This is a genomic window from Streptomyces sp. NPDC086787 (assembly GCF_044745865.1).
Classification (GTDB): Bacteria; Actinomycetota; Actinomycetes; order Streptomycetales; family Streptomycetaceae; genus Streptomyces.
In genome coordinates this window covers 393,249-449,515 of record NZ_JBIVBC010000005.1, presented here as the reverse complement: position 1 = coordinate 449,515, position 56,267 = coordinate 393,249, and the positions used below count along the sequence as shown (strand labels likewise).

Below are 56,267 nucleotides of genomic sequence, written 5' to 3'. Positions count from 1 at the left end.
CGCCTCCGAGCGCGTCGACAGCGACCTCACCTTCCAGGGCGCGGCCGCCAAGTGCTTCGCCTCGGACGTCGCCATGGAGGTCACCACGGACGCGGTCCAGCTCCTCGGCGGCTACGGCTACACGCGGGACTACCCGGTGGAGCGGATGATGCGCGACGCGAAGATCACGCAGATCTACGAGGGCACGAACCAGGTTCAGCGGATCGTGATGGCCCGCAACCTTCCCTGACAGGTGAACCAGCACGGCCCCCGGCGTCGCGCCGGGGGCCGTTGGTGCTGTTGCGGGGTCGGCCTAGGAGGGGCCGTCGAGCTGCTCGATCGTCGCGTTCGACGGGGCTCGCGTCGCCCGGAGGTCGCGGGCGACGTCCTCCGCCGCGCCCAGCACCCGCACCGCGTTCTGCCAGGTCAGCTTGGCCAGGTCGGAGGTGGACCAGCCGCGGTCGAGGAGTTCGGCGAGAAGGTTGGGGTAGCCGGAGACGTCGGCGAGGCCGTCCGGGGTGAAGGCGGTGCCGTCGTAGTCGCCGCCGATGCCGAGGTGGTCGATGCCGGCGACCTCGCGCATGTGGTCCAGGTGGTCCGCGACCGTGGCGACCGTGGCGAGCGGGCGGGGGTTCAGCTCCTCGAAGGCGCGGTGCACCTTCATGGCCTCGGCGGTGGTGGCGAGGTGGTGGAAGCCGTGGGCCCGCATGTTCTCGTCCGCGGCGGCCGTCCAGTCGACCGCCGCCTGGAGCACGAACTTCGGTACGAACGTCACCATCGCCATGCCGCCGTTGGCGGGCAGCCGCTCCAGCACGTCGTCCGGGATGTTGCGCGGGTGGTCGCACACGGCACGCGACGAGGAGTGGGAGAAGATCACCGGCGCGGACGTGGTGTCCAGCGCGTCCCGCATGGTCGTCGCCGCCACGTGGGAGAGGTCGACGAGCATGCCGAGGCGGTTCATCTCCCGTACGACCTCGCGGCCGAAGGCCGACAGACCGCCCGCGTTCGGCTCGTCCGTCGCCGAGTCGGCCCACGGGACGTTGTCGTTGTGGGTGAGCGTCATGTAGCGCACGCCGAGGCCGTACAGACCGCGCAGGGTGCCGAGCGAGCAGGCGATCGAGTGGCCGCCCTCCGCGCCCATCAGGGAGGCGATACGCCCCTCACGGCGCGCGGTCTCCATGTCGGCGGCGGTCAGCGCGGGCGCCAGGTCCTTCGGGTGACGGGCGAGCAGCTGCCGTACGCAGTCGATCTGCTCCAGGGTGGCCGGGACCGGGTCGGGCAGGTCCGAGCGCACGTACACCGACCAGTACTGCGCTCCGACGCCGCCCTCGCGCAGTCTGGGGATGTCGGTGTGCAGATGGGCGCTCTGGCTCACGGCGATGTCGCGCGCGCCGAGGTCGTAGCGGACCTGTTCGCGCAGCGCCCACGGGAGGTCGTTGTGGCCGTCGACCACGGGGAACTCGCGCAGCAGGGAACGTGCTTCGTCGAGTGAGGTCATGACGGAGGTCATACCCCTCACTTCCCGAAGCCGAAGCCGCTCGATCCCTCGACCTTGGCGCGCAGCCGTTTGCCCTTCTCGGTGGCCTGGTCGTTCAGCTCCTGCTGGAACTCGCGCATACGGGTGAGCAGTTCCTCGTCGTGCGCGGCGAGGATGCGGGCGGCGAGGAGACCGGCGTTGCGGGCGCCGCCGACGGAGACCGTGGCGACGGGGACGCCGGCCGGCATCTGCACGATCGACAGCAGGGAGTCCATGCCGTCGAGGTACTTCAGCGGCACCGGGACGCCGATGACCGGCAGCGGGGTGACCGAGGCGAGCATGCCGGGCAGATGGGCGGCGCCACCGGCGCCCGCGATGATCGCCTTCAGGCCCCGGTCGGCCGCGTGCTCGCCGTACGCGATCATCTCGCGCGGCATGCGGTGCGCGGAGACCACGTCGACCTCGTACGCGATCTCGAACTCGTCGAGGGCCTGGGCCGCGGCCTCCATGACGGGCCAGTCGGAGTCAGAACCCATGACGATGCCAACAACGGGGCTCATTCGGTGATCGTGCCTCTCAGGTATCCGGCAGCGTGACTGGCGCGCTCCAGCACGTCGTCCAGGTCGTCGCCGTAGGTGTTCACGTGACCGACCTTGCGGCCGGGCTTCACGTCCTTGCCGTACATGTGGATCTTGAGCTGGGGGTCGCGGGCCATGCAGTGCAGATACGCCGAGTACATGTCCGGGTAGTCGCCGCCGAGGACGTTGGCCATGACGGTCCACCTGGCGCGCGGGCGCGGGTCGCCGAGGGGGAGGTCGAGCACGGCCCGTACGTGGTTGGCGAACTGGCTGGTTACCGCACCGTCCTGGGTCCAGTGGCCGGAGTTGTGCGGGCGCATCGCCAGCTCGTTGACGAGGACGCGGCCGTCGCGGGTCTCGAACAGCTCGACGGCGAGGTGGCCGATCACGCCCAGCTCCTTGGCGATGCTCAGCGCCATCTCCCCGGCCTTCAGGGCCAGGGCCTCGTCCAGGTCGGGGGCGGGGGCGATCACCGTGTCGCAGACGCCGCCGACCTGCCGGGACTCGACCACCGGGTAGGCGACGGCCTGGCCGTGCGGGGAGCGTACGACATTGGCGGCGAGCTCGCGGACGTAGTCGACCTTCTCCTCGGCGAGGACCGGGACGCCCGCGCGGAACGGGTCGGCGGCCTCCTCCGCGGACTCGACCACCCAGACGCCCTTGCCGTCGTAGCCGCCGCGGACGGTCTTGAGGACGACCGGGAAGCCGTCGCCCTCCGCGGCGAAGGCGACCACGTCCGTCGGGTCGGTCACGATCCGGTGCCGTGGGCAGGGCACACCGATCTCGCTGAGTTTCGCGCGCATCACCCCCTTGTCCTGGGCGTGCACGAGCGCGTCAGGGCCTGGGCGCACGGGGATGCCGTCCGCTTCCAGGGCGCGCAGATGCTCGGTGGGTACGTGTTCGTGATCGAAGGTGATCACATCGCAGCCCCGTGCGAACGCGCGCAGCGTCTCCAGGTCGCGGTAGTCGCCGATGACGACATCGCTCACCACCTGGGCCGCGGAGTCCTGAGGGGTGTCACTGAGAAGTTTGAACTTGATGCCCAGCGGGATGCCTGCCTCGTGCGTCATACGAGCGAGCTGGCCACCGCCGACCATGCCGACTACCGGGAATGTCACACCCCCAGGGTATCGGCCCGCTCCCCCGGGCTCGGCTGTCCCGATTTTCCCCGGTCTTGCCCTTCTCTTTCCGACCTGTGGGCCGGTGCACAGGAAAGTCGAAGGGGCCGTGGTTAGCATGGCTGGGTTGACCTAACCCTACCGACGGGATCCCGCACCACCATGGATCATGCTTCCTCGGCATCCTCGGGACTGCGACGGCTCGTCCGCGAGCTCGCGAAGTTCGGCGCCGTCGGCGGTGCCGGTCTGCTCGTCAACCTCGGGGTTTTCAACCTGGTCCGGCACGTCACCGACCTTCAGGTTGTCCGGGCGAGCGTGATCGCGACCGTGGTCGCCATCGTCTTCAACTACATCGGCTTCCGTTACTGGACGTACCGCGACCGTGACAAGAGCGGCCGAACCAAGGAACTGACCCTGTTCCTGCTGTTCAGCGTGGTCGGGCTGGTGATCGAGAACGGCGTTCTGTACGCGGCGACGTACGGCTTCGGCTGGGACAGCCAGCTCCAGAGCAACGTGTTCAAGTTCGTCGGCATCGGCATCGCGACCCTGTTCCGCTTCTGGTCCTACCGAAGCTGGGTCTTCCGCGCCCTACCGGCCCGCGAGACCGTCGCCAGCGCTGAGGCGTTCCTCGCCGAGGGCGACCCGACGACGGAGCGGCCCGCACAGCGGGTGCTCTGAGCGGCGCTCGCCGGGGGGCCTAGCGGACCGTCGGTTCTTCCTCGTCCAGGCGTCTGTGCGGCGGGGTGCGGGACAGGAACAGGCCGAAGACCGGGGGCTGGGCCTGGAGCAGTTCGAGGCGGCCGCCGTCGGCCTCCGCGAGGTCGCGGGCCACGGCCAGGCCGATGCCGGTGGAGTTCCGTCCGCTGATCGTCCGCTCGAAGATGCGGGCACCCAGGTCGGCCGGGACCCCGGGACCCTCGTCGGTGACCTCGATCACGGCCTGGTTGCCGGTGACCCGGGTGCGCAGGGCGACCGTGCCGCCGCCGTGCATGAGGGAGTTCTCGATCAGCGCGGCCAGCACCTGGGCCACCGCGCCCGGGGTGCCGACGGCCCGCAGGTGCCGCTTCCCGGAGCTGACGATCGCGCGGCCCACGCCACGGTAGGCGGGGCGCCACTCGGCGAGCTGCTGCTGGATGACCTCGTCCAGGTCGAAGGAGACGGCGGAGCCGGTGCGCGGGTCGCGGGAGTTCGTCAGCAGCCGTTCCACCACGTCCGTCAGGCGCTCCACCTGGGTCAGCGCGACGTTCGCCTCCTCCTTCACCGTGTCCGGGTCGTCCGTGAGGGTGATCTCCTCCAGCCGCATGGACAGCGCCGTCAGCGGCGTACGTAGCTGGTGGGAGGCGTCGGCCGCGAGGCGCCGCTCGGCCGTCAGCATGCGGCCGATGCGCTCGGCCGAGGAGTCCAGGACATCGGCGACCCGGTCCAGCTCGGGCACGCCGTACCGCTTGTGCCGGGGGCGCGGATCACCGGAGCCGAGGCGCTCGGCGGTCTCGGCGAGGTCGGTCAGCGGGGAGGCGAGCCGGTTGGCCTGCCGTACCGCCAGCAGCACGGCCGCGACCACGGCGAGCAGCGCCACCAGTCCGATGATCAGCAGGGTCCGGCCGACCTCCCGGGTCACCGCGGAGCGGGGCTCCTGCACCAGGACGGTCTCGCCCTCCTCGCCGTGCTGCGTGGAGTGGATGACGTCGCCCTCGGGCTTGGTGCCGATCTCGATCGACGGCCTGCCGGGCATACGGATCAGGACGTACTGGTCCTCGCCGACCGGGTTGCGCAGCGCCTCCGCGTTGACGTTCTCCGAGGCGAGGATCCGGCTGTCGACGATGCTGGCCAGCCGCACCGCCTCGGACTCCACGCGCTCCTGGGCGCTGTTGCTGATCGTCCGCGTCTCGACGATGACGAGTGACACACCGAAAACGGCGATCACCACGAGCACCACGGCGAGCGTGGACTGGATGAGTCGACGGCGCATGTTCCCGTACCCGAACTACCTGAACCGGATTACCCGAACCACCCCGACTAGCTCTTCTCGAAGCGGAAGCCCACGCCCCGCACGGTCGCGATGTACCGCGGGTTCGCCGCGTCGTCGCCGAGCTTCTTGCGCAGCCAGGAGATGTGCATGTCGAGCGTCTTGGTGGACGACCACCAGGTGGTGTCCCAGACCTCGCGCATCAGCTGGTCCCGCGTCACGACCCGGCCCGCGTCCCGCACGAGCACCCGCAGCAGGTCGAACTCCTTCGCGGTGAGCTGGAGTTCCTCGTCGCCCATCCACGCGCGGTGCGACTCCACGTCGATGCGCACGCCGTGCGTCGCGGGCGGCTGCTGCGGCTCGGCGGCGCCACGCCGCAGCAGGGCCCGGACACGCGCGAGCAGTTCGGCGAGCCGAAAGGGCTTGGTGACGTAGTCGTCGGCGCCCGCGTCGAGGCCGACGACGGTGTCCACCTCGTCGGCTCGCGCGGTCAGGATGAGGATGGGCACGGTGTGGCCCTCGGCACGCAGCCGGCGGGCGACCTCCAGGCCGTCCATGCCGGGCAGGCCCAGGTCCAGCACGACCAGGTCGACGCCGCCCTGCATTCCGGCGTCGAGCGCGGTGGGTCCGTCCTCGCGCACCTCGACCTCGTAACCTTCCCGGCGCAGGGCGCGGGCCAGCGGTTCCGAGATGGACGCGTCGTCCTCGGCGAGCAGTACACGGGTCATGAGGTGATGGTAGTCCGCCGACGCGCTGAGCTGGGGTGTGATCGCCTGGCCGGATTCTTACCTTGGGGCACATTGGCACGAACCTGTGGCCGAGAGGTGCGATGGTAGGAGACACCTTCGAATACGGGTGTGAGGTTGCAGCGACACCTGTGATCCGTGTCTCAAGTCCTTCCATATCAGGCGGTGTCCTGACGTAAAGTGAATGTGAACGCCTGTAGTACACGGGGACCTTTGGCGAGCAAATGACGCTGAAGGTCTCTTTTGTGTACGGGCCGGCCCCCAACCGGCCTTGAAAGGAATGACCTCTGGCCGGGCTCCGGACGCCTCTCGCGTCACGGGGCGTGGATCCCGGTGGCCGCCGTCCTCCGCCCCGCGATCCGGGGCGGACTCCCCCCGGGCGTGGGGTGGACGGTCCGACCCGCCGGTGCCGGCCGACCCCCACCGGGCGCGACGCTCCAGCGAGCGCGTCCCGACCAGCAAGGAACGACCCATGGCGTCCAGCCTGACGAAGGACTCGGTCCGACCGGGCACCCCCGGCCCCGAGAAGACCTTCTTCGGCCACCCCCGCGGCCTGGCCACCCTCTTCATGACCGAGATGTGGGAGCGGTTCTCCTTCTACGGCATGAAGGCTCTCCTCGCCGTCTATCTGCTGTCCGGCGGTCCCGACGCCGGCAAGGGCAGCATGGGCGGCGGCCTGGCGATGGACGCGGCCGCCATGACGGTGATCGTCTCCATCTACTCCGCCATGGTCTATCTGCTCGCCATGCCCGGCGGTTGGCTCGGCGACCGTGTCTGGGGCCCGCGCAAGACGGTGACCGTCGCCGCCGTGACGATCATGGCCGGCCATGTCGCGCTTGCCCTGCCCGGCGGACAGGCCCCCTTCTTCGCGGGTCTCGCGCTGGTCGCGGCCGGTTCGGGTCTGCTGAAGGCCAACATCTCCACGATGGTGGGCCACCTGTACGACGGGCCGGACGACCCGCGCCGCGACGGTGGCTTCACGATCTTCTACATGGGCATCAACGCGGGCGCCTTCTTCGCTCCGCTGGCCATCGGCACGGTCGGCCAGAAGGTCAACTGGCACCTCGGCTTCGGCATGGCCGCGGTCGGCATGGCGATCGGTCTCGCCGCGTTCCTGCTCGGCACGCGCCACCTCAACCCCAAGAGCGAGATCGTCCCCAAGCCGCTGAGCGCCGAGGAGCGGAGCTCCTGGCTGCGCAAGGGCCTGACCTGGCTGATGATCGCGGCCGTCTTCTACGGCGTCGTCGGCTTCACCGGCCACTTCACCCTGAACTGGGCGGTGATCCCGCTGGCCGTGATCGGCGTGATCGTTCCGGCGGGAGTGCTGCTGCGTATCAAGCGGGACAAGGACCTCTCGGCTCCCGAGCAGTCCAGGATGTCGGCGTACGTCTGGTTCTTCGTCGCCGCCACCGCCTTCTGGATGATCTACGACCAGGGCGCGTCCACGGTCCAGGCGTTCGGCGAGGGCAAGGCATCCCACCAGATGCTGGGCTTCGACTTCCCGACCTCCTGGTACCAGTCGCTGAACCCGCTGTTCATCATGGCGCTGGCCCCGGTCTTCGCCTGGATCTGGCTGTGGCTGAACCGCAAGGGCAAGGAGCCCAGCACCGTCGTGAAGTTCGCGATGGGACTGGTCCTGGTAGGCGTGTCGTTCTTCTTCTTCCTGATCCCGCTGGCCATGGCGGCGAACGGCACCGCGGTGAGCCCGATGTGGCTGGTCGGCATCTACTTCATCCAGACCGTCGGCGAGCTGTGCCTGTCGCCGGTCGGCCTTTCGGTGACGACGAAGATGGCTCCGGTCAAGTACGCCAGCCAGATGATGGGCATATGGTTCCTCGCGTCGACCGCGGGCGACTCCATCACCACCCTGCTGGCCAACCCGGCCGTAGCGGGGATGAATCTGGGCGGCAGGGGCGCGGTCTTCGGCGAGGCGGTCCTCGCGGTGCTCGCCGGCTTCGCGGTGTTGATGTACCGCAAGAAGGTCAAGGCGCAGATGGTCGACGTGCGCTGACGCACGGTCCGGCACACACAGCGAAGGGCTGCCGCACCCGAGGTGCGGCGGCCCTTCGCCGTTTCGTCATGGACTTCCGCCCGGGCTTCGGGGTCAGCGCGGGTTCCGCCGGGGCAGGAGGGTGAACACCGCTCCGCCCAGCAGGATCGCCGTGCCCGCCACCAGGCCGAGGGCCTTGAGGGCGCCGTGTTCGCTCGAACCGGTCTCGGCCAGGCCGCCGCTGCCACCGGTCGCCGCGGCACCGCCCGAGGTGGACCCGCCGCCGGAGGCGCCGTTCGCCTGCTGCGCGGTGTCCAGGGTGAGGGAGACCTCCGACTTCGTCGGCGTGCAGGTCGTCGTCGTGCCCAGGGCCTTGATGGTCAGCACCCCCGGCGACAGGCTCGAGGAGCCACTCGCACCGGGCTTGTAGGTGCCGGTCAGGTCGGGGATCGCTATGGGTTCGCCGGACTTGATGGGCGAGGAGTTCGCCGGGCCCTCCACATGCACCGTGCCCTTGTCGGCGCCGCCGAGGGCCACCTCCATCGACGGTTTCACGGAGTTCGCGGGGATGTCGGCCGGGCTGTCCATCACCGACTTCTTGAACAGCACGGTGAGACCGAAGCTCCCGCCGCTCTTCCTGGCGTTGATCTGCACCGCGGAGGTCGCGTTCTTGTCGCCGATGGGCGTCTTGCAGGCGTAGGGGACCTGGACCTCCTTGCCCGTGAAGTCGGTCTGCCCGGTCCCGTCACCCGGGGAGGACGAGGCCGACGCCGACGCCGACTGCGAGGGCGTACCGCTCGGCGGCGCCGACGCGCTCGACGATCCCCCGCCGCCCGCCGACACCACGATGGTCGCCGCCTTCTGCACCGTCTCCTTGGGCGCGCACTTGGTGTCCGTCGACATGGCGTTGACCGTGTAGGCGTCGGGCGTCAGGGTCACCTCGCCGGGTGCGGTCAGCTTCAGGGTGCCCTTCATGTCGGACAGCACCATGGCGCCGCCCTTGGGGATCGCCGGGTTCTCCCGGGGCCCCCGCATCGCGATGTCGGCGCTCTGCGCGCCGGCCGCCTTCAGGGTGCCGGACGGCTGGACCGAGTTCGCGGGCAGGTCGATGATGTTCGGGTTCTTCGACGCGGCCTGTACGAACTTCCACACCACGTCGACCGTGTCGCCCACCTTCGCGGTGGCCGGCGCGGTGATCTGGACCTTGGTGGTGCCGTCGACGGGATCGATGCCCGCGGGCGGCACGCAGTGCGTCGCGAACGACACCTCGGCGGCCTGGGCCGGTGCCGTGGCCAGGCCCAGCAGGAGTCCCGCCCCGCCGAGCGCGAGTGCGGCCCCCACCGCGCCCGCCCGCCGTACGCCGCCGTGCCGGGTGGTGGCCGGTGTGGCTCTCCTTCGCATGCTCACGTGGGTCCCTTCGTGGTGGGAGTCGCAGGACTCGTCGGGCTGTCGTCGTGCGGTGCGGAGAGCCGGCCGGCCGCGCTGTCCGGAACGGAGTCCGGGGTGAACCACGGCAGGGTCGGAGTCGTGACGGGCGCGTCGTCGGGTGCGGCGCCGGATCGGGGCAGCCGTGACAGCAGCCGGGGGCGGCGCGGCCCGCGACCATGGGCTCCGCCGCCGGCTCCGCGCGGCCGCGGCCGTACGCGGTCCACCACCGCCATGCCGATACGGAACACGGCGGCCGGTACGACCAGGCAGAGCAGGAGCCAGAAGAGGGTCACGCCCCAGGGCCGGCCCACGCCCCAGGGCTGTTCGGCGACGACCCGGCCGGCGTACCGGACGGACACGGTGTAGTCGCCGTGTGCCCCGGCCGCCAGCTCGACGGGCAGCCTGACCTCGGCCTTGCCGCCGGGTCCGAGGGTGCCCCGCCACTCGTGGTCGTCCCACTGCGGTGCGAAGACACCGTGCGCGGTGCCGACCTGGAAGACGGGGTCGCGGACGGCGGAGGAGCCGGCGTTGCCGACGGTGAAGACCAGCGTGCGCGACGGGGGCGCCCCGAACCACGTCAGAAGGCCGCCGGAACCGTCGAGCCGGGTGTCGGTGAGGACGGACAGGCGTCCGCCGGTGGTCTCGGCGGGCAGTGCCGCGACGGCGTGTCCGGCCACCTGGAAGGCCGCGTCCGCGTCGGCCTTCGCCCCGGTCACGGTGGCCACGTGCACCACGCAGGGGCACGGCACGGGCGGTTCGGCGACCGGAACACTCCTGCCGAAGGTGCCCCGGGCGTCGGTGGTGACGGCCCTGCCGTCGCCGTTGGCGCAGGAGTTGGTGCCGCCGATCACGCCCCGGGACGGGGTGGCCTGCCCGCAGACCAGGATCATCAGCAGGGTGCGCGGCCGCCAGCCGGTACCGCTGACGGTGACCGAGCCCCCGGTCCCCGCCTGGGAGTCCGAGAGCCGCACGGCCGGTCCGTCGGCCGCCGCGGCCGTACCCGCGAGCGGTGACCCCGCCAGCGGCGAAAGAACCAGCACCAGCACGATCGCCAGCGCCCGCAGCCGCCCGCTCATACCGCCGCTCCCGTCAGCACGTCCCCGGCACCAGCGGTACGACGTCTGCGCCGCCGTACGACGACCACCGCGCCCGCTCCGCCCAGCGGCACCGCCACCGCCCCCACCGCACCCCACGGCACGAACCGCGCCGACACGGCCGCCGAGTCCGCCGCCCCGCCCGGCGCCGTGACCGTCAGCCGTATGTCGACCGCGTCCAGCTTCGGCCGGTCGGGCCAGGGTTCGGCGAGTCTCAGGCGGCGGCCCGGGGGCAGCCGGACGGGCAGGGTGCGCGCCGGGCGGTCCAGGACCCGCCCGAAGACACCTTCGGCCCGCACCGCGAGCTTCGGTACGAGGACCGTCGTACCCCGGTTGACCAGCTCGTACGTGATGCGGTCGGGGCGCACGGCCAGATGCTCCACGGTCAGCGCGGACAGCGCGGGGCCGTCGACCCGCAGGTGCACCGGGACCGTCGCGGCGAGGCCCTCGCCGTCCCGTGCGGTGAGGGTCCCGGACCGGTCACCGGGCGCGGCTCCCGCCGGGACGGCCACCGTGAAGGGGACCTCGGCCCGGGTGCGGGCGGGGACGCGCAGGCGCGGCGCGGCGAAGGTGACGCGGACTCCGGTGCCGCCCAGCCGCAGTGTGACGGGCCCGGTGCCGCGGTTGGTCACGGTCAGCGTGTCCTGCTGGACCGTCCCGGGCGCGCCCTCGGCGTAGAAGGACGGTCGTCCGCCGCCCGCGGGCGCCATGGACCAGCCCCCCGGGTTCCCGCGCGGCGGCAGCAGGGCCAGCGTGGGCAGGAGGGACGCGCTCAGAAGGCGGGCGGCGTACGGCATCGGCGGCTCCAGCGGTCAGACCCGGGACATCGGCGGTTCAGCGGCGTACGGCCGGATTCCGCCGCGACAGCCACAACGCACCCGCGGCGCCCGCGAGGAGGACCGTGCCGCCGAGTGTGCCGAGGGCGACGAACGAGTCCTCGGGGCCGGTCTGGGGGAGGGCGGCGCCGGAGCCGGTGCCGCCGGACGAAGACCCCGACGACCCCGAGGAACCTGAAGAGCCGGAAGAGCCCGAGGCGCCGCTGGAGCCGCCGGCCGCCGTCACGTCCAGGGTCAGGGACGGCCCGGGACTGTTGGCCGGGGTGCAGGTCGTCGTCGTACCGAGCGCCTTGATGGTGAGCACACCGGCCGTGAAGGTGACCTTGCCGGTCTTCGCCGGTGTGTAGGTGCCGCTCAGGTCATTGATCTTGATGGGGGTGTTGGCCGGGATCGCTCCCTGGTTGGCCGGGCCCGACACGGCCAGCGTGCCGCTGCCGACGCCGCCCAGCCTGATGGTGGCGCTCGGGTTCATGGCGCCCTTGCCCAGCTCGACCGGACTGGAGGACACACCCTTCTGCCAGGACATGGTGATGCGGTAGCCGCTGCCGCTCCTGACACCCTTGATGTCGATGGGCGAGACGGCGCTCTTGTCACCGATGGGCGTCTTGCACTGGTAGTTGACGTCGACGACGTCGGCGTGAGCCGTCGGCGCGGTCAGCAGGACCACGGACCCGGCCAGCGCGGCGGCGGACGCGAGCGCGGCGGTTCTCTTCGGGTACGGCACGGGCCCACCCCATTTCCTGACGGTATATCAGATTGGCCGTCAAGGTACGCCGGGGGCCGTGCGGAGGGAAGACAAAGCGCACGCCGGAGTTGTGTCGATCCGGCGTGCGCGGGAAGGGGGTCGGGTGGAGAGGGCGCTGTCGCGTGTGGCGGGTGAGGCAGGTGCGGGCCCTAGGCCGGGGCACCCAGCTCGGCCCACACCGTCTTGCCGGGGACGCCCGGGGACCGTACGACTCCCCAGTCCAGGCACAGCCGCTGCACGATGAACATCCCGTGACCGCCGGGGCGCCCGGCGCGGTGCGGGGTGCGCGGGGCAGGCTGGCCGGTGCCGCGGTCGGCGACCTCCAGGCGGATCACCTTCCGGTCGCAGGAGAGCACCAGTTCGTCCGGGCCCTCGGCGTGCAGACAGGCATTGGTGACCAGCTCGGAGACGACCAGCAGTACGTCCTCGGCCGCGGCCCGCCGTTCGGCACCGGCCGCCGGGAGCCAGCCCCACGCGTACAACGCCTGGCGGGTGAAGTCACGGGCGAGCGGGACGACCCCGCTCTCGCCTGCCAGGCGCAGTCTGCGGACCTGACGGCCTTCCGGCGGTACGGGCGGAGCGGCCGCGTCCCGCAAGGGCGCACCGGCGGCCGGCACAGCCCCCTCGGACACACCGGGAACGCCCCCGGGCTCCGAGCCGCGGTCGCCCGGCGGGTAGGGCCGGGTGGTGCTCATCAGCGCTTCACCTCACCGATTCGCCTGTTCACGATTCACCATCTTCGACCGACGCCGATCGACTGGTCGTACTTTTCGCACTCGCTTTTCGCACTTGTTTCGCACTTGATACGCGGGACGTCGTTGTTCACTCGCCTCCTGCGGTACCGCCAGTCACCGACGGGCTCAGGATCTCTCCTGCCCTGCGGATCCGGCGGAACACCCCCCTTTGCGACGCGACCGGCGCAACGCTCGCCGCACGCGCCCCGGCGGGCTGCCACGGCGCGGCTCAGCCGGTCTCGTCGGCCAGCGCCGCCGCGACGGAGTCGTGCACGGTGAAGACCGCGTCCGCCCCGGTGATCTCGAACACACGGGCCACCACCGGCAGCATCCCCGCCAGGTGCACCCCGCCACCCGCGGACTCCGCCTTCAGGCGGGCGCCGAGCAGTACGTTCAGGCCCGTGGAATCGCAGAACTCAAGCCGTGAACAGTCCACGACAAGCCGCGAGTGGCCTTTGACGAGAAGGTCGTCGAGCGGCTCGCGCAGTAGATCGGCGGTGTGGTGATCGAGCTCACCTGCCGGTGTCACTACGGCGCTGGAGCCTTCTTCCCGCACCTCCACCAGAAGCCGGCCCGACTGTGCGCTGCCGACCGTCCCGTGGTCCATTGCCGTCTCTCTCCCGAGGTCGTGGCTGCTGACTGACTGCCCTGCCGGTTTCGGCCGGTGCCCTCGAACACTACGCCTTCCCTTCACACTCCGACACCCGAACAACCTCTCATCATCTGACATACCGTGTCGCAACGCACTTGCGATGAGCTGCATGAACCGGGTAGGGCTAGTAGAGACACGTAAACCGACACGGCCGGCTTTGGAGGCGCCGCACACCGCAGTGCACGTACGGCTTCGGCAGCCATACGCCGAGAACGATGGAGGACCCCCATGTCACCCCGGCTCGACGCATCGCATACCCCGACGGCGACGTCGACACCCCCACCGGTACAACTGGATCCCATCGACGGGCTCCCCGAGATCCCGCCGTTCGACGAGGTCGGTGCGGTGGATGCGCGGGCTCTGTCCAAGACCCTCTTCGAGCGGCTCGAAGCGCTGGAGGAAGGCACGCACGAGTACGCGTACGTACGCAACACGCTCGTCGAGCTCAACCTCGCGCTGGTCAAGTTCGCCGCCTCCCGGTTCCGCTCCCGCAGCGAGCCGATGGAGGACATCATCCAGGTCGGCACCATCGGCCTGATCAAGGCGATCGACCGCTTCCAGCTCTCGCGCGGTGTCGAGTTCCCGACCTTCGCGATGCCAACCATCATCGGCGAGATCAAGCGGTTCTTCCGCGACACCTCGTGGTCCGTGCGCGTCCCGCGCCGGCTCCAGGAGCTGCGGATCGACCTGGCCAAGGCCGGTGACGAGCTGTCGCAGCGGCTGGACCGCGCGCCGACGGTGGCTGAACTGGCCGAGCGGCTGGGCCTGTCGAACGAAGAGGTGGTCGAGGGCATGGCGGCGTCCAACGCCTACACCGCCTCCTCCCTGGACGCCCAGCCCGACGAGGAAGACTCCGAGGGCGCGCTCTCGCACCGCATCGGCTACGAGGACCACGGACTCGAAGGCATCGAGTACGTCGAGTCCCTGAAGCCGCTGATCGCCGAACTCCCGCCCCGGGACCGGAAGATCCTCTCGCTCCGCTTCGTCGCCGGGCTGACCCAGTCGGAGATCGGCGAAGAACTCGGCATCTCGCAGATGCACGTGTCGCGGCTGCTGACGCGGACGCTCGTACGACTGCGCAAGGGGCTCACTCTGGAGGAGTGAGTCCACCGGAGTGAGCCCACAAGGGTGAATCTCCCCGAGGCGGTTCGGCCGGAAACGGCCGGACCGCCTCGCTTTTGTCTGCCCGTCGCCCCGGTTACGGGTTGCCTGGGTTACCGGCAGAAACCCTTTCCCCGGCAGCCCTCCTCCACCACTATGGGCACGCCAAACCGGCCGGTACGTCAGGTACCCGGGTGCGAGGGGAGACGCGGCGATGAGCGCGGGCGAGGAGCACGCGGGGGCACCGGACGCGCGGCTGACCGAACTGCTGCGGGCCGCGACCGCGGCCGCGTACCCGGCGCTCCAGGAACTCCGCGCGCGACACCACCCCTCGGTCCTCGCGTACGCCCGCCTGTGCACGACGAGCGAGTCGTCCGCACGAAGGCTGGCCGCGCAGACCTTCACGACGGCCGCCCGGGACACCGCGCGCGGGATGGAGCCGCCGGTGCCCTGGCGTCATCAGCTCCTGCTGCTCGCGGCGGTCACGGCCGCGGACTGGGCCGGTGACGAACGCTCGGCGGGCGTGGATCCCGGCCTCCTGCTGATCCTGAACACGACGGGCGCTCCCGGCGGCCCGACCCCACCCCTGCTGGCGGCGTTCCGAACGCTGCCCTCCCGGACGCAGGGCCTGATCTGGTACGGCGTCCTGGAGCGGGAGGACGAGGGCACGACGGCCGCCTTCCTGGGCCTGACCGGACAGGACGTGCGACATGGCACCCCGCAGGCACTCCAGGCCATGGCCAAGGCCTGTCTGCGGTCCCGTCTGGCCGCCTCGGACGACCCGCGCTGCGGGGACTTCCGCCGTCTGATCGAGGAGTCGGTACGGCCGGACAACCCCCGCCGGAGCGGCGATCTGTACGCCCATATGGCCCACTGCCCGCACTGCGCCGGCGCCCATGAGGACCTCGTCGCCCTGCGTGACACCCCGCGTTCCGCGCTGGCGGACGGGCTGCTGCCCTGGGCGGGCGGGGCGTACGCCGGGCGGGACGCACCGCCCGCCGGGGCGGCCGACCTCCCGGCGTCCCCCGACCGGCGATCGCCCCGGCGCCTGCTGCTCCCCGCGGCCGCTCTGGGGGTCGCGCTCACGCCGCTGCTGGTGCTCCTGCTGTCCCCGTCGGGCTCGCACGGACAGCGCTCGGCCGGTGCGACGCCGTCCTCCTCGAACCCACCGGTGACGGTGACGGTCCCGGCGCCGCCCGCGTCTCCGTCCCCGTCCCCGTCCGCCCCCGCGAAGTCCCCGTCCCCGAGCGCCACCTCCCGGCCCCCGGTCACTCCGTCCGCCGAGCCGAGGCCCGCGCCGAGGCGGACGTCCGCCCCGACGCCCTCGCCGCCCGGCGGCGCCTTCGCCCAGGTGGTGAACGCGGCCGACGGTCGCTGCCTGGACGTCCGGGACGCGTACTTCGACAACGGCACGGACGTCGTGACCGTGACCTGCTCGTCCTCCCCCACTCAGCGCTGGCGGGTCGACGCCGGACGCGAGATCGTCCAGTCCGCCGCCGACCCCGACTTCTGCCTGGACAGCCGGGGCGACGTCGACCGGGGCGTCGGCATCTGGGAGTGCGACTCGGTCGACGGCGACCACGGCGTCAACCTCCGCTTCACCGTGGACTTCGACGGGGTGATCCGCCCGGCGATCGCGACCGGCACGGCGGTCACCCCGGACGGCGGGTCCGGGGTGTCGCTGGAGCCGTTCGGCGGAGGAGCCGAGCAGCGCTGGCGGGCCGGGGCCCGGTGAGGCCCCGGCCCGGTGCCGGGCGGGTCAGACCTCGCGCGTGCCGCGCCGCCAGACCCCGCTGACCAGCGGCACACCCGGCCGGTAGGCCAGGTGCACATGGCTCGGCGCGTCGAGCAGGAGCAGGTCGGCGCGGGCACCGGCGGTCAGCCGGCCCACGTCGTCACGGCGCAGCGCCGCCGCCCCGCCCGCCGTGGCGGACCACACGGCCTCGTCCGGGGTCATGCCCATGTCCCGCACCGCCAGCGCGATGCAGAAGGGGACCGAGGAGGTGAAGGACGAGCCCGGGTTGCAGTCCGTCGACAGGGCGACCGTGACGCCCGCGTCCAGCAGGCGCCGGGCGTCGGGCCACTCGGCGCGGGTGGAGAACTCGGCGCCGGGCAGCAGCGTGGCGACCGTACGGCCGCTCGCCAGGGCGTCCACGTCGGCGTCCGTGAGGTGGGTGCAGTGGTCGGCGCTGGCCGCGTCGAGTTCGACGGCGAGCTGGACGCCGGGGCCGTAGGAGAGCTGGTTGGCGTGAACACGGGCCGTCAGGCCCCTGGCCTGGCCCGCGGTGAGGATCGCGCGCGCCTGGTCGCCGTCGAAGGCGCCCTTCTCGCAGAAGACGTCGATCCAGCGGGCGTGCGGGGCGCAGGCGTCCAGCATCTCGCCGGTGACCAGGGCGACGTAGGCCGCCGGGTCCTCGGCGTACTCGGGCGCGACGATGTGGGCGCCGAGGTAGGTGACCTCGTCGGTGTGGGCGGCGGCGATGCGCAGGGCGCGGGCCTCGTCGGCGACGGTGAGGCCGTAGCCCGACTTGGTCTCGAAGGTCGTGGTGCCCTGGCGGAGCGCCTCGCCGAGATAGCGGGTGAGGTTGGCCTCCAGGGCCGCGTCCGTGGCGGCCCGGGTGGCCGCGACAGTCGTACGGATGCCGCCCGCGGTGTAGGAGCGGCCGGACATGCGGGCGTTGAACTCCTGGGTGCGGTCGCCCGCGAAGACCAGGTGGGAGTGGGAGTCGACGAAGCCCGGCAGGACCCCGCGGCCACCGGCGTCGACCCGGTTGTCAGTGGCGGGTGCTTTGCTTGACTCACCGGTCCACGCGATGCGCTCGCCCTCGATGACGAGCGCCGCGTCCTGGATCAGGCCGAGGGGAGAGTTGTCGCCGAGGGAGGGATCGTTGGTGACCAGCGTGGCGATGTTGGTGATGACGGTGCTGCTGCTCATGGTGTCCTCGAAGGTGGCGGTGGGATTCAGCCGTGCAGGGCGGCGATGGCGTCGGCAAGCGCCGCCGGCACATCGGGCACGAGCGCGTGGACTCCGTCGCGTACGACATGGCGGCCGCCCACGACCGTGTGCCGCACATCCGCCCCGGAGGCGGCGAATACGGCCGTCTCGGCACCGAGTCGCGGCGGCGGTCCCGCTGTCCTGACCGAGTCGAGGCGGATCGTCGTCCAGTCGGCGAGGGCACCGGACGCGATCGTGCCTGCCGTGTCCCAGCCGAGGGCCGCGTGGCCGTCGGCGGAGGCCGCGCGCAGCAGCGCCGCCGCGGTCCAGTGCCCGCGGGTGCGGGTGCGCAGCCGCTCGTTCAGCTCCATGGCGCGCGCCTCCTCGAACAGGTCGATGACGGCGTGGCTGTCGGAGCCGAGGGACAGCGGGGAGCCCGCGCGCTGGAGGTCGACGGCGGGGCCGATGCCGTCCGCCAGGTCGCGCTCCGTGGTCGGGCACATGCAGGTGCCGGTGCCGGAGCCGCCGAGGAGGGCGATGTCCTCGTCGGTGAGGTGGGTGTTGTGGACGCCGGTGGTGCGTGGGCCGAGGACCCCGTGGTCGGCGAGCAGCCGGGTGGGGGTGCGGCCGTGGGCGGCCTGGCAGGCGTCGTTCTCGGCGGTCTGCTCGGACAGGTGCACATGCAGCGGGGCCCGCCGCTCCTCGGCCCATCCGGCGACCGTCGCCAGTTCCCGCGCGGGCACGGCCCGTACGGAGTGGATCGCCGCCCCGATCCGTGCGTGATCCCGTTCCTTGAGAAGTGAACAGCGTTCGGCCCAGTTCTCCGCGGTGCCGTCGGAGAAGCGCAGCTGGTGGTGGCTGGGCGCCTGTCCGAAGCCGGAGGACAGGTAGGCGGTGTCGAGGAGGGTGATGCGGATCCCGGCTTCGGCGGCGGCCGCGACGAGCGCCTCGCCCATCGCGTTCGGGTCGGCGTACGGGGTGCCGCCGGGCGCGTGGTGCACGTAGTGGAACTCGCCCACGCAGGTGATGCCGGCCAGTGCCATCTCGGCGTACACGGCGCGGGCGAGGGCGTGGTAGGTGTCCGGGGTCAGCCGGTCGGCGACGGAGTACATCACTTCGCGCCAGGTCCAGAAGGTCCCGCTGCCCACCTGGACGGTGCCTCTCAGCGCCCGGTGGAAGGCATGGGAGTGGGCGTTGGCCAGCCCGGGGAGGGTCAGGCCGCGCAGGGTCTCGGCGCCGGGCGGCGGGGTGGGGACGTCGGTGTGGAGGGCGGTGATCCGGCCGTCGGCCACCTCGACGGTCACGCCCGGCTCGACGCGGTTGTCGAGCCAGGCGTGCTCCAGCCAGTACGTCCGTGCGGTCGCCGTCCGTGTGGTCGCCGTCTGTGCGGTCACGTGCGGGCCAGCCCTTCCAGTACGTCGGCGAGCGCGGTCACCCCGGCCACGCAGTCGTCCTCGGCGGCGAACTCGGCCGGGGAGTGCGAGACGCCGGTGGGGTTGCGCACGAACAGCATGGCGGTCGGGATGCTCCCGGAGAGGATTCCGGCGTCGTGTCCGGCGCCGGTGCCGAGGACCGGCACCTTGAGGCCGGTGTCCGTGCCGAGGATGCGGCCCAGTTCGTCGCGCAGCGCGTGGTCGAACTCGACCACCGGGGTGAAGGACTCCCGGACCACGTCGAGGTCGACACCGTGTGCGGTGGCATGGGCGAGGGCCGCCTCACGCACGGCCGTGACGACGGTGTCCAGGGTCTCCTGGTCGGCGGCGCGGGAGTCGAGCCAGCCGCGCACCAGGGAGGGGATCGCGTTGACCCCGTTCGGCTCGACGGCGATCTTGCCGAAGGTGGCGACGGCACCGGCGAGTTCGGCCTCGCGGCGGGCGGCGAGCACGGTCTCGGCGTACGGCGGCATCGGGTCGCGCCGGTCCACGATCCGGGTCGTGCCGGCGTGGTTGGCCTCGCCGCGGAAGTCGAACCGCCAGCGGCCGTGCGGCCAGATGGCACTGGCGATGCCCACCCGGTCGCCGGACAGGTCCAGCGCGCGGCCCTGTTCGACGTGGAGTTCCACGAAGGCGCCGATGCGGGCGAGGCGTTCCGGGTCCGGTCCGATGGCGTCGGGGTCGTATCCGGCGGCCTCCATGGCGCGCGGCAGGGTGATGCCGTCGGCGTCGGTGAGCCGGTGCGCCTGCTCGACGGTGAGGTGTCCCGCGGTGAGCCGTGAGCCGACGCAGGCGAGCCCGAACCGGGCGCCTTCCTCGTCGCCGAAGTTCACGATGGCCAGGGTCCTGGTGAACCGCGTTCCCCTCCGGCGCAGTTCGTCCAGGGCGGCGAACGAGGAGACGACACCGAGGGGGCCGTCGAAGGCGCCACCGTCGGGTACCGAGTCCAGGTGCGATCCGGTGACAACGGCGTCCCCGGCGGCGGGGTCGCCGAGCCAGGCCCACTGGTTGCCGTTCCGGTCGACCTCGTAGGCCAGCCCGCGCACGTCGGCCTGCTCCCGGAACCAGGCCCGGCAGTCGCGGTCGGCGCCGGTCCAGGCGTAGCGCCGGTAGCCACCGGAGTCGGGGTGGCGGCCCAGGGGGGCCAGCTCGGCCCACATGTCATGGAAAGAGGGAGCACCCTGGGGGTGGGCGGGCCCGGCCGGGGCGGCGGACGGCGACGCGGGGCCGCCTCCCGCCGGCCCGCTGCCGCCCGGCTCCGCCGAACGGCTGCTCACGCCTGGTCACCCTCGCGCATCGGCACCCGGACCCCGCGCTCCTGGGAGACGGACTCCGCGATGTCGTACCCGGCGTCCACGTGCCGGATGACGCCCATGCCCGGGTCGTTGGTGAGGACGCGCCGGATCTTCTCGCCGCCGAGCTTGGTGCCGTCGGCGACGGTGACCTGGCCGGCGTGGATGGACCGGCCCATGCCCACGCCGCCGCCGTGGTGGAGGGACACCCACGACGCGCCGGAGGCCACGTTGACCATGGCGTTGAGCAGCGGCCAGTCGGCGATCGCGTCGGAGCCGTCGAGCATGGCCTCGGTCTCCCGGTACGGGGAGGCGACGGAGCCGCAGTCGAGGTGGTCGCGGCCGATGGCCAGCGGGGCGGCCAGTTCGCCGGAGGCGACCATGTCGTTGAAGCGCTCGCCGGCCTTGTCGCGCTCGCCGTAGCCGAGCCAGCAGATGCGGGCGGGCAGGCCCTGGAAGTGGACGCGCTCACCGGCCATCTTGATCCAGCGGTGCAGGGACTCGTTCTCCGGGAAGAGTTCCAGGATCGCCTTGTCGGTCTTGGCGATGTCGGAGGCCTCGCCGGACAGGGCGGCCCAGCGGAAGGGGCCCTTGCCCTCGCAGAACAGCGGGCGGATGTAGGCGGGGACGAAGCCGGGGAAGGCGAAGGCACGGTCGTAGCCGGCGAGCTGGGCCTCGCCACGGATGGAGTTGCCGTAGTCGAAGACCTCGGCGCCGGCGTCCATGAAGCCGACCATGGCCTCGACGTGCCGGGCCATGGACTCGCGGGCGCGGGTGGTGAAGCCGGCCGGGTCCTTGGCGGCGGCGTCCGCCATGTCCTCGAAGGCCACGTCCACCGGGAGGTAGGCCAGCGGGTCGTGGGCGGAGGTCTGGTCGGTGACGATGTCGATGGGGGCGTTCATGGCGAGCAGCTGCGGGACCAGCTCCGCGGCGTTGCCGAGGACGCCGATGGAGAGCGGGCGGCGGGCGTCGCGGGCCTCGGTGGCGAGCTGGAGGGCGTGGTCGAGGCTGTCGGCCTTGACGTCGAGGTAGCGGTGCTCGATGCGGCGCTCGATGGCGCGCGGGTCGCAGTCGATGCAGATCGCGACGCCGTCGTTCATGGTCACCGCGAGCGGCTGGGCGCCGCCCATGCCGCCGAGGCCGGCGGTGAGGGTGATGGTCCCGGCGAGGGTTCCGCCGAACTTCTTCGCGGCGACGGCGGAGAAGGTCTCGTAGGTGCCCTGGAGGATGCCCTGGGTGCCGATGTAGATCCAGGACCCGGCGGTCATCTGGCCGTACATGGTCAGGCCGAGGGCCTCCAGACGGCGGAACTCCTCCCAGTTGGCCCAGTCGCCGACCAGGTTGGAGTTGGCGATGAGGACACGCGGTGCCCACTCGTGGGTCTGCATCACGCCGACCGGGCGGCCGGACTGGACCAGCATGGTCTCGTCCTGCTTGAGGGTCCGCAGCGTGCGCACCATGGCGTCGAAGGAGCGCCAGTCGCGGGCGGCCTTGCCGGTGCCGCCGTAGACGACGAGCTTGTCGGGGTGTTCGGCGACCTCGGGGTCGAGGTTGTTCTGCAGCATCCGCAGAGCGGCTTCCTGCTGCCAGCCGAGGGTGCTCAGTTCCGTACCGCGCTGGGCTCGTACGGGGCGGGGTCCCGACATCGTCTGCCTCCTCCTGTTACTACGTCTATTCACATCCTGGCCATCTGAATAGAGCTAGTCAATACGTTGACGGTGTCACGTCCGCGCGCCGGGGATGTTTGGCTGGAACGAAACCGACGAAGGCGACGGGGCACGGCGACGAGGGACCGCACCGAGGAAAGACCCGAAGGCAGGGAGAGGTCGTGGAGGAGCACATCGGCAGCGAGGCCCGCGAGCGGGGCACCCGGCGGGACGACGCGGTGCGCGCGGTGGTGAAGCAGGGACTGCTGGGTCCGGATGCCGCCGTGGTGGGGCTGCTGGACGTGACCGGGATCCGGGAGTCGGCGGCGGCGCTGCGTGCGGCGTTCGAGGCGGTCACGGCGCCCGGCACCCCGGTGCTGCACACCTTCGCGGTGAAGGCGGCGCCGCTGGTCGCGGTGGTACGGCTGCTGGGCGAGGAGGGCGTGGGCGCCGAGGTGGCCAGCCCGGGCGAGCTGGCGCTGGCGCGGGCCGCCGGGACGCCGCCGGAGCGGATCGTCCTGGACTCGCCCGCCAAGACGGTGGCCGAACTGCGCGAGGCGCTGGCGCTGGGGATCGCCGTCAACGCGGACAACCCGCAGGAGCTGGAGCGCGTGGACGCGCTGGCGCGGTCCGCCCCCGACCGTCTGCCGCCGCTCGGGCTCCGGGTGAATCCGCAGGTCGGCGGCGGCTCCATCGAGTCGACGTCGACGGCGACCCCGACCTCGAAGTTCGGGGTGGCGCTGCGCGACGAGGGAGCCCGCGAATGGGTCCTGCGGGCGTACGCCGACCGGCCGTGGCTGACCCGGCTGCACGCGCACACCGGCTCGCAGGGCATTCCCCTGCCACTGATGGCCGAGGGTGTGGCGGAGGCGTACCGGCTGGCCGAGGAGATCAACGCGCGCGTGGGGCGTCGGCAGGTCGACACGATCGACATCGGCGGCGGGCTGCCGGTGAACTTCGCCTCCGAGGAGACGGCGCCGACGTACGGCGAGTACGCCCGTCTGCTGCGGGAGACGGTGCCGGGGCTGCTCGACGGGCGGTACGGCCTGGTCACCGAGTTCGGGCGGTCACTGCTGGCCAAGCACGGGACGGTGGTGGCACGGGTGGAGTACACCAAGAGCGCGGGCGGGCGCCGGATCGCGGTGACCCACGCGGGCGTGCAGGTGGCGACGCGCACGGTGTACGCGCCCGAGGCGTGGCCGCTGAGGATCGCCGCGTACGACGCGAAGGGGCGACCCCGGTCGGGGCCGGAGGTGGTGCAGGACGTGGCGGGTCCGGCCTGTTTCGCGGGCGACCTGCTCGCCCGTGGGCGCGCGCTGCCGCCGCTGGAGCAGGGCGATCTGGCGGCCGCACTGGACACCGGCGCGTACTGCTTCGCCCACCACTATGCCTACAACTCCCTTGCCCGGCCCGGGGTTTACGGCTTCGCGCCGGACGGTTCCGGAGGTGTGGCGTTCGCGACGGTGCGCGAGCCGCAGTCGCTCGACGAGATCGTGGCCGACTCCGGAGGGGCGCACGCGGGGGCCCTCACCACCCTCGGGGCGTCCGGGAGCCGTTGACGCGCCCCGGTCACCACGGAGATGACGGAAGGGAAAAGCAGACAAGCCGACCAACCATAGTCGCGCGGAGCACGTTCCACTGGAAAATGCCAGAAGACCCACTCCTCCCGCACACGTTGCGTAGTGTCTCCGTCACTCAGTCGGAGTAGCCAGGTGGGAGGGGAGCCGCGGTGCCCGGAATCGACGAGTGCCTGCTCGAAGCGATGCGACTGCCCGGTGCTCGGGGAGCGGCGCTGGTCGACTGGACGAGCGGGCTGGCGCTGGGCACCGTCGGGGAGGCTCCCGGCGGTGACCACGAGACGACCGCCGCCGAGGCGGCCGAGCTGGCCCGGCTCGCCGCCGAGCACGGCGCGTTCACGGCCGGGGACCTGGACGAGGAGCGGCCGCCGGTCGAGGACCTGATCGTCAGCAACCAGGACAGCTACCACCTGCTGCGGTTCGTGGTCACCTCCTTCGACAGCACCGTGTTCCTGCATCTGTGGCTGGCCCGCGAGGAGGGCAACCTCGCGCTCGCCCGCATCAGACTCGGCGAGATGGCCGATCGGCTGGTGCTCGCGTGACCATGGTCGGTACCCCTCCCCCCCTGCCCGTGCGCGACAAGGCGGGCACCCGTGAACGCGCCGACAGCGCGCTGACCCCGATGCTGGCCCGGCTCGCCGACGAACGGGCGACCGGTGTCCTGATCCGCGAGCACGGCTCCCTGCACCTGTCCGAGGGCCGTGTGGTGCACGCCGAGAGCCCTTTCGCCCCCGGTCTCGACGTGCTCCTCACCGCCCACGGCCCGCTCACCCCGGCCGACTGGCCGCGGACCGCCGATCCGGCCGACGGCTCGCCCGGCGCCGCTCTGCTGCTGCTCGACGCCGGCCGGCTGACCGCGGGCGCCCTGGAGGTGTGCCAGCTGGGCGCGCTGTTCGACGCCGGGTACTTCGCCCTGGCGCCGAGCAGTGCCCCGGACCGGTTCCGGTACGGCGGGATGTCCCGTCCGCCGCTGCCGCGGCCGGTGCCGGTCACCGTCCTGGAGCGGGAGACCCGCCGCCGCCGCGCGCTGCTGCACCGCATCTGGCCGGACCCGGTCACCGACAGCGCGCCGCTGATCCGGGCCGACCCGGTCGCGGCGCCGCCGGTCACGGCCCGTCAGCGGGCGGTTCTGGAGCGGATGGACGGCGTCCGCACCGCGATCGACATAGCGCGGGAACTGGGCAGGAAGGCCTTCCACACGCTGGTGGACGTGCGCCGGCTGGCGGCGGCGGGGCTCGTGTCGCCGGGGGTCACGGCGCCCGGTCCGGCACCACCGACCCTTCCCAAGGTCACCGACCCCAACATCGCGCTGTTGAAGAGGCTCAGGGATGCGCTGGAGGCCCTTTGAACGGAACCGACCCGCCGAGAGGGGAGATCTGATGGCGGCCGAGCCCGACATCGCGAACGAACTGCGGCGGCTGCGCAGCCGTGTCCCCCAGCTCACCGGCGCACTCGCCGCGGGCGTCGACGGCCTGGTCGTCGCCCATGACGCCCCGGGCGTCGATCCCGAGAGCCTCGCGGCGCTGACGGCGGCCGCGCTCGGGGTGGCCGTGCGGATGGCGGACACCACCGGGCAGGGCGACTTCCGGGAACTGCTGGTGCGTGGCGCCGACGGGTACATCGCGACCTACGCGGCGGGCCGTGCCGCCGTCCTGACACTGCTCGCCCAGGACCGGGTCAACGTCGGCCGGCTGCATCTGGAGGGCCGCCGCGCGGGCGCCCGGATCGGGGAGCTGGTCGATGCCGCCGAGGCCGCCGCCGCGGCCAGGAAGCAGGCACGGTCCGCACCGCCGCCGGCCAGGGCGGCCGCCCCGCGCACCAGGCCCACCCGCACCCCACGAACCACTCCGAACGACGTGCGCCCGGCAACCGACGCGCGCACCGCAACCGACAGTTGAGAAGCAGGAAAAGGAAAGAGGCAACACCATGGCGAACACCGAGACCGCGCTGAAGGAAGCCCTCACCTCCATCGAGGGTGCCACCGGAGTCGCGCTCGTCGACTACACCAGCGGTATGGCACTGGGCACGATGGGAGGCGGCAAGACCTTCGACCTGAACGTGGCCGCCGCCGGCAACACCGACGTGATCAGGGCCAAGATGCGCACCATGGAGCACCTCGGCCTCAAAGGAGAGATCGAGGACATCCTGATCACCCTGTCCAGCCAGTACCACATGATCCGGCTGCTCAAGGGCCGTGGCGGCAACGGTCTGTTCCTCTACCTGGTCCTCGACCAGGCCCGGGCGAACCTGGCGATGGCCCGGCACCAGCTGAAGCGGATCGAGGAGGAGCTGGAGGTCTGAAGCACGGTCAGACGGGCGTCGCGGCGCGGCGGCGGGCCCCACCACCCGGGGCCGCGTCGCCCGCCGCGACGCCCGTCGCGCGAAAGGTCTCCACGGCCCTGCCCGCGGGGCGCCCGCCGCGCGCGTCGAGCCGGTCGACGGGCAGCCACAGCAGGATGTCCGCGGACCGTTCGAGACGGCCGAGCCAGTCGGCCTTCAGCCACAGTCCCGTGGCGGCCCCGGCCAGCAGCATGCCGCCCGCCGCGGGCACCGCGAGGGAACCGCCGAGCGCGACGGCGGAGCCGAGCAGCAGCCACCAGTGGTGGCCCCGGCGCCAGTTGCGTACGGTCACCGCGCGGTCCTGGAGCACGTCGTACCTGCCCGCGCGGGTGGTGCCGCGGGCCGGAGCGGCATACCGGCCGCGGCGCGTGCACGCCAGGACGGCGGCGCCGACGACGAACAGCGCGGCCCCGACAAGGACGCCGATCCGGCGCCCGGTCACCCCCGGAGGCAGCACGCCGACGCCTGCCGCGAACACCCCGCACCACCACAGCGGTGCCGCCCCGGACCGTACGACGACGGCCACCCGGGCCAGCCCCTGCCCTCCGTGTCCCGCACTTCCCACGCCCGCACTCCCCACGCCCGGCCTCCTCAAGCCTTCGGTATCCGCCGCAGGGCGGGAGGTCAACGAGCCCGGGTGAGACGAGTCCGAGAGCGGCCCGGCGGCCGCGGCTCACTCCACGAACAGCCCTCGTGCCGCCGCCCGCGCGTCGAACTCCTCCAGCCGGGTCTGCGCGTCGGGAAGGTCGTCGCACATGGCCTCCAGCAGCACCCGTCCGAGCAGCATGGGCGCGCACGCGGTGTCGAAGGCGAGTCCGGTGCCGACGGCCGCGGGCAGCAGCAGGTCGGAGTGCGTGGCGACCGGTGCGAACGCCGAGTCGGCGACGGTGACGACGGTCAGTCCGGCCTTCTTGGCGTGGGCGAGGGTGTCGACGACCTCGCGCGGATGCCGGGGCAGCGCGAAGCACAGCAGGGCCGTGGCCCCCGCGTGCACGGCCGCGTCGATGCGGTCGTGGAGCATCGTGCCGCCCTGGTCGAGCAGCCGGACGTCCGGGTGGACCTTGGCGGCGAAGTACGCGAAGCCGTACGCCTGGGAGGCCGCGGCCCGCAGTCCGAGCACCGGAAGCGGACGGGAGGCCGCGAGGACCTGGCCCGCCTGCCGCACCGGCCGCGGATCGGCCAGCGCCTCGGCCAGCTGGCGCAGGTTCTCGATCTCGGCCTCCACTGCCTGCTGGTACTCGTTGTACGAGCCGGTCGCGGCGGCCGGTTCGGCGGGTACGACCTCGCGCAGATGCCGGCGCAGGGCGGGGTAGCCGTCGAAGCCGAGGGCGACCGCGAAGCGGGTCACGGACGGCTGGCTGACCCCGGCCAGTTCGGCCAGCTCCACGCTGGACAGGAACGGCACGTCGGTGGCCCGCCGCACCATGCTGTGCGCGATGCGCCGCTGGGTCGGCGTGAGCCGCTGCCCCTCGAAGAGCGTCTGCAGCCGTGTGGCCGGGCTGTCGGTCCCGCTCATGAGTACTCCCCCTCAAGGTGTCCGTATTCACGCACCAATCCCTCTGCATGATGCTATGCAGCCGGGTCGAGAGGAAACCCCCGTCCGTATCGGGGGGCTAACCCCAGTGCGCCGCGTCCCGCGGTTTTCTACGGTGGCCCCATGACGGGACTGGGGGCGCAGGACGCCGACCTGAAGAAAGAACTCGACGCCACGCTGCGGGCTCGCGGGGAACTGGGCGAGGAGTACGAGTCGGCGCTGGTCGAGTCCTTCCTGGAGAAGGTGGACCAGCGCATCGACTCGGCGGTGGAGCGGCGGCTGCGCAGGCAGTTCGCCGAGCAGCAGATGCAGACCGCCCGCGCGCGGTCCTCGAAGGGCACCGACTCCTGGGGCGAGCGCTTCGGCTTCGCGATCGTCTCGCTGGTGCTGGCGATCCCGCTGTCCTCGATCGGCGGCGCCTTCGGGGGCATCCCGGGCCTGCTGGCGAGCTGGATCGGCATCGTCGGCGTCAACGTGGCCCAGGCCGCCCGCCAGAACCCCGGTCTGTTCGCCGCGCGGCCGCACCGCGCCGACCGGTCGGACGACCTCTGAACGTCCCGGAAAGGGATTGGTCTCTGAAGGGTCCCGGAGAGGGATTGGTCGCGGGGACCGCCGCACCCCCGTTGCCGGGGGGCGGGACGACGGCGGTCCCCGCGAGGGACGCGGGCCGGGTCAGGGCCGAGCTGCGCGTCCTTGGCGTCCTTGGAGGTCCGGGAGCCGCTCCGGGTGTCCATGGCGCCGTTCTGCGCCGGCCGGGACGGGGAGCCGAGCCGTTCACTCCCGCCCTGCCGACACCCACCAATGTGCCGGACCCGTGTTAAGCCGGTGCTGCGTGCACATGACGTGCTCGTACCACTTCCACGAAGTCCGGCACCACACGGAGTCCGGCGTCACACGGGTCCGGCAGCCCACGAATTCGGCGGCGGACGTGACCTACTGCTTGCCGCCCTTGGCCAGGAAGGCCAGCAGGTCCTGACGGCTGACCACACCGGTCGGCTTGCCCTCGACGAGGACGATCGCCGCGTCCGCCGTACCCAGCACGGACATCAGGTCGCCGACCGGCTCGCCGGAGCCGACCTGCGGCAGCGGCGGGCACATGTGCTTCTCCAGCGGGTCGTCCAGCGAGGCGCGCTTGTTGAACAGCGCGTCGAGCAGTTCCCGCTCCACGACCGACCCGACGACCTCGGCGGCCATCACGTCCGGGTGGCCGGCGCCCGGCTTGACGACCGGCATCTGCGAGACGCCGTACTCGCGCAGCACCTCGATGGCCTGGCCGACGGTCTCCTCGGGGTGCATGTGGACGAGGGACGGGATGGTGCCGGCCACCTTGTCGTTCAGCACGTCGGCGACGCGGGCGCTGGGGCCCTCGTCCTCCAGGAAGCCGTAGTCGGCCATCCACTCGTCGTTGAAGATCTTGCTGAGGTAGCCGCGGCCGCTGTCCGGCAGAAGGACGACGACGACGTCGTCCGGGCCCAGCCGCTCGGCGACGCGCAGGGCCGCGACGACCGCCATGCCGCAGGAGCCGCCGACGAGGAGGCCCTCCTCCTTGGCGAGGCGGCGGGTCATCTGGAAGGAGTCCTTGTCGGACACGGGGACGATCTCGTCCGCGACGCTGCGGTCGTAGGCGGTCGGCCAGAAGTCCTCGCCGACGCCCTCGACCAGGTACGGCCGCCCGGAGCCGCCGGAGTAGACGGAGCCCTCCGGGTCGGCGCCGATGACCTTGACCCGGCCGTCACTGGCGTCCTTCAGGTAGCGGCCGGTGCCGGAGATGGTGCCTCCGGTGCCGACGCCGGCCACGAAATGGGTGATCTTCCCCTCGGTCTGCTCCCACAGCTCAGGGCCGGTCGAGTGATAGTGCGAAAGGGGGTTGTTGGCGTTGGAGTACTGGTCGGGCTTCCAGGCGCCGGGCGTCTCGCGCACCAGCCGGTCCGACACGTTGTAGTACGAGTCCGGGTGCTCGGGATCCACGGCGGTCGGGCAGACGACGACCTCGGCACCGTAGGCACGCAGTACGTTGATCTTGTCGGTGCTCACCTTGTCGGGGCACACGAAGATGCACTTGTAGCCCTTCTGCTGGGCCACGATGGCGAGACCGACACCGGTGTTTCCGCTGGTCGGCTCCACGATCGTGCCGCCCGGCTTGAGCTCCCCGCTCTGCTCGGCCGCCTCGATCATGCGCAGGGCGATGCGGTCCTTCACGGAACCGCCCGGGTTGAAGTACTCCACCTTGGCCAGGACGGTCGCCTGGATGCCCTTGGTCACGCTGTTGAGCTTCACCAGCGGGGTGTTGCCGACGAGGCTGATCATCGATTCGTGGAATCGCACCGTTGTCTCCGGTCGCTGCAAAAATGGTCCTGATGGTGCCGCCAGCCTACGGCCAGGCATGTGCGTTCACTCCCTGTTGAGATTGGCCGACGGTCTGTACGGGGCAAGGAGTGGATGTAAGGCAACGAGGAGGTGGCGGCGACGCATGACGAACATGTCGAGGGCTCGAGTGGCCCGGCGGATCGCGGCCGGCGCGGCATACGGCGGCGGCGGGGTGGGGCTGGTCGGCGCCGCTGCCGTCGGCCTGGTGCTCGCCGAGATGCGGATGGCCAGGATCCGGGTGGGCAACGGCACCGACAAGCACGTCCCGGTGGCGGACGGGCGGTACGGCCACACCTACGGCGTCCCCGGTGAGGCCGCCCTGCGGCTGGCCCTGCTCGGCGACTCCACGGCGGCCGGCCAGGGTGTGCACCGTGCGGGCCAGACGCCGGGCGCACTCCTGGCGTCGGGGCTGGCGGCGGTGGCGGAGCGGCCCGTGCGGCTGCGCAACGTCGCCCTGCCCGGGGCCCAGTCCGACGACCTGGACCGGCAGGTGGCGCTGGTGCTGGCCGGCCCGTCCCCGGTCCCGGACGTCTGCGTGATCATGATCGGCGCGAACGACGTGACCCACCGGATGCCGCCGACCCGCTCCGTGCGTCATCTGTCGGCGGCGGTACGGCGGCTGCGCACGGCCGGTGCCGAGGTGGTCGTCGGCACCTGTCCCGACCTGGGCACGATCGAGCCGGTGCAGCAGCCGCTGCGCTGGCTGGCCCGTCGGGCCTCGCGGCAGCTGGCGGCGGCGCAGACGATCGGGGTGGTCGAGCAGGGGGGCCGCACGGTGTCCCTCGGCGATCTGCTGGGCCCCGAGTTCGCGGCGAACCCGCGGGAGTTGTTCGGCCCCGACAACTACCACCCCTCCGCGGAGGGGTACGCCACGGCGGCGATGGCGGTCCTGCCGACCGTCTGCGCGGCCCTGGGTCTCTGGCCCGCGGAGGAGGAGCGCCCGGACGTCTCCCGCCGGGAGGGCTTCCTGCCGGTGGCCCGGGCGGCGGCGGAGGCCGCGTCCGAGGCTGGTACGGAGGTCACGGCGGCGATGCCGACGGGCCCCCGGGGCCCCTGGGCACTGCTCAAGCGACGGCGCCGGCGGCGGGTGCCGGAGCCGGACCCGGACGCGACCCCGAGGCCGGAGGAGACCGCTCCCACCAGCCCGTCCGGCGCTTGAGGACGGAGGCCAAAGCAAGCGCTTAGACAATTGCGGTCAGTGTCACACCCCGGCACGCGTGACCTGGGACATACGGGCGGGTAGCTTCCCACTCAGCCCCCGCCCGACCCCGACACGCCACTGGAGCCGTGATGCCCGAAGCCGTCATCGTCTCGACCGCCCGTTCCCCGATCGGCCGCGCTTTCAAGGGCTCCCTGAAGGATCTGCGGCCGGACGACCTGACCGCCACGATCATCCAGGCGGCCCTCGCGAAGGTCCCCGGGCTCGACCCGAGGGACATCGACGACCTGATGCTCGGCTGCGGCCTGCCCGGCGGCGAGCAGGGCAACAACCTGGGCCGGATCGTCGCCGTGCAGATGGGCATGGACCATCTGCCGGGCTGCACGATCACCCGCTACTGCTCCTCCTCGCTCCAGACCTCCCGCATGGCCCTGCACGCCATCAAGGCCGGCGAGGGCGACGTCTTCATCTCGGCCGGTGTCGAGATGGTCTCGCGATTCACGAAGGGCAACTCCGACAGCCTGCCGGACACGCACAACCCCTTCTTCGCCGAGGCCGAGGCCCGTACCGCCGCCGTCGCCGCGCAGGAGGGCACGACCTGGCACGACCCGCGCGAGGACGGCCTCGTCCCGGACGCCTACATCGCGATGGGCCAGACCGCCGAGAACCTGGCCCGCTGGAAGGGCGTCACCCGCCAGGACATGGACGAGTTCGGCGTCCGCTCGCAGAACCTCGCCGAGGAAGCCATCAAGAACGGCTTCTGGGAGCGCGAGATCACCCCGGTGACGCTCCCCGACGGCACGGTGGTCAGCAAGGACGACGGCCCGCGCGCCGGCGTCACCCTGGAGGGCGTCCAGGGCCTGAAGCCGGTCTTCCGCCCGGACGGCCTGGTCACGGCGGCCAACTGCTGCCCGCTGAACGACGGCGCCGCGGCGGTCGTCATCATGTCCGACACCAAGGCGCGCGAGCTGGGCCTGACGCCGCTCGCCCGCATCGTGTCGACCGGTGTCTCCGGCCTGTCCCCCGAGATCATGGGCCTCGGCCCGGTGGAGGCCTCCCAGCAGGCCCTGCGCCGCGCCGGGCTCAGCGTCGGCGACATCGACCTGGTCGAGATCAACGAGGCGTTCGCCGCCCAGGTGATCCCCTCCTACCGGGACCTCGGCATCGACCTCGACAAGGTGAACGTCAACGGCGGCGCCATCGCCGTCGGCCACCCCTTCGGCATGACCGGCGCCCGCATCACCGGCACGCTCATCAACTCCCTCCAGTTCCACGACAAGCAGTTCGGTCTGGAGACGATGTGCGTCGGCGGCGGCCAGGGCATGGCGATGGTCATCGAGCGCCTCAGCTGATCGCGGTTCCTCGGCTCGGCGTCCGGCCGGAACCGGACGTCGGGCCGTTTCGTGATCCAATCTCCCCCAGGATGTGACCTATCTCCCTCTGCGGGGGTATACATGCAGGTCAGAGCAGCTGCATGGGTCGCCATCAGGGCCACGTTCCCGTCCCTTTCGTGACGTTACGCACTGACAGCTGGTTAGTCCGCCCTTCAAGCTGATGTAGGAAGTCGGGGGTCGACTTTGAACCAGGGAGTACGTCAGTGAGCGCCATGCCTCTCGCCCTGCTGCTCACCACGGCCGCTACCGGCGCCGTGGGCGTCGCCGTGCTGCGCACGGTGTTGCAGCTGCGCCGGCAGATCGCGGACCTGCACGACCGGCTGGCCGAGAGCCAGACGGCCGCGACGCGCGCCCTGCTGCCCGCCGCCCGCACCGCCTCGGACACCGAGGGGATACGCGCCGCCGTGGCCGCGGCGCTCGCCGAGGAACGCGAGCGGGAGCTCGCCGAGGCCCGCGCGTTCTGGGCCGCCCAGGAGACCCGTGACGCCTCCGACGCGCCCTCGCTGCTCGGCCTGGCCGACGGCGAGGTGTATCTGCCGCGGCACAGCGACTTCGTGGGCCTGGAACCGCTGGAGCCGATGACCGAGTCCGGCGCGGACGCCGACGAGTTCTCCCCCAAGGACTTCGTCCAGGGCGGTACTCCCACTGAGTCCCCCGAGCTGGCCGCCGCCCGTCGCCGCCACCCCTCGCACCCGGACTTCGTGCCCGCCCAGTCGTCCATCGTGAACGACCACGAGCGCACCGTCGCCGCCCTTGAGCAACTCGCCGAGGAGCGGGTGGCGCTGACCGACGTCCGCCCGGGTCCGCTGGGCACCCTCGACGTCTATGTCTTCGCCGACGGCACCACCCTGTGCATGACCCCGGGCCACCGGGAGACCGCGGAACGCCTGGCCGAGGCGCTGCGCGCGGGCGAGAACCCCTATCTGCTCGGCGGTTCCGGGATCTCGGGCGCGTACACGCTGACGTTCGCCTGTGCCGAGGAGAGCGTGTACATCCTGGCCGACCGGGTGATCGCCTCCCTGTGACGCCCCGCCAGACGCGCCGGAGGTCTTTCTAGACCCCGGCGCGTTTCTGCGCCTCCTCCACCACCTGCACCGCCTCCTGGACCTCTGCGTCGCTTTTCAGCACGAGTGCCAGGTCGTGTCCGGCGACGGTGATCTGGTCGGCGACCGCGAACATGCCCGCGTCCGGCATCTGTCGGGGCTCGCCCGAGGGATCCTCGATCCGCTGGGTGCGCAGTGCCAACTCCCTGGCCAGCGCCAGCGCCTCCGCGGCGGCGCTGCGTTGCAGGCGGCTCTGTGGTGCGGCGCGCAGCCGGTCGGCGAAGTGATCCACGGCTCGGGTAAGAGATGTCGTGTCAACCACGTCGTGAGACTACGCGTCGCGACGGGACTGTTGCCAATACGGCCGCACTCAGGCACGGTGACGTGAAGGACCGGCTCGTCGAATGCCCCCGGAGGCGCCGATGTCCCAAGTCTTCTCCGAGGAGACCCATCGCAATCTGCTCGCCCGCATCCCGCACTGCACAGGCCGTGAAGTCTCCGACTGGCTTCGCGCCGTCGAAGAGGGCCCCGCGCTTTTCCGTTTCGAGGAGAAGGTCAGCTGGCTCCGCCACGAACACAATCTCGCGTACGGCCACGCCAAGGCGATCGTCCACGAGTACGACCTGAGGAGGGCCGCGCGTAAGCTGCGCTAGCCGCACCGGCCGCGCACCGCGTAAACGCCGAAGGGCCCCGGGAGGATCCCGGGGCCCTTTTCCGTGACGGTGCGGCCAGTCGCTGTCGCTGCGACTAGTCGTTGTTGCTGAAGATCGCCACCAGGCGCAGCATCTCGACGTAGATCCAGACGAGGGTCATGGTCAGGCCGAACGCGGCCAGCCAGGCCTCCTCGCGCGGGGCGCCGTAGGCGATTCCGTCCTCGATCTGCTTGAAGTCGAGGGTCAGGAAGAACGCGCCGATCAGGATGGCGATGATGCCCACCACCGCGCCCAGCGGGCCGAAGCTGCGCAGTCCGCCGTCGCCGGCGACACCGAACGCGACCAGCAGCAGGTTGACCGCCATGACCAGCACGAAGGCGATGGCGATCGCCATGCCGATGCGCGCGTAGCGGGCGGTGACGCGGATCCAGCCCGCCTTGTAGACGAGCAGGGTGGCGGCCGTGACCGCCATGGTGCCGAGCACCGCCTGGAACGGGGCGCCGCTCCACCGGCTGTTGTACATCTCGCTGATGACGCCGAGGAAGACGCCCTCGAAGGCGGCGTATCCCAGGATCAGCGCGGGCGACGCGGTGCGCTTGAAGCTCTGCACGAGCGCCAGGACCATCGCGACCAGGGCCGAGCCGATCGCCAGGCCGTAGCTGGTCGCCGACACCGGCAGCAGGGCCCATGCGAGGACGGCGCCGACGGCGACCGTGCCGAGCGTCATGGCCGAGCGCATGACGACGTCGTCCATCGTCATCCGGCCGGTGGTGACCGGGGCCTGCGGCGGGGCGCCGTACTGCTGGTCCTGCTGGGCGTAAGGGTTCTGCGCGTAGGGGTTGCCGCCCTGGGCGTACGGGTTGCCCTGGGCGTAGGGGTTGCCCTGGGCGTACCCGGCCTGCGGCGCGGCGTTGAAGCCCGCGTAGCCGTTGTCGCGGCTGAACCCCCGTCGCGAGAAGACCGGGTTGCTGCTCCTCATTTCACTCCTCCATGGCCACCTTCGTGGCCTTGGCTCAAGAGTAATAGGGTGGCAAAGGATCGACCCTACTCCTTGGGGAGGATCTTTCCCTCGATGTGCTGGCCAACACGCTACGCGCCCCCTTGATTCCCGGCCACGGCGGGAGGCGGTTCACGCCTGCCGGGTGGGCAGCACGACGATCTGGCGCAGGTTGACGTGCCGGGGGCGGCTGGTGGCGTAGGCGGCGACGTCCGCGACCTCCGCCGCGGAGAGGCCCCCGAGCGCCTCGAACATGCCGTCGAGCTGCCCGGAGAGTTCCGTACTGGCGACGTGCGTCTTCAGCTCGGTGTCCGTGAGCCCCGGCTCGATGTTGGTGACCCGTACGTCGCGCGGTCCGAACTCGCCGCGCAGCGACTCGGACAGGTAGGTGACGGCGGCCTTCGTGGCGCCGTACACCGCGTAGTTCGGGAAGGTGATGTGCGCGCCGATGGACGACACGTTGAGCAGGTCGGCGGTGCGGCCGTCGGCGGCCGCGGCCACCAGGTCGGCGGTGAAGGCGCGGATGACCCGCAGTACGCCGGTCACGTTGGTGTCGAGCATCCGCTGCCACTCGTCGAGCCGGCCGTCGTCGACGGGGTTGGGCAGCATCACCCCGGCGTTGTTGACGACCAGGTCGACGGGCCCGAAGGAGGCGTGGACCAGGTCACGGGCGGCCTCGACCGACGCGTCGTCGGTGACGTCGGCGGCCACCACCAGCGCCTCGCCGCCCGCGGCCCGGATCTTCCCGGTCACGGTCTCCAGCCGGTCCGCCCGGCGGGCGAGGAGCGCCACCCGGGCGCCCTCGGCGGCGAGCCGGAGCGCGACGGCCTCGCCTATGCCGCTGGCGGCTCCGGTGACGACAGCGGTACGGCCGGACAGGTTGTCGTACGACATGGATGTTCCCCTGGTGAGTGCCTCCGGGTGTCTCCCGGCGGCCGACACCAGGCTCGCCGGGGCTCCCGGCCCCAGCCAGGGATGCCCTTTTCCTGGGTCTGCCAGTACCAGGCAGGCCGCCCGCCGCCCGCCGCCCGGCCTACGATCGTCGCCATGAACGGGGACTCGAACGACGGAGAAGTGGGCGGCTTCCTGCGCTCGCGCCGCGCGCGCATACAGCCCGAGGAGGTGGGGCTGCCCTCGCACGGGCGGCGCCGCGTGCCGGGCCTGCGCCGCGAGGAGGTGGCGCAGCTCGCGGGCGTGAGCGTGGACTACTACATCCGGCTGGAGCAGGGCCGGGGCGCGAACGTCTCGGACTCCGTGCTTGACGCGGTCGCGCGGGTGCTGCGGCTGGACGAGACCGAGCAGGCGTATCTGTACGCGGTGGCCCGGCCCCGCCAGAAGCGCGGGACGCCGCCCGTCACACCGCGCGTGCGCCCGGGCGTCCAGGCACTGCTGGACGGTCTGGAGCGCGGCCCGGCCTTCGTCCTGGGCCGCCGGATGGACGTCCTGGCGTGGAACGCGCTCGGCGACGCGGTCCTCGGCTTCGGCCGGGTGGCGTCGGGCACGCCGAACATGCCCCGGCTGGTCTTCCTCGATCCCGCGAGTCCGGAGCTGTACCCGGAGTGGGCCGCGGTGGCCGCGCAGACGGTGTCGCACCTCCGCCTGAACGCGGGGCTGTACGCCGACGACCCCGAGATGTGCGCGCTGGTGGGCGAACTGTCCCTGAAGAGTGCGGACTTCCGGCGTCTGTGGGCGGATCACCAGGTCAAGGAGTGCGCGTACGGCGTGAAGAGGCTCCGGCACCCGGTGGCGGGTCTGCTGACGCTGCCGTACGAGACCCTGTCGCTGCCGACGGACCCGGATCTGACGATCGTCGCGTACACGGCGGAGGCGGGTTCGGAGACCGCGGAACGGCTGGCGCTGCTGGGCAGCTGGAGGGCGACTGCCGGTACCCGCTGAAGTGCCCCGCCGGACGAGATCACGGCGACGGTTCGCTGGCGGTGGTGCCCGGAACCGGACTTGAACCGGTACGCCCCCGAGGGGCAGCGAGGTTTAAGCTCGCCGTGTCTGCATTCCACCATCCGGGCAGGCCGTGAGCCCCGCTGTGAGGGTCCGAGCCTATCGGGACGCATCACCCGAACAGCGGACGGGTGGACCCGATGTTGTCTTATTTTATTGACGTCTGAGGGAGCATCAGCCCCTGGAACAAGCCATACGCACTTGCCAATAGCGTTACGCGCGGTGGGTGCGCGCGTACGCGGAATGACGGAATTTCACCGTCTGAAGAAGGGCGCCCCACCCGTTCTCTCCGGTCCGGCCGTCATCCCCTGGTATGACAAGTCGCCCTCCGGTCCGACCGGAGTCTGCCCCGGGAACCGGAACAGCGGCTGACTACACGGCGCCCGCCGGCGGAGACGATGGACGAGTCCCAACGAACCCCGTCGTCCCGACAGGAGCGTCCTTCCGTGACCACCACCCCCCTCGCCGACCGGTCCACCGCCGTGGCCGCGCGCGCCTCGGAGCTGTCGAAGATCTATGGCCAGGGCGAGACCCAGGTGGTCGCCCTCGACCGGGTCTCCGTCGACTTCCGGCAGGCCGAGTTCACCGCGATCATGGGCCCGTCCGGCTCCGGCAAGTCCACTCTGATGCACTGTGTGGCCGGCCTGGACACGTTCTCCTCCGGGTCCGTGCGCATCGGCGACACCGAGCTGGGCTCGCTGAAGGACAAGCAGCTGACCAAGCTGCGGCGGGACAAGATCGGGTTCATCTTCCAGGCGTTCAACCTGCTGCCGACGCTGACCGCCCTGGAGAACATCACCCTGCCCATGGACATCGCGGGCCGTAAGCCGGACCAGCAGTGGCTCGACCAGGTGATCCGGATGATCGGTCTCGCGGACCGGCTCGGCCACCGCCCCTCCCAGCTCTCCGGCGGTCAGCAGCAGCGCGTCGCGGTCGCCCGCGCGCTCGCCTCCCGGCCCGAGATCATCTTCGGTGACGAGCCGACCGGCAACCTCGACTCGCGCTCCGGCGCGGAGGTGCTGGGCTTCCTGCGCAACTCGGTGCGGGAACTCGGCCAGACGGTGGTCATGGTCACCCACGACCCGGTGGCCGCGGCCTACGCGGACCGGGTGGTCTTCCTCGCCGACGGACGGATCGTCGACGAGATGCACGCGCCCACCGCGGACTCGGTGCTCGACCGCATGAAGCGCTTCGACGCCAAGGGACGCACCAGCTGACCGCCGGTCCCCGACCACCCCCGCACGCCACCGCCCCCACACGCCGACGAACCCGAAGAGAACCCATGCTCCGCACCGCCTTGCGCAACGTACTCGCGCACAAAGCCCGGCTCCTCATGACCGTGCTCGCCGTGATGCTCGGCGTCGCGTTCGTGTCGGGGACCCTGGTCTTCACCAACACCATCTCGAACGCCCAGCAGAAGAGCTCCGCCAAGGGCTTCGGCCAGGTCGACGTCGCCGTCACAGCGGTGTTCCAGGAGGGCGGCGATAACGAGGTCGGCAAGACGCCCGACCTGACCCAGGCCCTGCTCGACAGGAGCGCCAGGGTGCCCGGTGCCGCGTCCGCCATCGGCGTCGTCAACGGGTTCACCGCCATCGCCGGCAAGGACGGCAAGCTGATCGGCGGCGGCTTCCGGTCCGAGGGCGGCAACTACTGGGGCGACAAGGACCCGCGCTACCCGCTGAAGTCCGGCTCCGCGCCGCACGGCAGGGGCGAGGTCGCGATCGACTCGGAGACCGCGCGACGGGCCGGCTACAAGGTCGGCGACACCGTGCGCCTCTCCGTCGACGGGCCGGTCCTCGAACCCCGGATCAGCGGTGTGTTCACCACGGACGACGGCAATGTGGCGGCCGGCGGCAGCCTCGCCCTGTTCGACACGGCGACCGCGCAGCACCTGTTCGGCAAGCCCGGCGCATACGACGAGATCGACGTACGGGCGAAGCCGGGCACCGGCCAGACCCAGCTGAAGGGCGCGCTCGACGCGGCCCTGCCCGCGAAGCTCGTGGAGACCACGACCGGCCGGACGCTCGCCGACAACCAGGCGGAGATGATCGCCTCCTCGATGAGCGGGCTCAAGCAGGGCCTGCTGGTCTTCGCGGGCATCGCGCTGTTCGTCGGCACGTTCATCATCGCCAACACCTTCACCATGCTGGTCGCCCAGCGCACCAAGGAACTGGCGCTGCTGCGCGCCGTCGGCGCCTCCCGCCGTCAGGTCACCCGGTCGGTGCTGGTCGAGGCGTTCATGGTCGGCGCGGTCGCCGGAGTGACCGGTCTGGCCGCCGGTATCGGCATCGGCGCGGGGCTGCGCGCCCTGATGGGCACGCTGGGCGAGACCGTCCCGGACGGGCCGCTGGTCATCACCTGGGGCACGGTCGCCGCGGCGCTGACCGTCGGCGTCGTCATCACCATGCTGGCCGCCTGGCTGCCCGGCCGCCGGGCCGCGAAGATCCCGCCGGTCGCGGCGATGAACAGCGTGCACGCCGCGGCCACCACCAAGTCGCTGGTGCTGCGCAACACACTCGGCGCCCTGTTCTCCGCGGCGGGCGTCGCGGTGGTCCTCGCGGCCACCACGATGCAGGGCTCGGACGGCCAGGGGCCGATGGGTCTCGGCGCGGTCCTGCTGATCACCGGCGTGTTCATCCTGACCCCGCTGCTGTCCCGTCCGCTGATCGCGGCGGCGGCACCGGTGCTGCGCGTGTTCGGTGTCTCCGGCAGGCTGGCCCGGCTGAACTCGGTCCGCAACCCGCGTCGTACGGCGGCCACCGCGTCCGCGCTGATGATCGGCCTGACCCTGATCACCGGTATGACGGTGATGGCGGGCAGCCTCCAGAAGTCGATCGACAAGATGGCGAGTTCGGCGGTCCGCGCCGACTACGTGGTGTCGATGGCGAACGGCAACGCGCTCTCCCCGGACATCGCGAGCAGGCTCGCCGCCACCGGGGGCGTCACCGCGAGCAGCCCGCTGCGCGACGCGGTCTCCCGTGTCGACAAGCAGAACGAGCTCCTGACCGGTGTGGACGCCTCCGCCATCGGCGGGCTCACCGACCTCACGATGGACGACGGCAGGTTCGAGGTGGGCGGCTCGCGGGTCGTCGTACCCCGGGAGACCGCCGACTCCTACGGCTGGAAGACCGGTTCGCGGTTCACCGTCCACTTCGAGGACGGCAAGGCGCGGCAGATGACGGTCGCCGGGATCTTCCGGGGCAACGAGCTGATCGACAGCATCCTGGTCGACAACGCGGTGCTCACCCCGCACCTGAGCGACCGGACCGACAAGCAGGTCCTGGTGAAGACGGCGGGCGGCGCGTCCGACGCCGCGAAGGACCGGCTGGAGAAGGCCCTCGGTTCCAACCCGGCGATCACGGTCCAGGACAAGCAGGACCTGTCCGAGTCCATCGCGAAGATGTTCACGCTCATGCTGAACATGGTCTACGGCTTGCTGGCCATGGCGGTGATCGTCGCGGTGCTCGGGGTCATCAACACGCTGGCGATGTCGGTGTTCGAGCGTTCCCAGGAGATCGGCATGCTCCGCGCGATCGGCCTGGACCGCAAGTCCGTCAAGCGGATGGTCCGTCTGGAGTCCTTGGTCATCTCGCTGTTCGGCGCGGTGCTCGGCCTCGGCCTCGGGGTGTTCTTCGGCTGGGCGGCCGGCCGGCTGCTGGGCACCCGGATGGAGACCTACGAACTGGTCCTGCCGTGGGCCCGGATGGGGCTGTTCCTACTGCTGGCGGCGGGGGTCGGTGTGCTGGCCGCCCTGTGGCCGGCCCGGCGGGCGGCACGGCTGAACATGCTGTCGGCGATCAAGGCCGAGTAGCCGAGTGGGCGAGTAGCCGTACGACGCGCAGGGCCCCGTTCCGCACGATGGTGCGGGGCGGGGCTCTCGCCGTACCGCCGTACCGTCCGTCTCAGCCGTGCCAGGTGCGGGTGCGCAGCGGCAGGCCGGCGGCGCCGGAGTCGGCGGTGCGTACCGCCAGCACCTGGTTGACGCCGATGCGGTTGCGCTCGAAGGCGACGGCGCAGGCGGCCATGTAGAGGCGCCAGACGCGGGCGCGGCCGGGACCGGCGAGGCGTGCCGCGCGCGCCCAGTCGGCCTCCAGCCGGGCCACCCAGCGGCGCAGCGTGAGGCCGTAGTGCTCGCGGATCGACTCCACGTCCCGCACCTCGAACCCGGCACGCTCCAGCTGGGTCACGGTGGTGCCGAGCGGGGCGAGCTCGCCGTCGGGGAAGACATAGGCGTCGATGAACTCGTCGACGCGGTACGACGACTCGTCCGGCTCGGGGCGGCGGGCGATCTGGTGGTTGAGCAGCCGTCCGCCCGGCTTCAGCAGGGCGTGCAGGGCGCGCGCGTAGTCGAGATAGCGTTCGGCGCCGACGTGCTCGGCCATGCCGATGGACGAGATCGCGTCGTAGGGGCCGTCGGTGACGTCCCGGTAGTCCTGCACCCGGATCTCGACGCGGTCGGTGAGTCCCTCGTCGGCGACGCACTTGCGGGCGTACGCGGCCTGCTCCTGGGACAGGGTGACGCCGACGACGCTCACACCGTGCTCGCGGGCCGCGTGGATCGCCATCGAGCCCCAGCCGCAGCCGACGTCGAGCAGTCTCTGCCCGGGAGCCAGACCGAGTTTCCGGGCGACGAGTTCGAGCTTGTCGCGCTGGGCGGTCTCCAGGGTCCCGTTCTCCTGCCAGTAGGCGCACGAGTACACCATGGACGGGCCGAGGACGATCTCGTAGAAGTCGTTGCCGACGTCGTAGTGGTGGCTGATGGCCCGCCGGTCGCTGCGCCGGGTGTGCAGGTGCCGGGTGCGGCGTGCCTCCTCCTGGGGCGGAGCGGGCGGCAGCGGGGGGCCGGCGAGCCGCACCAGATCGCGGACGGCGGCCCGGACCGCCGGGTCGCGCAACGCCCGGACGGTGCTCCTGCTGTCCTCCCCGCGCTCCCACACCAGTCCGGACAGCGCGTCGAGGGCGGTGTAGAGGTCACCCTCGATCTCCAGGTCACCGGCCACCCAGGCGCGGGCCAGGCCCAGTTCGCCCGGCCTCCACAGCAGCCGGCGCAGGGCGCGGCGGTTGCGGAAGACCAGGGTCGGTGCGTCCGGCGGGCCGGACCGCGAACCGTCCCAGGCTCGAATCCGCACCGGAAGCGGCACTCCCAGCAACTGCTCGGCAACACTCGTCAGCCGCGACGCGGCGTCGGCCATGGCGCACCTCCGTGACGACGGATCCCGGATCCACGTACACCACGTAAGCACCGGATGGTGTCCGGCACAGTCCCGCAACGGGGTCACATTCCGGGAAAGCCCCCGGCCGGCCCTCAACCGGCCCTCGGCCGACCGCCCGGGGAACGCCGAAGGGCCTCCCGCACCACGGATGGCGGGAGGCCCTTCGGCAGGTCGCCCCGGCGAGCGGGGCGGCCGGGAGGGTCAGGAGGCCTTGGCCTTCTCCTCGGTCTTGGCGGCGACCGGGGCCGGGGCCGGCTTGGCGGCCTCGTAGAACTCGTCGCGCGGGTTCTCCATGGCGCCGAGGGAGACGACCTCGCGCTTGAGGAACATGCCGAGGGTCCAGTCCGCGAAGATGCGGATCTTGCGGTTCCAGGTCGGCATGGCCAGACCGTGGTAGCCACGGTGCATGTACCAGGCCAGACGGCCCTTGAGCTTGATCTTGGTCTTGCCCAGGACGATCATCGCGACGCCCTTGTGGAGGCCGAGACCGGCCACGGCGCCCTTGTTGGCGTGCGAGTACTCCTTCTGCGGGAAGCCCCGCAGGCCGGAGATCACGTTGTCGCCGAGCACCTTGGCCTGGCGCAGCGCGTGCTGGGCGTTGGGCGGGCACCAGGCGTTCTCGTTGCCCGCCTTGCGGCCGACCATGTCGGGCACCTGGGCGTTGTCGCCCGCGGCCCAGATGTAGTCGGTGCCGGCGACCTGGAGCGTGGGCTCGCAGTCGACGTGGCCGCGGGGGCCGAGCGGGAGGCCGAAGCGGCCGAGCGCCGGGTTCGGCTTGACGCCGGCGGTCCACACGATGGTGTTGGAGTCGACCTCCAGGCCGTTCTTCAGCACCACGTGGCCGTCGACGCAGGAGTCCATGGAGGTGGAGAGGTAGATCTCCACGCCCCGGCTCTCCAGGTGCTCCTTGCCGTACTGGCCGAGCTTGGGGCCGACCTCGGGAAGGATCTTGTCGGCGGCGTCGACGAGGACGAAGCGCATGTCCTCGCGGGACACGTTCTTGTAGTACTTGGCCGCGTCGCGGGCCATGTCCTCGACCTCACCGATGGTCTCCGCACCGGCGAAGCCGCCGCCGATGAAGACGAAGGTGAGCGCCTTGCGGCGGATCTCCTCGTCGGTGGTGGAGTCGGCCTTGTCCAGCTGCTCCAGGACGTGGTTGCGCAGGCCGATGGACTCCTCGATGCCCTTCATGCCGATGCCCTGTTCGGCGAGGCCGGGGATCGGGAAGGTACGGGAGACCGCGCCGAGCGCGATCACCAGGTAGTCGAAGGGCAGCTCGTACGCCTCGCCGACCAGCGGGGCGATCGTGGCCACCTTGCGGTCCTGGTCGATGGTGGTGACCCGGCCGGTGAGGACCTCCGCCTTCGGCAGCACGCGTCGCAGCGGGACGACGACGTGCCGGGGGGAGATGTTGCCGGCGGCGGCTTCGGGCAGGAAGGGCTGGTAGGTCATGTACGACCGGGGGTCGACGACCGTGACGGTCGCCTCGCCGTAGCGCATCTTCTTGAGAATGCGCCGAGCTGCGTACAGGCCTACGTACCCACCGCCTACTACGAGGATCCTGGGACGCTCCGTGGTGCTCATGGGATCGAGTATCCACCCGCCCCTTGGGGGTCGCTCGTGCGCCCCTTCACAAGGTTCTTGAGGGCCCGTGCTACACTCCGCGGCCCACGTGACGCAGGTCATGTCGGCCGGGGGGAACCGGGGGGCGTTACGCCCCGTTATCAAGGCCGTGTGAGCTGCACCTCCTGCCGTTCAGGGGGTCCGCCGGACCTCCGCGGAAGCCCTGTCCGACACCTGCGCGCGAGGCTCCGGCCACGCTCTCCTGAGCGCACTCCAAGGGCCATTGAGCCCCCGGACGGGCCAATCGAAGGCCCTCACCCCCTCCACACGACCGAATTCCTTGTGAAGAACTTCACGAACTTTTCCGCGGGGGTGCCCCCAGGAGGTGTGTGACCACCCCCGGAGGGCTCGTCCGCCGCGGTCCTGCTCAGCCGATCGGTCGGCCGATCGACCACGCGATGCCGTCGAGGATGTCGTGCTCGCTCACCACGACCTCCTCGGCCCCGGTGCGCTCCATGATCGCGAGCAGTACGAGGGCGCCCGCGCCGATCACGTCGACACGCCCCGGGTGCAGGGACGGGATCGCCGTCCGCTCGGCGTGGGTGGAGCGCAGCAGCCGCTCGGTGATCTCGCGGACCCGGTCGCGGGAGACGCGCGAGTGGTGGACGCGCTCGGCGTCGTACTCGGGCAGGTCCTGGGCGATCGCGGACAGCGTCGTGACCGACCCGGCGAGACCGACCAGGGTGCGCGCCTCACGCAGCGGGACCGTCTCCTCGGCGAGGTCGAGGGCGGTCTCGATGTCGGCGCGCAGGGCGGCCAGCTGCTCCGCGGTGGGCGGGTCGGTCACCTCGCCGTCGCGCACCAGGTGCCGTTCGGTCATCCGGACGCAGCCCACGTTCACGGACCGCGCGGCGCGCACCTGCCCGTCGCCGACGACGAACTCGGTGGAGCCGCCGCCGATGTCCACGACCAGGTAGGGCGTGGCGAGGTCGGCGCGGTCGGCCAGCTCCTTGGTGGCGCCGGTGAAGGAGAACGCGGCCTCCTGCTCACCGCTGATCACCTCGGGCTCGACGCCGAGGATGTCCACGACACCGCGCACGAACTCGTCCCGGTTGGACGCGTCCCGCGAGGCCGACGTGGCCACGAACCGCACCCGGGCGGCGCCCAGTTCACGGATGACGTCCGCGTACTCACGGCACGCCGCGAAGGTCCGCTCCAGCGCCTCGGGGGCCAGCCGACCGGTGCGGTCCACGTCCTGGCCGAGCCGCACGATCGTCATACGGCGGTCCAGCTCCAGCAGTTCGCCGGTGGCCGGGTTCACGTCGGCGACGAGCAGCCGGATCGAGTTGGTGCCGCAGTCCACGGCCGCGACCCGGGAGAAGCCCTCGGGCGCCGTCGGCCGGGAGGCGGGCGAGCCGCTGCGGACGGCGGTGGGGTCGTCGCTCGCGCCCTCCGCACCGGGGTGCTCGTCCGCCGGGTCGGGGGCCTCCAGCGGCTGCACGCACGGCCCCTTGCGCCACCACTCGGGCAGCATGGCGATGGCCTCGTCGCCGAGCGGGTTCACGCCCGGCCCGGCCGCCAGCGAGTGGCCGACGAGGACGTGCAGGCACTTCACCCGGTCCGGCATGCCGCCGGCACTCGGGAAGCCCTCCAGGACCTCGATCTCGTCGCGGCGCCGGATGTAGTCCTCGTGCGCGGCCCGGTAGGCGGCGGCCAGCTCGGGGTCCTTCCCCAGCCGCTCGGTCATCTCCTTCATGACGCCGTCGGCCTCCAGTGTGCCGATGGCGGAGGCGGCACGCGGGCACGTCAGGTAGTACGTCGTCGGGAAGGGGGTGCCGTCGGGCAGGCGCGGTGCCGTCTCCACGACATCCGGCTGACCGCACGGGCACCGGTGCGCGATGGCCCGCAGCCCGCGCGGCGGACGGCCGAGCTGCTGTTTGAAGGCCTCGACGTCGGCGGCGGTGGGCTCGGTGCGCTCGGTGGGCGGCGGGGGCGTTTCCATGACTGTCTTCAGGTTGTCTTTCTCTGGCTGCGGTTTCGCCGGCCGGGCCGTCCCGGCCGGCGGCTCACTGGTCGGAGGCGTCGGACTTGTCGACGCCGTCCCAGACGTTCGAGTACCAGGGGCGGTCGGTCTCCCCCGGGTAGGCGTGGGCCTGCCTGGCCGCACTGGGGTCGATCACGATGTAGCCGGTCTCCCCCGGCATCACATAGTGCAGCCGCAGCCGGATCTGCTGCTCCGCGTACGCGTCGTCCTGCCAGCGCGCCTTGAGGTCGCGCAGTTCCTCGACCCGTTCGGCGGCCCGCTGCTGCTGCCGCTCCAGGTCGGCGATCTCGGCGCGCTGGGAGACGTACTGGCGCATCGGGTAGGCCAGGGCCACCACCATCGTGCACAGCACGAGGGCGAGCAGCGCGGCCCGGCCGGTGAGCCGGGAGCGGCGGGCCTGGCGCTTGGTCTGGGAGCGGTAGACCCGGGCCGCGGTCTGCTCGCCGAGCAGTCGCAGTTTGGTCGCGGTGGAGAACCGGTCCCGGTCCTTCACGGCCATGTCCCCGCCTCCCTCGTAAGCGCGTACGTCCCCGGACACGGTACGGGACCGGGTACGGGGACGTACGTACGACTTGGCCAGGGCCTGTCCGGTGTGCGGGCCGGGGCCCGCCCTCGGATCAGGGCCCCGGGTCAGCCCTTCGCGATCTCGTCGTTGCCGCGGAAGCGCGGGAAGGCGCTGCGTCCGGCGTACACCGCCGCGTCGTCGAGGATCTCCTCGATGCGCAGCAGCTGGTTGTACTTGGCGACGCGCTCGGAGCGGGCCGGGGCGCCGGTCTTGATCTGGCCGCAGTTGGTGGCGACGGCCAGGTCGGCGATGGTGACGTCCTCGGTCTCGCCGGAGCGGTGGGACATCATGCACTTGAAGCCGCTGCGCTGGGCCAGCTCGACGGCGTCCAGGGTCTCGGTCAGCGAGCCGATCTGGTTGACCTTCACGAGCAGGGCGTTGGCGGTGCCCTCGTCGATACCGCGGGACAGACGCTCCGGGTTGGTGACGAACAGGTCGTCGCCGACCAGCTGGACCTTGTCGCCGAGCTTGTCGGTGATGACCTTCCAGCCGGCCCAGTCGTCCTCGAACAGCGGGTCCTCGATGGAGACGAGCGGGTAGGCGGCCACCAGCTCCTCGTAGTACTCGGTCATCTCGGCGGCCGAGCGGGACTTGCCCTCGAACTCGTACTTGCCGTCCTTGTAGAACTCGGACGCGGCGACGTCGAGCGCGAGCGCGATCTGCTCGCCCGGGACGTAACCGGCCAGCTTGATGGCCTCGAGGATGAGGTCGAGCGCCTCACGGTTGGAGCCGAGGTCGGGGGCGAAGCCGCCCTCGTCGCCGAGACCGGTGGACAGTCCCTTGCCCTTCAGGACCTTCTTGAGGGTGTGGTAGACCTCGGCGCCCCAGCGCAGCGCCTCGGAGAAGGACTCCGCGCCGATCGGGGCGATCATGAACTCCTGGATGTCCACGTTGGAGTCGGCGTGCGAGCCGCCGTTCAGGATGTTCATCATCGGCACCGGCAGCAGGTGCGCGTTCGGGCCGCCCAGGTAGCGGAAGAGGGGCAGGTCGCTGGCCTCGGCTGCGGCGTGGGCGACGGCGAGGGAGACGCCGAGGATGGCGTTGGCACCCAGCGAGCCCTTGTTGTCGGTGGCGTCCAGGTCGAACATCGCCTGGTCGATCAGGCGCTGCTCGGTGGCGTCGTAGCCGACCAGCTCGGGGCCGATCTGCTCGATCACGGCGAGGACGGCCTTCTCGACGCCCTTGCCGAGGTAGCGGTTCTGGTCGCCGTCACGGAGCTCGACGGCCTCGAAGGCACCGGTGGAGGCGCCGGACGGAACGGCGGCACGACCCGTGCTGCCGTCGTCGAGGCCGACCTCGACCTCGACCGTGGGGTTGCCTCGGGAGTCCAGGATTTCCCGGGCTACGACGACGTCGATGGACGGCACGAGCATCTCCTTCTTGGGATGTGACGCTGGAAGTGCGGGGCTGGTGTGCCTTGCGCCTAGAGCCTATCCGTCCCGGGAGCGTCGGCCATCGACCGACCGCCCCATGGACAGGGAGACCGCAGGAACAGGGAGACCGTACACATTGTTCCACGACGGAACAAAGAGGGGCGGCAATTCGCGAGACGGAGCGGCAGTGCGGGAGACACGAACGCGGGAGACAGAACAGAACCCCGCCCCGGTGCGTGCGGGGGAACACGCGCCGGGGCGGGGAGACCGGGGGGGGCGGGGAGCCCGTGGGGACGGGGGTGTCCGTCAGCCCAGGTGCAGCTGCTGACCCGGGTAGATGAGGTCCGCGTCCTTGATGATGTCGTCGTTCCGCTCGAACAGCTTCTGCCAGCCGCCGCGCACCTTGTGCTTCGCGGCGATGGAGCTGAGGGTGTCGCCCTTGACGACCCGGTACTCGCCGTCGCCCTTCTTGACCTTCTCACCGGTCGGGGTGGTGACGGTCTTCGGCTTGGGCTTGGCGGTGTGCTTGCTCGGGGCCGGGCGGTCGACGGAGCGGGAGGCGGCCTTGGGCTCGGCGGAGCGGTCGGCGGACTTCGTGGTGTTAGACGCGGAGCCGCCGGTGTAGGCGGCGCGGGACAGACCCTTGCCGCAGACCGGCCAGGCACCCTTGCCCTGTCCGGCGAGGACCTTCTCGGCGATCTCGATCTGCTGCGACTTGGTCGCCTTGTCGGCGGTGGCGGCGTACTTCGTGCCGCCGTAACCGGCCCAGGTGGAGGCCGAGAACTGGACGCCGCCGTAGAAGCCGTTACCGGTGTTGATCGACCAGTTGCCGCCGGACTCGCACTGGGCGACGGCGTCCCACTCGGAGGCGGTGGCGGCGGAGGCGGTACCGGAGGCCACCAGCGGAGCGGCGACAGCGGCGCCGGTCACTCCGGCGATCGCGATGACGCGAGCGTGGACGGGCCTGGAGGGACGGCGGTGCTTGCCCTTGGCGGAAAACAGCATGTTGGGATCCCCTCACCGACGCCTGCGAGGTGAGCTGTCGGGTTCGGGCCGGTTGAGTTGCCCGGCCACTCCTCCCCCTGGGAGATGTGGCTCCACCCCTAGCCGCCCCGGTCAACTGTCCGGCGCGGCACTTACCTTGGGTCCCCCGCTCCTGCCTGCGGCGCTTGCGCGTCGTCTGTTCCCGTGCGGCCGCTGGCAGGATTCGGCGTTGCGACAGCCGGGGCTCGTGATGGCGAGCGGTCCTGACCGTAGACAGGCGCCCGGGGGATTTTCAAAGACGATCAGGGCTTCTGAGACTCATCCCACACTTTCACCAAACCGGACATTATATGCGAACAAGGGCGCCAACTTGCCCTATTCGCCGTCCGTTTCGGTACCGATTTCCAGGGTCTGACCGGGCATGATGGCGTTCGGGTCGCCTCCGATGGCGACCTTGTTGGCGGCGTAGAGCGCACGCCATCCGCCGTCCACGTCAAGGGAGTCGGCGATGGAGCAGAGGGTGTCGCCGACGCGCACCGTGTAGCTCTGCGAGGCATGTCGGCCCGACGACGCGGGGCCCTGTCCGCTTGCTTCACTTTCGTCCGCACTCGCGCCCCGGTGACGACCGCCGGCCGCGGCACCGGTGTCGACCAGGTTCCAAGACCCGGCCTCCTCGGCCGATTTGTCCGAGTCGGAGGTGGCGCCCTCGGTGGGCGAGCCGTCACCCTCCTGCGAACCGTCCGCCCCGGAAGGTGCCGACTTGTCCGACTTTGCTGAGCCGTCGGAATCGGCGGACCCGGCGGGGTCGCCCTTCTTGTCGGCACCCTCACCCGCGTCGGCGTCCGACGACGAGGAGCCCGGCACCGAGGAGCCCGGCGCCTTGGACGAGTCACCCGAGTCGGGTGAGCCGGAGGGGGTGGAGGGGGTGGAGGGGGTGCCGGAAGCACCAGAAGAACCGGACAAACCGGAAGAACCAGACGAACCCGAGGAGCCGTCCGCGTCGGGCGACGCGGACCCTACGCCCGTGTCCACGTCGACGGACCCGGAGTTCGAGGTGAGCCCGGAGAGTAGAGCGCAGGTGGCCCAGTGGGCGGTGCCCTTGCGGTCGAGGATCCGCTCGGCGACGGCTATCTGCTGCGAACGGCTGGCCTCGTCCGGGCTGGCCGCGTAGTCGAGACCGCCGTACTCGTCCCAGTCGTCCTGGGACAGCTGGAGTCCGCCGTAGTAGCCGTTGCCGGTGTTGGCGCTCCAGGAGCCGCCGCTCTCGCACTCGGCCACCTTGTCCCATGTGGTGCCCTCGGCCGCGCTGGCGCTCGCCGCGCCGAGCAGCGGGATGGCGATGGCGGAGCCGGCCACTCCCGCCGCCACGAGGAGAGCCGGAGCCTGACGGGGGCGACGGTGACGACCGTTCCCGGAGAGCATGCGGAGACCTTTCGCGCGACAGCGGTGACCGGTGCGGCACGCGAAACCCATGTGCCGCACTGACGAGTGAACGTATCCACTGACGATCACTTGTCACAAGTTCATGCCGCGCAGATCACGTGAAGATCACATAGTTGAAGGTTCATCACCTTCGGGCCGGACGGGAGTGAACTCCACCGGCAAGGTGCGCAGCCCCCGCATGATGAGCCCGCCGCGCCACCGCAGTTCGGCCGGATCCACCGCGAGCCGGAGATCGGGGAGGCGGGTGAGCAGGGTGGCGAGCGCGGTCTGCCCCTCGAGGCGGGCGAGCGGCGCCCCGACGCAGTAGTGGATGCCGTGGCCGTATCCAAGATGCTGGTTGTCGCGTCGTCCGAGATCGAGGACGTCCGGGTCGGCGAACCGCTCCGGGTCCCGGTCGGCGGCGGCGAGCACGACGAGCACCGGATCGCCGGGCGCGATGTGCTGCCCGCCGATGGTGAGCGGCTCGGTCGCGAACCGCCAGGTGGCCAGCTCGACCGGTCCGTCGTACCGCAGGAGTTCCTCCACCCCGGTCTCCAGGAGGTCCCGTTCGTTGCGGGCGAGCGACTCCTGGAGGCGGTTCCGCTGCCCGGGGTGGGTCAGCAGGGCGTAGGTGCCGTTGCCGATGAGGTTGACGGTCGTCTCGAACCCGGCGAACAGCAGGATGAACGCCATGGCCGCGGCCTCGTTCTCGGTGAGGTGCTCGCCGTGGTCGGAGGCGCGGATGAGCCCGGAGATGAGGTCTTCGCCCGGCGCGGGGACGTCGGGCAGCGCCGCACGCTTCTTGTGGATCAGCTCGGCGAGGTAGCCCCGCATCTTCTTGACCGACCGCGCGACCCCGCCCCGCGGTCCTCCCCCGTGCCGGATCATCATTCCCGCCCAGTCGCGGAAGTCGTCCTGGTCCTCGCGCGGAACACCGAGCATGTCGCAGATGGCGTAGATCGGCAGCGGGAACGCGAACTCGTGGATGAGGTCGGCCGATCCCTCTCCGGCGAACCGGTCGATGAGCCCGTCGGTGAGCTCCTGCACCCGGGAGCCGAACTCGGCGGCCCTGCGGGGTGTGAACGCCTTGCTGACCAGCCGCCGCAGCCTGGTGTGGTCCGGCGGATCGATGTTGAGCAGGTGCGTCATCAGCTCGGCCTTGCGCTCACCGGGGATACCGGTCCTGCCCCTGGCGTGCGCGGGCTCGTCATGATGCGCCGGGTTCTTCGACAGCCGCTGGTCGGCCAGCGCCTGCTTGGCGTCGGTGTAGCGGGTGACCAGCCAGGCCTCCACTCCGCTCGGCAGCTTCGTCCGGTGCACGGGGGCGTGCTCGCGCAGCCAGGCGTAGGCGGGGTAGGGGTCGCTGGCGAACTCCCAGGTGAACAGCTCGGGAGCGGGCGGGACAGCGGACGGCTGACAGGGCTGGTCGGTCACTCCCCGACGGTATCCGGCACCGGCGCGGAACCACGCCGCGGGAGGTCCCGGAGGGCCGGGCCGCCCCGCCCCGCCCCGCGCCGCGCCGCGGTCAGGGTCGGGTCTCCACCCCCTCCGCCGCCCGAATCGCGTCGCGGTAGGCGCGGGCCGCCGCGCGCAGGGATGTCTCCGGGTCGATGCCTGCCGCCTCGGCGCGGACCGCGAGGCCGAGGAGTTCGTAGCCGATGCCATCGCCCTCGGGAAGCGCCACGTCAAGGCCGGCCGTGCGGGTGCGGGCGGCGAGCTTGGCGGCCAGGGCGAGGCCGGGCTGCCCCAGGGGGATGCCGTCGGTCACGGAGGAGCGGCGCTTCTCCTCCGCCTTGGTACGCAGCCAGTGCGCCTTGACCTCCTCGGGGGTGTCGGCCCGCTCGTCGCCGAAGACGTGCGGGTGGCGGTGGATCAGTTTGGCGACGATGCCGCCCGCCACGTCGTCGATGGAGAAGGGGACGTCCGGGTCGTCCTCGGCTATCCGGGAGTGGAAGACGACCTGGAGCAGGACGTCCCCCAGTTCTTCCCTCAGCTCGTCGCGGTCGCCGGCCTCGATCGCCTCGACGAGTTCGTACGCCTCCTCGATGCCGTACTTGGCAAGGCCCAGGTGCGTCTGGCGGGACGACCAGGGGCACTCGGCGCGGATGCGGTCCATGACCTGAACGAGGTCGAGAAGACGGGCGCCCGGCAGGTCGTAGGAGGCGGGGAGCAGCTCCAGCTCGGGCATCCGGACCCGGCCCGAGCCGGCCAGGCGGGCCAGACCGTCGGTGAGGGTGGGCTCGCCCTCGCCCGAGGCGACGACCACCACGGTGTGGCCGCCCGCGCAGGCGTCCACCAGTTCCCCGGCGGTGGGTGCCACCTCGTCCACGGATATCCCGGCCTCGCGCAGATAGGGCAGCTGCGGATGGGCCCCGTCCGAGCACAGCACCCGGTCGGCGGCGTGCAGTGCCTGCCAGGCGGGCCAGGACAGGAGCCCGGGGGCGACGCGGTGGCTGGTGGTGAGCAGGACGACCCGGCCGGGGGCCGCGTCCGGGCCGGGTTCCCTGACTGCTTCGAGGCTGGTGGTGTTCACACTTCGAACGTAACGCACACCCGCCTGCCACCCCGCGAGTTGTCCACAGGCAACACCCGGAAGTCCGATCGTACGACTGGACTGCGTCCTTATGCCGGCTGCTGCGTCCCTACGCCGGCTGCTGCACCCCGGCCGCCGTGACATCCCGTACCCACGGAGTCTTCGCGTCCACGCGGCTGCTCTTCTGCACGTCCCACGTGCCGTAGCGCGGATTGAGGTCGATGTGCAGCTCGCCCGACGCGGTGGACAGTGCCTTCCAGAAGGCGGGCTGGGTCGTGTCGGTGCCGAGCCTCTGGGCCAGCTTCCGGGCCTCCACCTGGAGGCGGAGGTTCTCGTCGAGCCGTGCCGGGGCGACGCCGTACTTCTGCAGCCAGGCCGTCTGCAGCGCCTCCGGGCTGCCTGCCTGCTGTTCCAGGCCGGCGCGCATCTGCTGGATCTCCTTGCGGTCGACCGTGATGCCCTGGTCCTGCGCCGCCCGGTGCAGCACCTGGTCGAGCACCATGTTGTGCAGGGTGTCGCGGGTGAGGCTGCTGGTGGAGGCGAGTACCTGCTGGTACTGCGTCTCGTCCGGCGTCGCCGCCCGCTGCGCCCGGCGCACCTCGTTCACCCTGCCCTCCAGCTGGGCGACGGTGATCCGCTGGCCGCCGACGACCGCCGCGGCGCCCGGATGCGCGTCGTTTCCACAGGCGGTGAGCAGCGGGACCGCGGCGGCGATCGCGGCGGACAGGACGAGCGCGGTGCGACGGCGGCGGTGCAAGGAAGCCTCCCGAGGAGATTGTGCGGCGGTGCACAAAGTCTTGCGGTGATCGATGGTAGGCAGTGGGCAGGCTCCGGCCAACCCATTCGACCAACGATTCACGAGCGCTTCGGGCACCGTCGCGCCCCGCCTGACGACTTCCGGCGACGTCCGGCGCCGTAAGCCGGTGCCGGGCCCGCTGGTGCCGGGTCAGCCGGTGATGGCCACCGGGGCGTCCCAGGCGTCACGGTCCACGGTGATCGTGTAGCCGCCCCGGGTCTCCTTGCTGTTGACCAAGTACTGGTGCGCCCGGCTGTGATCGGTGAACTGGCTCGCGCCGAACGGCCAGTCGGCGGTCGTGGTGCTCTGCTTGTCCCACAGGGCGTACCAGAGGTTGCCGGGCAGGTCGGTCTTGTCCTTGGCGTTCGCGACGGCCTTGGCACTGGAGCTGGTGAAGCCGTAGTAGCCGGAGCGGTACGTCTTGGCGCGCAGTTGCTTGGAGAAAGCGCGCACATAGGTCAGCACGGCGTTGTTGCACGCCGTGTTCGTCGTGTCGTACGCCTCCATGTCGAGGTAGATCGGGCTCCCCGTCTTCATACCGAGCGCGGCGGCCTTGGCCACGGCGTCGTTGGCGTCGCTGGTGCCGAGCGAGGCGGCGGAGGCGGGGGTGATCTTCTCCGGGCTGGAGCCGGTCTGGCAGGGCGGCTGCGCGCCGACGTAGAGCGGGACGAGCTTCCAGCCGGCGGAGCTGACGGACTTGACCCAGGAGGCGGTGAGGTTGGGCTGGGCGCAGCCGCGGTTCTTGCCGCCCACGTAGACGGCGGCGGCGCCGTAGTAGCCGTCCGTGCGCCATGCCTTCATCGCGGACAGGGAGGGGGCGGTGCAGGTGTCGAAGGCGCGTCCGGTGTACGTGCGCTGCGCGGGCCAGGTAGTGGCGGCCATGGAGGCCTGCGCGGCGATGCCCGCACCGGCGACCACGGCGGCGCCCGCCACGGCCCACGTGGCGTATCTGCGCTTCTTCGACTGCCGATGGCTGGACATGGACGACCCCACCCCGTGATCAGGAACAACTAGAGGAACAACTGAAGGAACAACAGTTGGGAAAAATCAAGACTGAAAATCGGAGGAAACCTATACCGCGCTGTCCCCTCATTCGGGCAACACCGGCCCCTGAAGATCACAAAAGTCGCTCTGGGAACGGCAAAAACTAACCGCGCACCTGCCCCAACCACTGCAAGGTGCGCCGGACCTCCGCGGCCATCGGGTGTCCGGGGCCCTGGAGGCGCTCCACGTCGAGCACCAGCCGCGCGAGCGTGTCGTGGGCGGCGGCCCGGTCGCCGACGGCGAGCAGGAGCAGACCGATGCGGCGGCGGACGTCGTGGGCGAGCTGCGGGTCACCGGAGACGTACTGGTTCTCGTAGTACGGCAGCAGCGCGCGGTACTCCGCGATCGCGGCCGCCGGTTCGCCGAGTTGTTCCAGGCACTGGGCGGCGTCGAAGCGGAAGCGCAGCGACTGCGGGTCGGCGTGCCCCGCCTCGGTGGCGCGCTCGTCGGCGAGACGGCGCAGTTCGGGCAGCGCTCGCCGGTACTGACCGTCGTCCATGAGCGTGGCCGCGTACTGCTTGCGCAGGGTGCGCACCACCGGGGAGTGCTCCCCGTGCTGTTCGGCGGCGGTGGGCAGGATCGCGCCCAGGATGTCCACGGCCTGGGTGATACGGCCCTCGCCCAGCAGACGCTTGATCTCGTCGACGGCGGCGGCGACATCCTGCTTGCCGGGCTCGGACGCCACGGGGGCGGGCTGGGGCGCGGGAGTGCGCGCCCGGTCCGGCCAGGGGGCATGCGGACGCAGGAAGGGGCGTGTGGGGTCGAGCGGTGCCCCAGTGGGCGTCCCGCGCGCGGGCAGGAGCAACGCCAGTTGCTCGTACACCTCCTGCGCGGAGGCAGGCCGGTGCTGCGGATCCTTGGCGAGCAACCTCAGGACCAGTGCCTCCAGCGCCTCCGGGACCTCGGGGCGGATACGGCGCACGGGCAGCGGCGCCTCGTACAGGTGCCGGTGCAGCACGCCGAGCGCCGTGGAGCCCGCGAACGGCACCTCACCGCTGAGCAGTTCGTGCATCAGCACACCCAGCGCGTACAGGTCGGTGTACGGGCCGACCGCGCCGCCCATCGCCTGTTCCGGGGCCATGTAGGCGGGCGAGCCGATGGGCGAGCCGGTGTGCGTGAGACGGGTGGTGTCGGTGTCCATGACGGAGGCGACGCCGAGGTCGAGCACGGTGACCGTGCCGTCCTGTTTCACCATCACGTTGCGCGGCTTGAGGTCGCGGTGGACGATCGGCACGGCGTGCACGGCGCTCAGCACGGCGCACAGCTGCGCGGCGACCGCGACGGCCCACTGCCACGGGTAGGGGTCGTGCTCGGCGAGGTGATCGGAGAGGTCGGCGCCGTCCACGTACTGCATGACGAGGAACAGTTCCTCGTCGTCGCTGCCCGCGTCGTGCACCGTGACCAGCCCCGGATGGTCGACCTGCGCGGTCACCCGGCACTCGCGCAGGAACCTGCGGCGCAGCTCGTCGGCCTCCTGTCCGGCCACCTTGTCGGGGCGCAGCAGCTTCACCGCCACGCGCCGGTCGAGTCGCTTGTCGTAGGCCGTCCAGACCTGGCCCATGCCGCCCTGCCCGATGAGCGTGGACAGCGCGTAACGGCCGGCGACGACACGCCCCGTCGCCGCGGTCACCTGCCGCCCTCGTGGCCGTCCCCGTGGCCGTGGCCGCTCTCGTGTCCGTGCCGGTCGTGCTTGCGCAGGTAGTCGCTCAGTTCGTCCAGCTCGGCACGCACCTGCTCGATGCGGGCGGGCGCCGGACGCTGCGGCGGCGCGGGTATCGGCGGCGGCGTGTGGGGCACCGGGACCGGGGTGTGCGGGGGCTGCGTTCCGGTCGGCGAGCTCGGCACGGTGGTCGCGGTGTACGGCGACGAGGGCCGCGCGTATCCGTACGGCGGCGCCATCGGGTGCTGCGCGGGGTAGGACTCCCGCTGCCGCTGGAAGTGCCGTATGTCCGCCGCGAGG

52 protein-coding genes, 1 tRNA gene, 1 pseudogene and 1 riboswitch (2 of these 55 cut by a window edge) are annotated in these 56,267 nt (G+C 71.5%); of the genes and pseudogenes, 18 read left to right on the top strand and 36 right to left on the bottom strand.

Going from position 1 to position 56,267, the window contains the following annotated elements; genetic code table 11:
* Positions 1-229 carry the 3' portion of an acyl-CoA dehydrogenase gene (locus tag ACIPK3_RS16330; RefSeq protein WP_402570129.1) on the top strand. It extends 929 nt beyond the left edge of the window, so 229 of the gene's 1,158 nt are visible here — the last part of the coding sequence; its start codon lies beyond the left edge, outside the window; the stop codon is at positions 227-229.
* Between the two features lie 63 nt (positions 230-292).
* On the opposite strand, the gene ACIPK3_RS16325 is transcribed toward ACIPK3_RS16330, so the two are convergent.
* From ACIPK3_RS16325 to ACIPK3_RS16315, 3 genes are read right to left on the bottom strand one after another with little or no spacing between them, the layout of a single operon-like run.
* Entirely contained in the window at positions 293-1,477 is a 1,185-nt protein-coding gene (locus tag ACIPK3_RS16325) for a dipeptidase (protein WP_402570127.1), read from the bottom strand.
* A gap of 17 nt (positions 1,478-1,494) precedes the next feature.
* Positions 1,495-1,992: a 5-(carboxyamino)imidazole ribonucleotide mutase gene (gene purE, locus ACIPK3_RS16320; RefSeq protein WP_402570224.1), complete on the bottom strand. Its 498-nt coding sequence runs from the start codon at positions 1,990-1,992 to the stop codon at positions 1,495-1,497.
* Between the two features lie 20 nt (positions 1,993-2,012).
* Positions 2,013-3,152, bottom strand: a complete 1,140-nt coding sequence (locus ACIPK3_RS16315) for a 5-(carboxyamino)imidazole ribonucleotide synthase (protein WP_402570125.1) — start codon at positions 3,150-3,152, stop codon at positions 2,013-2,015.
* A gap of 162 nt (positions 3,153-3,314) precedes the next feature.
* Here ACIPK3_RS16315 and ACIPK3_RS16310 point away from each other — a divergent pair, with 162 nt between their 5' ends.
* Entirely contained in the window at positions 3,315-3,830 is a 516-nt protein-coding gene (locus ACIPK3_RS16310; protein ID WP_402570124.1) for a GtrA family protein, read from the top strand.
* 19 nt (positions 3,831-3,849) lie between these two features.
* On the opposite strand, the gene ACIPK3_RS16305 is transcribed toward ACIPK3_RS16310, so the two are convergent.
* Positions 3,850-5,121 carry an ATP-binding protein gene (locus ACIPK3_RS16305; RefSeq protein ID WP_402570123.1) on the bottom strand — a complete coding sequence of 424 codons (1,272 nt, stop codon included), beginning with the start codon at positions 5,119-5,121 and terminating at the stop codon, positions 3,850-3,852.
* Positions 5,122-5,168: 47 nt separating this feature from the next.
* The gene (locus ACIPK3_RS16300) at positions 5,169-5,846 is read right to left on the bottom strand and encodes a response regulator transcription factor (RefSeq protein WP_018566970.1); all 678 of its coding nucleotides are present in this window, start codon (positions 5,844-5,846) and stop codon (positions 5,169-5,171) included.
* A 490-nt stretch (positions 5,847-6,336) separates the two neighbouring features.
* Here ACIPK3_RS16300 and ACIPK3_RS16295 point away from each other — a divergent pair, with 490 nt between their 5' ends.
* On the top strand, positions 6,337-7,875 hold the full coding sequence (locus ACIPK3_RS16295) for a peptide MFS transporter (RefSeq protein WP_402570121.1): 1,539 nt from the start codon (positions 6,337-6,339) through the stop codon (positions 7,873-7,875).
* Positions 7,876-7,968: 93 nt separating this feature from the next.
* Here ACIPK3_RS16295 and ACIPK3_RS16290 read toward each other — a convergent pair whose 3' ends face one another.
* From ACIPK3_RS16290 to ACIPK3_RS16265, 6 genes are all read right to left on the bottom strand, one after another.
* Positions 7,969-9,261 carry a hypothetical protein gene (locus ACIPK3_RS16290; RefSeq protein ID WP_402570119.1) on the bottom strand — a complete coding sequence of 431 codons (1,293 nt, stop codon included), beginning with the start codon at positions 9,259-9,261 and terminating at the stop codon, positions 7,969-7,971.
* Complete coding sequence (locus tag ACIPK3_RS16285; protein WP_402570117.1) at positions 9,258-10,358, bottom strand: hypothetical protein; 1,101 nt, start codon at positions 10,356-10,358, stop codon at positions 9,258-9,260. The genes ACIPK3_RS16290 and ACIPK3_RS16285 overlap by 4 nt, the downstream gene beginning before the upstream one ends.
* Positions 10,355-11,173 (bottom strand): hypothetical protein, encoded by an 819-nt coding sequence (locus ACIPK3_RS16280; RefSeq protein ID WP_402570116.1) that lies wholly within the window; start codon positions 11,171-11,173, stop codon positions 10,355-10,357. The genes ACIPK3_RS16285 and ACIPK3_RS16280 overlap by 4 nt, the downstream gene beginning before the upstream one ends.
* 37 nt (positions 11,174-11,210) lie before the next feature.
* Positions 11,211-11,936, bottom strand: coding sequence for an LPXTG cell wall anchor domain-containing protein (locus ACIPK3_RS16275; RefSeq protein WP_402570114.1), 726 nt, complete (start codon positions 11,934-11,936; stop codon positions 11,211-11,213).
* 170 nt (positions 11,937-12,106) lie between these two features.
* A complete protein-coding gene (locus ACIPK3_RS16270) occupies positions 12,107-12,652 on the bottom strand; it encodes an ATP-binding protein (RefSeq protein WP_402570112.1) in 546 nt (181 codons plus the stop codon).
* Between the two features lie 268 nt (positions 12,653-12,920).
* Positions 12,921-13,298, bottom strand: coding sequence for an STAS domain-containing protein (locus ACIPK3_RS16265; protein WP_402570110.1), 378 nt, complete (start codon positions 13,296-13,298; stop codon positions 12,921-12,923).
* Positions 13,299-13,571: 273 nt separating this feature from the next.
* On the opposite strand from ACIPK3_RS16265, the gene ACIPK3_RS16260 reads away from it, so the two are divergent.
* Positions 13,572-14,447: an RNA polymerase sigma factor SigF gene (locus ACIPK3_RS16260; protein WP_402570108.1), complete on the top strand. Its 876-nt coding sequence runs from the start codon at positions 13,572-13,574 to the stop codon at positions 14,445-14,447.
* 211 nt (positions 14,448-14,658) lie between these two features.
* On the top strand, positions 14,659-16,179 hold the full coding sequence (locus tag ACIPK3_RS16255; RefSeq protein ID WP_402570106.1) for a ricin-type beta-trefoil lectin domain protein: 1,521 nt from the start codon (positions 14,659-14,661) through the stop codon (positions 16,177-16,179).
* Positions 16,180-16,203: 24 nt separating this feature from the next.
* Here ACIPK3_RS16255 and hutI read toward each other — a convergent pair whose 3' ends face one another.
* The 4 genes from hutI to hutU all read right to left on the bottom strand — a co-directional run bounded on the left by hutI (position 16,204) and on the right by hutU (position 21,750).
* Positions 16,204-17,379: an imidazolonepropionase gene (gene hutI / locus ACIPK3_RS16250; RefSeq protein WP_402570104.1), complete on the bottom strand. Its 1,176-nt coding sequence runs from the start codon at positions 17,377-17,379 to the stop codon at positions 16,204-16,206.
* A gap of 26 nt (positions 17,380-17,405) precedes the next feature.
* Positions 17,406-18,773 carry a formimidoylglutamate deiminase gene (locus tag ACIPK3_RS16245; RefSeq protein ID WP_402570102.1) on the bottom strand — a complete coding sequence of 456 codons (1,368 nt, stop codon included), beginning with the start codon at positions 18,771-18,773 and terminating at the stop codon, positions 17,406-17,408.
* Positions 18,770-19,972 (bottom strand): allantoate amidohydrolase, encoded by a 1,203-nt coding sequence (locus ACIPK3_RS16240; protein WP_402570222.1) that lies wholly within the window; start codon positions 19,970-19,972, stop codon positions 18,770-18,772. Before ACIPK3_RS16240 ends, ACIPK3_RS16245 begins: the two co-directional genes overlap by 4 nt.
* A 113-nt stretch (positions 19,973-20,085) precedes the next feature.
* Positions 20,086-21,750 (bottom strand): urocanate hydratase, encoded by a 1,665-nt coding sequence (hutU, locus tag ACIPK3_RS16235; protein ID WP_402570101.1) that lies wholly within the window; start codon positions 21,748-21,750, stop codon positions 20,086-20,088.
* Positions 21,751-21,932: 182 nt separating this feature from the next.
* On the opposite strand from hutU, the gene ACIPK3_RS16230 reads away from it, so the two are divergent.
* The 5 genes from ACIPK3_RS16230 (at position 21,933) to ACIPK3_RS16210 (ending at position 25,628) form a co-directional block, all read left to right on the top strand.
* A complete protein-coding gene (locus ACIPK3_RS16230) occupies positions 21,933-23,309 on the top strand; it encodes a diaminopimelate decarboxylase (protein WP_402570100.1) in 1,377 nt (458 codons plus the stop codon).
* A 170-nt stretch (positions 23,310-23,479) separates the two neighbouring features.
* Positions 23,480-23,869 (top strand): hypothetical protein, encoded by a 390-nt coding sequence (locus ACIPK3_RS16225; protein WP_402570099.1) that lies wholly within the window; start codon positions 23,480-23,482, stop codon positions 23,867-23,869.
* A complete protein-coding gene (locus ACIPK3_RS16220; protein ID WP_402570098.1) occupies positions 23,866-24,675 on the top strand; it encodes a transcriptional regulator in 810 nt (269 codons plus the stop codon). The genes ACIPK3_RS16225 and ACIPK3_RS16220 overlap by 4 nt, the downstream gene beginning before the upstream one ends.
* Before the next feature lie 31 nt (positions 24,676-24,706).
* On the top strand, positions 24,707-25,225 hold the full coding sequence (locus ACIPK3_RS16215) for a roadblock/LC7 domain-containing protein (RefSeq protein WP_402570097.1): 519 nt from the start codon (positions 24,707-24,709) through the stop codon (positions 25,223-25,225).
* A gap of 28 nt (positions 25,226-25,253) precedes the next feature.
* Positions 25,254-25,628 (top strand): hypothetical protein, encoded by a 375-nt coding sequence (locus ACIPK3_RS16210; RefSeq protein ID WP_402570095.1) that lies wholly within the window; start codon positions 25,254-25,256, stop codon positions 25,626-25,628.
* A 7-nt stretch (positions 25,629-25,635) separates the two neighbouring features.
* On the opposite strand, the gene ACIPK3_RS16205 is transcribed toward ACIPK3_RS16210, so the two are convergent.
* Positions 25,636-26,232, bottom strand: coding sequence for a hypothetical protein (locus ACIPK3_RS16205; RefSeq protein WP_402570094.1), 597 nt, complete (start codon positions 26,230-26,232; stop codon positions 25,636-25,638).
* Between the two features lie 108 nt (positions 26,233-26,340).
* The gene (locus tag ACIPK3_RS16200; protein WP_402570092.1) at positions 26,341-27,183 is read right to left on the bottom strand and encodes a MurR/RpiR family transcriptional regulator; all 843 of its coding nucleotides are present in this window, start codon (positions 27,181-27,183) and stop codon (positions 26,341-26,343) included.
* 141 nt (positions 27,184-27,324) lie between these two features.
* Between ACIPK3_RS16200 and ACIPK3_RS16195 the strand changes: the two genes are divergently transcribed.
* The gene (locus ACIPK3_RS16195) at positions 27,325-27,753 is read left to right on the top strand and encodes a hypothetical protein (protein ID WP_402570090.1); all 429 of its coding nucleotides are present in this window, start codon (positions 27,325-27,327) and stop codon (positions 27,751-27,753) included.
* 381 nt (positions 27,754-28,134) lie between these two features.
* Here the strand turns inward: ACIPK3_RS16195 and ACIPK3_RS16190 are convergent, their stop codons facing one another.
* Complete coding sequence (locus ACIPK3_RS16190; protein ID WP_402570089.1) at positions 28,135-29,526, bottom strand: cystathionine beta-synthase; 1,392 nt, start codon at positions 29,524-29,526, stop codon at positions 28,135-28,137.
* 145 nt (positions 29,527-29,671) lie between these two features.
* On the opposite strand from ACIPK3_RS16190, the gene ACIPK3_RS16185 reads away from it, so the two are divergent.
* From ACIPK3_RS16185 to ACIPK3_RS16175, 3 genes are all read left to right on the top strand, one after another.
* Positions 29,672-30,727, top strand: coding sequence for an SGNH/GDSL hydrolase family protein (locus ACIPK3_RS16185; RefSeq protein ID WP_402570087.1), 1,056 nt, complete (start codon positions 29,672-29,674; stop codon positions 30,725-30,727).
* Between the two features lie 131 nt (positions 30,728-30,858).
* Positions 30,859-32,079: an acetyl-CoA C-acetyltransferase gene (locus tag ACIPK3_RS16180; protein WP_402570086.1), complete on the top strand. Its 1,221-nt coding sequence runs from the start codon at positions 30,859-30,861 to the stop codon at positions 32,077-32,079.
* Positions 32,080-32,333: 254 nt separating this feature from the next.
* Positions 32,334-33,146, top strand: coding sequence for a hypothetical protein (locus ACIPK3_RS16175; RefSeq protein WP_402570220.1), 813 nt, complete (start codon positions 32,334-32,336; stop codon positions 33,144-33,146).
* Between the two features lie 28 nt (positions 33,147-33,174).
* Here ACIPK3_RS16175 and ACIPK3_RS16170 read toward each other — a convergent pair whose 3' ends face one another.
* On the bottom strand, positions 33,175-33,486 hold the full coding sequence (locus ACIPK3_RS16170) for a hypothetical protein (RefSeq protein ID WP_402570085.1): 312 nt from the start codon (positions 33,484-33,486) through the stop codon (positions 33,175-33,177).
* A 100-nt stretch (positions 33,487-33,586) separates the two neighbouring features.
* On the opposite strand from ACIPK3_RS16170, the gene ACIPK3_RS16165 reads away from it, so the two are divergent.
* Positions 33,587-33,817, top strand: coding sequence for a DUF4287 domain-containing protein (locus ACIPK3_RS16165; RefSeq protein ID WP_402570084.1), 231 nt, complete (start codon positions 33,587-33,589; stop codon positions 33,815-33,817).
* 94 nt (positions 33,818-33,911) lie between these two features.
* Here the strand turns inward: ACIPK3_RS16165 and ACIPK3_RS16160 are convergent, their stop codons facing one another.
* Both ACIPK3_RS16160 and ACIPK3_RS16155 read right to left on the bottom strand, forming a co-directional pair.
* Positions 33,912-34,796, bottom strand: coding sequence for a Bax inhibitor-1/YccA family protein (locus tag ACIPK3_RS16160; RefSeq protein ID WP_402570082.1), 885 nt, complete (start codon positions 34,794-34,796; stop codon positions 33,912-33,914).
* 150 nt (positions 34,797-34,946) lie between these two features.
* Entirely contained in the window at positions 34,947-35,708 is a 762-nt protein-coding gene (locus ACIPK3_RS16155; protein WP_402570080.1) for an SDR family oxidoreductase, read from the bottom strand.
* A gap of 153 nt (positions 35,709-35,861) precedes the next feature.
* Between ACIPK3_RS16155 and ACIPK3_RS16150 the strand changes: the two genes are divergently transcribed.
* Complete coding sequence (locus ACIPK3_RS16150; RefSeq protein WP_402570079.1) at positions 35,862-36,710, top strand: helix-turn-helix transcriptional regulator; 849 nt, start codon at positions 35,862-35,864, stop codon at positions 36,708-36,710.
* A 42-nt stretch (positions 36,711-36,752) separates the two neighbouring features.
* On the opposite strand, the gene ACIPK3_RS16145 is transcribed toward ACIPK3_RS16150, so the two are convergent.
* Positions 36,753-36,838: transfer RNA gene (locus ACIPK3_RS16145), tRNA-Leu, on the bottom strand.
* A gap of 378 nt (positions 36,839-37,216) precedes the next feature.
* Here ACIPK3_RS16145 and ACIPK3_RS16140 point away from each other — a divergent pair.
* Complete coding sequence (locus ACIPK3_RS16140) at positions 37,217-37,987, top strand: ABC transporter ATP-binding protein (protein WP_402570077.1); 771 nt, start codon at positions 37,217-37,219, stop codon at positions 37,985-37,987.
* Positions 37,988-38,052: 65 nt separating this feature from the next.
* Entirely contained in the window at positions 38,053-40,581 is a 2,529-nt protein-coding gene (locus ACIPK3_RS16135; RefSeq protein ID WP_402570075.1) for an ABC transporter permease, read from the top strand.
* 91 nt (positions 40,582-40,672) lie between these two features.
* Here ACIPK3_RS16135 and ACIPK3_RS16130 read toward each other — a convergent pair whose 3' ends face one another.
* The 14 genes and pseudogenes from ACIPK3_RS16130 to ACIPK3_RS16065 all read right to left on the bottom strand — a co-directional run.
* Positions 40,673-41,962 carry a class I SAM-dependent methyltransferase gene (locus ACIPK3_RS16130; protein WP_402570074.1) on the bottom strand — a complete coding sequence of 430 codons (1,290 nt, stop codon included), beginning with the start codon at positions 41,960-41,962 and terminating at the stop codon, positions 40,673-40,675.
* A gap of 222 nt (positions 41,963-42,184) precedes the next feature.
* Positions 42,185-43,567: an NAD(P)/FAD-dependent oxidoreductase gene (locus ACIPK3_RS16125; protein ID WP_402570072.1), complete on the bottom strand. Its 1,383-nt coding sequence runs from the start codon at positions 43,565-43,567 to the stop codon at positions 42,185-42,187.
* Positions 43,568-43,973: 406 nt separating this feature from the next.
* Positions 43,974-44,909: an exopolyphosphatase gene (locus ACIPK3_RS16120; protein ID WP_402570218.1), complete on the bottom strand. Its 936-nt coding sequence runs from the start codon at positions 44,907-44,909 to the stop codon at positions 43,974-43,976.
* A gap of 237 nt (positions 44,910-45,146) precedes the next feature.
* Positions 45,147-45,548, bottom strand: a pseudogene (locus ACIPK3_RS16115) (DUF501 domain-containing protein); the annotation flags it as partial.
* Between the two features lie 64 nt (positions 45,549-45,612).
* Positions 45,613-46,089 (bottom strand): septum formation initiator family protein, encoded by a 477-nt coding sequence (locus tag ACIPK3_RS16110; protein WP_402570070.1) that lies wholly within the window; start codon positions 46,087-46,089, stop codon positions 45,613-45,615.
* 131 nt (positions 46,090-46,220) lie between these two features.
* Positions 46,221-47,528, bottom strand: a complete 1,308-nt coding sequence (gene eno, locus ACIPK3_RS16105) for a phosphopyruvate hydratase (protein WP_402570068.1) — start codon at positions 47,526-47,528, stop codon at positions 46,221-46,223.
* 306 nt (positions 47,529-47,834) lie between these two features.
* Entirely contained in the window at positions 47,835-48,533 is a 699-nt protein-coding gene (locus ACIPK3_RS16100; RefSeq protein WP_402570066.1) for a transglycosylase family protein, read from the bottom strand.
* 4 nt (positions 48,534-48,537) lie between these two features.
* A riboswitch (cyclic di-AMP (ydaO/yuaA leader) is annotated at positions 48,538-48,706 on the bottom strand.
* A 181-nt stretch (positions 48,707-48,887) separates the two neighbouring features.
* Positions 48,888-49,934 (bottom strand): transglycosylase family protein, encoded by a 1,047-nt coding sequence (locus tag ACIPK3_RS16095; RefSeq protein ID WP_402570065.1) that lies wholly within the window; start codon positions 49,932-49,934, stop codon positions 48,888-48,890.
* A gap of 126 nt (positions 49,935-50,060) precedes the next feature.
* Positions 50,061-51,368 carry a cytochrome P450 gene (locus ACIPK3_RS16090; protein ID WP_402570063.1) on the bottom strand — a complete coding sequence of 436 codons (1,308 nt, stop codon included), beginning with the start codon at positions 51,366-51,368 and terminating at the stop codon, positions 50,061-50,063.
* A gap of 91 nt (positions 51,369-51,459) precedes the next feature.
* Positions 51,460-52,467 carry a nucleoside triphosphate pyrophosphohydrolase gene (locus tag ACIPK3_RS16085; RefSeq protein ID WP_402570061.1) on the bottom strand — a complete coding sequence of 336 codons (1,008 nt, stop codon included), beginning with the start codon at positions 52,465-52,467 and terminating at the stop codon, positions 51,460-51,462.
* A 109-nt stretch (positions 52,468-52,576) separates the two neighbouring features.
* Entirely contained in the window at positions 52,577-53,224 is a 648-nt protein-coding gene (locus ACIPK3_RS16080) for a SurA N-terminal domain-containing protein (RefSeq protein ID WP_402570059.1), read from the bottom strand.
* 189 nt (positions 53,225-53,413) lie between these two features.
* A complete protein-coding gene (locus ACIPK3_RS16075; protein WP_402570058.1) occupies positions 53,414-54,244 on the bottom strand; it encodes a glycoside hydrolase domain-containing protein in 831 nt (276 codons plus the stop codon).
* A 166-nt stretch (positions 54,245-54,410) separates the two neighbouring features.
* Complete coding sequence (locus ACIPK3_RS16070; protein WP_402570216.1) at positions 54,411-55,895, bottom strand: protein kinase; 1,485 nt, start codon at positions 55,893-55,895, stop codon at positions 54,411-54,413.
* Between the two features lie 38 nt (positions 55,896-55,933).
* On the bottom strand, positions 55,934-56,267 hold the 3' portion of the coding sequence (locus ACIPK3_RS16065; protein ID WP_402570056.1) for a hypothetical protein. The gene runs 308 nt beyond the window's last position; only the last 334 of its 642 coding nucleotides appear in the window; its start codon lies beyond the right edge, outside the window; the stop codon is at positions 55,934-55,936.

Excerpts from the sequence above, each read along its gene's own strand:
- purE (WP_402570224.1), bottom strand. The coding sequence starts at position 1,992 with ATGGGTTCTGACTCCGACTGGCCCGTCATGGAGGCCGCGGCCCAGGCC.
- ACIPK3_RS16255 (WP_402570106.1), top strand. The coding sequence starts at position 14,659 with ATGAGCGCGGGCGAGGAGCACGCGGGGGCACCGGACGCGCGGCTGACC.
- ACIPK3_RS16100 (WP_402570066.1), bottom strand. The coding sequence starts at position 48,533 with ATGCTGTTTTCCGCCAAGGGCAAGCACCGCCGTCCCTCCAGGCCCGTC.
- ACIPK3_RS16285 (WP_402570117.1), bottom strand. The coding sequence starts at position 10,358 with ATGAGCGGGCGGCTGCGGGCGCTGGCGATCGTGCTGGTGCTGGTTCTT.
- ACIPK3_RS16110 (WP_402570070.1), bottom strand. The coding sequence starts at position 46,089 with ATGGCCGTGAAGGACCGGGACCGGTTCTCCACCGCGACCAAACTGCGA.
- ACIPK3_RS16210 (WP_402570095.1), top strand. The coding sequence starts at position 25,254 with ATGGCGAACACCGAGACCGCGCTGAAGGAAGCCCTCACCTCCATCGAG.
- ACIPK3_RS16240 (WP_402570222.1), bottom strand. The coding sequence starts at position 19,972 with ATGTGGGCCGAGCTGGCCCCCCTGGGCCGCCACCCCGACTCCGGTGGC.
- ACIPK3_RS16095 (WP_402570065.1), bottom strand. The coding sequence starts at position 49,934 with ATGCTCTCCGGGAACGGTCGTCACCGTCGCCCCCGTCAGGCTCCGGCT.
- ACIPK3_RS16160 (WP_402570082.1), bottom strand. The coding sequence starts at position 34,796 with ATGAGGAGCAGCAACCCGGTCTTCTCGCGACGGGGGTTCAGCCGCGAC.
- hutI (WP_402570104.1), bottom strand. The coding sequence starts at position 17,379 with ATGAGCAGCAGCACCGTCATCACCAACATCGCCACGCTGGTCACCAAC.
- ACIPK3_RS16215 (WP_402570097.1), top strand. The coding sequence starts at position 24,707 with ATGGCGGCCGAGCCCGACATCGCGAACGAACTGCGGCGGCTGCGCAGC.
- ACIPK3_RS16185 (WP_402570087.1), top strand. The coding sequence starts at position 29,672 with ATGACGAACATGTCGAGGGCTCGAGTGGCCCGGCGGATCGCGGCCGGC.
- ACIPK3_RS16295 (WP_402570121.1), top strand. The coding sequence starts at position 6,337 with ATGGCGTCCAGCCTGACGAAGGACTCGGTCCGACCGGGCACCCCCGGC.
- ACIPK3_RS16075 (WP_402570058.1), bottom strand. The coding sequence starts at position 54,244 with ATGTCCAGCCATCGGCAGTCGAAGAAGCGCAGATACGCCACGTGGGCC.
- ACIPK3_RS16325 (WP_402570127.1), bottom strand. The coding sequence starts at position 1,477 with ATGACCTCACTCGACGAAGCACGTTCCCTGCTGCGCGAGTTCCCCGTG.
- ACIPK3_RS16175 (WP_402570220.1), top strand. The coding sequence starts at position 32,334 with ATGCCTCTCGCCCTGCTGCTCACCACGGCCGCTACCGGCGCCGTGGGC.
- hutU (WP_402570101.1), bottom strand. The coding sequence starts at position 21,750 with ATGTCGGGACCCCGCCCCGTACGAGCCCAGCGCGGTACGGAACTGAGC.
- ACIPK3_RS16165 (WP_402570084.1), top strand. The coding sequence starts at position 33,587 with ATGTCCCAAGTCTTCTCCGAGGAGACCCATCGCAATCTGCTCGCCCGC.
- ACIPK3_RS16180 (WP_402570086.1), top strand. The coding sequence starts at position 30,859 with ATGCCCGAAGCCGTCATCGTCTCGACCGCCCGTTCCCCGATCGGCCGC.
- ACIPK3_RS16270 (WP_402570112.1), bottom strand. The coding sequence starts at position 12,652 with ATGAGCACCACCCGGCCCTACCCGCCGGGCGACCGCGGCTCGGAGCCC.
- ACIPK3_RS16135 (WP_402570075.1), top strand. The coding sequence starts at position 38,053 with ATGCTCCGCACCGCCTTGCGCAACGTACTCGCGCACAAAGCCCGGCTC.
- ACIPK3_RS16150 (WP_402570079.1), top strand. The coding sequence starts at position 35,862 with ATGAACGGGGACTCGAACGACGGAGAAGTGGGCGGCTTCCTGCGCTCG.
- ACIPK3_RS16155 (WP_402570080.1), bottom strand. The coding sequence starts at position 35,708 with ATGTCGTACGACAACCTGTCCGGCCGTACCGCTGTCGTCACCGGAGCC.
- ACIPK3_RS16260 (WP_402570108.1), top strand. The coding sequence starts at position 13,572 with ATGTCACCCCGGCTCGACGCATCGCATACCCCGACGGCGACGTCGACA.
- ACIPK3_RS16280 (WP_402570116.1), bottom strand. The coding sequence starts at position 11,173 with ATGCCGTACGCCGCCCGCCTTCTGAGCGCGTCCCTCCTGCCCACGCTG.
- ACIPK3_RS16310 (WP_402570124.1), top strand. The coding sequence starts at position 3,315 with ATGGATCATGCTTCCTCGGCATCCTCGGGACTGCGACGGCTCGTCCGC.
- ACIPK3_RS16265 (WP_402570110.1), bottom strand. The coding sequence starts at position 13,298 with ATGGACCACGGGACGGTCGGCAGCGCACAGTCGGGCCGGCTTCTGGTG.
- ACIPK3_RS16130 (WP_402570074.1), bottom strand. The coding sequence starts at position 41,962 with ATGGCCGACGCCGCGTCGCGGCTGACGAGTGTTGCCGAGCAGTTGCTG.
- ACIPK3_RS16300 (WP_018566970.1), bottom strand. The coding sequence starts at position 5,846 with ATGACCCGTGTACTGCTCGCCGAGGACGACGCGTCCATCTCGGAACCG.
- ACIPK3_RS16200 (WP_402570092.1), bottom strand. The coding sequence starts at position 27,183 with ATGAGCGGGACCGACAGCCCGGCCACACGGCTGCAGACGCTCTTCGAG.
- eno (WP_402570068.1), bottom strand. The coding sequence starts at position 47,528 with ATGCTCGTGCCGTCCATCGACGTCGTCGTAGCCCGGGAAATCCTGGAC.
- ACIPK3_RS16195 (WP_402570090.1), top strand. The coding sequence starts at position 27,325 with ATGACGGGACTGGGGGCGCAGGACGCCGACCTGAAGAAAGAACTCGAC.
- ACIPK3_RS16125 (WP_402570072.1), bottom strand. The coding sequence starts at position 43,567 with ATGAGCACCACGGAGCGTCCCAGGATCCTCGTAGTAGGCGGTGGGTAC.
- ACIPK3_RS16305 (WP_402570123.1), bottom strand. The coding sequence starts at position 5,121 with ATGCGCCGTCGACTCATCCAGTCCACGCTCGCCGTGGTGCTCGTGGTG.